This window comes from Aquiflexum sp. TKW24L (assembly GCF_023502205.1).
Taxonomy (GTDB): domain Bacteria; phylum Bacteroidota; class Bacteroidia; order Cytophagales; family Cyclobacteriaceae; genus Cognataquiflexum.
This window is the reverse complement of sequence record NZ_JAMFLG010000022.1, coordinates 1-57,671: the sequence shown is the minus strand read 5'-3', so window position 1 is coordinate 57,671 and position 57,671 is coordinate 1. Positions and strand designations below refer to the sequence as shown.

Genomic DNA, 57,671 nt, shown 5'->3' with positions numbered 1-57,671 from the left:
CCAAAACACAATATTTCAACCTGAATCCGGATTCCATTATTTTTGGTCAAGTTCCGGATCAAAACAGGTTCGATGTCACTTATGCTGGCGGTAGGTTTGAGTTTGTGTTTGATAAAACACAGCAACTTGGACTTTACACCCAAAAAGGTCCGAAGGCAAAGATTGGTGCAGTCCATTACCAAGGATTGAATAATGCCTCCAGGTCTTTCTCAAATTTCTATCTTGATTTCAGGAATTATCAAGTCATCCACAAAAATTTAATTTTAGCAACCAGGTTATTTGGAGGCTCATTTATCGGAAAAAACCCGCAGAATTATTTGGTAGGGGGAATGAACAATTGGCTCTTCAATGAATTCTATCAGCCACCAAGCAACAGACCTTCAGATTCACCGGTCAGGAATCCAACAGGCGTTGAAAACTCAAATATTCTGTTCGCGGAATTTGTTGACCTCAGAGGTTATCTTTTTGATGAAATCCGAGGCCGGAATGTGATCACCTTTACCACAGAGTTGAGGATCCCATTGTTCTCTTATCTTTCTAGGGGAAATATCACCTCTAATTTTATCAAGAATTTTCAAATGGTAGCCTTTTACGATGTAGGATCTGCCTGGAACGATGCAGCACCATGGGAAAGAGTCAATGATCAGAATACGGAAATAATCACGACTCCTGGATCACCTTTTGTGATTACTTTGAATAATTTTAACAATCCTTGGCTCCAAAGCTATGGAGCAGGTTTGAGGACCGTACTGCTCAATTATTACTTCAAGTTTGATGTGGCCCGTCCAATCAGGAATTATCAAACTGATGAGTTGAAATTTTACGTTACCTTGGGCTACAATTTCTAATCACAAGCACATATTATGATAAAGTCAATGACAGGCTTTGGTTTGGCCGGTTTTGAGGGTGACAATTATGTTGTCAGCGTCGAAGTAAAAACACTGAATTCAAAATTTTTAGATTTATCCATCCGGTCTCCGAAGCAATTTTCTGACAAAGAACTCGAAATCAGAAATATGGTCAGTGCGGTTCTTGAAAGGGGTAAAGTCAATCTAAACCTAGATTTTACCTACAAGACAATAGAAGAGACACCTGTCATGGTAAATGAACAGTTATTTTTGTCCTACTTCAAATCTTACCAAAAATTAGCTCAGCAAGTTCAAGCTGATTCATCGGATTTGTTCAAGTTGGCTTTGCAATCTCCCCAAGTCCTCAATACAAACGGGGAAAAAAAGTCGGATCCGGAAGAATGGGAAATTGTCAAAAAGGCTATAGGAAAGGCGCTTCAGCTTTGTGATGATTTCAGGAAAGATGAAGGGAATACTTTGGAAGGGAAATTCTTAGAAAATCTAGCCGTGATTAGGCAAGGATTGGAGACAATAAAAGTTCAGGATCCGGAAAGAAAAACTAGAATCAGGGAAAGAATCAAGGGAAATTTTAAAGATTGGATGGAAGAAAGTAATTTTGATCAAAATAGACTGGAACAGGAACTGATCTATTACTTCGAAAAGATTGACATTACCGAAGAAATCGTCAGGTTGGAATCGCACTTGGATTATTTTGAAAAAAACCTAAAAGGCGGGGACAGTCAAGGAAAGAAACTGGGATTTATCGGGCAGGAAATAGGCAGGGAAATCAATACCATTGGTTCCAAAGCAAATGACGCCATGATCCAAAGAAGTGTGGTGGTGATGAAGGATGAATTGGAAAAAATCAAAGAGCAGAGTCTGAATATATTGTAAAAGGGCCATTTGGGCCTTTTTTATTGTAACCTAAATTTGATCGGAACCCGCATTTTAACTTTTACAGGCAATCCACCGTTTCTTCCGGGAATCCAATTTTCTGCTTCTTGGATTACCCTGATGGCTTCCTCATCACAACCTGCCCCGATTCCTCTAATTACCTCTAGGTCTTCAATTTTGCCATATTTGTTTACCACAAAAGATACATAGACAGTTCCTTCCACTCCCATACGCCTTGCCTGAGTCGGGTATTTCATGTTTTTGGATAGGTAGGTGTTCCATGATTCCATTCCTCCCACAGGTTGGGGCATCACTTCCGAAAAGTCAAGCAAGACGACTACCGATTCCACCACAGGTGGTCCCTCAAGCACAATATCCGGAATAACTTCTGTACCCAAATCAATGAGGATGTCGCTGTCAGGGATGGCAATCTGATCGGGGACGATTTCGATGACGGGATTGATGATTTTTGGAGGAGGCGGGGTTTGGTGGGTGAGGGGCACTTCCGGGATATTTTCTTCCCCAAAAAGAATGTCAGACTCATCAAAAATCCTGTGGTTCATTATTTCTGTTTTCCATTCAAAAGCAAACAGCAGCAAAGACAAACTGATACAAAGACCAATATTGAGGAAATAACCTCTTTTTTGGTCAAGATCTGAAGACGGGTTTTTCTTGGTTTCCATGGTCGTATGTTTGGTGTCCATGAATTTAAAAAGTGTTGACCACTAATCTGTCAATTTAACTATAATTACCATATTAAAGAATGTTAAAAAAATAAGGGGCTTGTGGCCCCTTATGTATTATCCTAATTTGAATCTTATCGGAAGTCTCATCCTAACTCTTACAGGACGACCTCTTTGCTTACCTGGCGTCCATTTTGGTGCTCCGGTTACAACCCTTAGGGCTTCTTCATCACAACCTCCACCGATACCTCTTAGTAGTTCCACATCTTGTACAGATCCATCTGTATTCACAACGAACACAACATAAACAGTACCTTCGATTCCCATTCGTCTTGCTTGAGTTGGGTATTTAAGATTCTTTCTTAGATACTCATTCCAAGCTTCCATTCCTCCTGGAAATTCAGGAGAATTTTCAACCACGTCGAAAATTTCATCTGCTTTTTCTACTACAGGAGCGTCAGCGATCACAACTTCTTTGATGACTGTTTCTTCCTGTACATCCACATCGAAGTTAACTTCTATCTTTTCTTCAATTTCAACTTCATCGGGGATTTCCTGAATGACAGGCTGTTCAATTGGCGGTGGTGGCGGTGGTGGCTGTTCTGTGATTGGAATATCGAGCAATTCTTCAAAGTCATCGGAGACACTGCCTAGATCTTTCAAATTCCTATCATCATAGGATTTGTATTCAAAAGCAAATAGACATAACCCGACGCTAATGGCTAACCCAAGATTCAGGAACATTCCTGTCTTCTTGGATAAATCCGCTTGTGGCGTCTTTTTAGCTTCCATGGTTGTTGATTTATAAGGTTAATTATTTTTTACAAATAAAGAGATAACAATTTTAGCCATTTATTTTAATTTTTACAAGAGATGAAATTGCCTTGTATCAAATTATTGAACCAATTAGCCTAATTATTTCTCAAGAACTATTAAGATTAAATTTTACCCATTCTAACGTTTCATTAATTCTAACGTTTGGAATGTGTGGATTTCCTGATTTCTGCTTGATTGGATCGTTTTTTTAAATTACGCTCCTACCAATTCGGAATACTCTTCAAAAGACAAAAGGTCAGTAGGAGCATCTCCAGTAAATTTCACTTTGATCATCCATCCTGATTCATAAGGAGATTCGTTTACCAATTCTGGAGAAGATTCTAATTCTTCATTGAACGCAATGATTTCGCCTTCCAATGGCATAAAAAGATCAGAAACGGTCTTCACAGCTTCTACAGTACCAAAAACCTCACCGGCAGCGATGGTTTCGCCGACAGTTTCCACCTCGACATAGACAATGTCACCAAGTTCTCTCTGTGCAAATTCTGTAATCCCAATGACTGCGATGTCATTTTCAATTTTGACCCATTCGTGGTCTTTGGTGTACTTGAGCTCCTTAGGAAAATTCATATTGGATTATATTTATTGTGTCCAAAAATACAAGGATTCGACTAATGTAAAAACCTATTGTGCTAAATTAAATCTTAATTGTCCACCAAAGGCTGTAGAACTTCTACGGAAGGCTGTAGTGACCCTCGGGTCGTTTACAGTCCTGTCAAAATAGATCGTAATATTTAGGCTTTTACTCACAATGTACCCGATTGTTGGACGTATCTGAATATTCAGGTTACCATTGGTCACTGTGCTTCCTTCTTCGATTTTTCTCTGTACCTGCCTTGTATCTACGACTTTGGTACTTAACCTAAACTGCAGGTCATTTTCGAGGATTTCCTGTCTTCCTTTGATTTTGAATGGGATTTTTACACCGGCTTTGGTATATCCTAAGTCAAACCCAAAATCTCTGCTCGTCTGTTCTGTTACCTGCGCATTGGAGAAATTCAATCCTAGATTTCTTTCAGAATTATACTCCATCACAATATTCAATCTGTCTTTTGTCAATAGATTGATACCGATCAAAGGAGCAAAACGCTCAGAAAGTACTACCTGATTCAAGATGAAAACAGGGATGTATTCACCAAATTCATTGGTGAGGTTTGCTCCAGGAAAATTCCGGATGGTGTTATACAATTCAAGCCCTTGGTTATATAAGAGTGAGTTGGAAAAATTACTTACATCGTACGAAGAGGCATAAGTATGTGTCAAGCTTATACTGGAGAAATATTCTTTTAACGCAGGGACCTGACTCAAACCTTTATAATCTACCCGCCAATTTGGTATGGGAATTTTTGGAAAAGGGTTTAGCTCAATGGTATTCGGATCTCGTCCTGAATAAGCCGATAAGAATGAAAGTGTCAGTACATCCTGACCATTCAGAGAATATTCCCCACCGGGATTTTGGGCATTCAGCCTTGACTGTATGATGCTTCTGTTTTGTTCAAAATCTGTAAAAAGAGGGGAGTTGTTATTTTGATCATCTCTCGCCAAAGTTGTTCTTATTATCGAATAGGTGATGCTGTAAGCTCCGGATCGGTTAGGACTCAGGGAGTTGAAATCTCCGGGATTTTCGGTGGAATTCCTGAAAATCTCTGTGTAGTCTCCTGTCTCTCTTTTTCTTGCTTCAAAGTTGATGTTAAAATCCTTAAATGGAACCACTAAAGCAGTGACCTGAATGTTTTTGGTTTGGTTTTGTCTGAACAGCTGAGTCATTTCTGTACTAGGCGCCATCAGATTTTGCTCCGCTAGACTTAATCGAACATTAGGATCCTGACTACCAAAAATAAATCCAAAGCTAGGGTTCAGGAAGCTTCTGTCCAATCCCAACAATCCTGTCTCTGCCATATATCCAGGTAAGAAGGTACCTTCGACATTGGAGAATCTGAAGTTGATATCCTTGATCATGGTGAGGAACTGAATGGTTTTCCTTGTAAAAGGTGTACCGATGGTATCCTCCGCACTCACTGCAGTTCTTCCGGGAATACTTGGCCGCTTCGGTGCATTCAATGCTTGGTATTTGGCGCTTTTATTATAAAGTTTGACAAAATCCAATTTACCCACAATGGCCCTATCCCTTGTGTTTTGAATCACATTACCCAAAGTATCCCGCTGTCCGATGGCACCTGTAAGCCATGAATAAGTAGCGGCATATTTGTAATCCATACCTATCCAGTTCAAAGCCCCGATTTTATCAAGCGGTAGCTTGTAATTGATATTTACCTGATGGTTGTAATTTGTTGTCCTTCCAAAATTCCTGATGTTGTTCCGCAATGAATCCCTTTTGGTTTCTGAATCTATGTCACCGTCCGGTTCATCTACCACAGCCATGACCCTGCTGAGGTAATCCACCCGTAGGTTTTTGGTAAGATCCCAGTTTAGATTATAGGTCCTGTTGATGAAGAAGCTTTTTTGGAAGAAAGGATCAACCCCATCGATAGTCAATTGGTCATTGCGGTATTGAGTGCGCAAAAACCGCCTGTCCACATCCACTCTAGCCGCAAAGGAAGTCGGAACAAAGTTAAAATTCATGTCCCGGATAAGGCTGAATTTCTCTCCTCCGGCCCATTCAGAATTTTTGAATGGCTCAAGGACTACAGGTTTTGGCTGGTACACATAAGCAATATTTCCCAAGTATGTCTCAAATAGATAGCTTTCTGTATTGATATTACTTTGTCTCACAGAACCATGTGCATAAGAAAAGGAGAAGTTGCTCAAATCATAGACCCGGTTCTTTTCCTGATTTGGGTTTTTGTTTTTCCGCACATTGGTAAACCCAATATTTCTTCGGGTCATTTGATCCAAAACCTGATCCGTGTAAATTTCTCTTTCGGAATCTGTTTGGAATTTTTGGAGTGCCAGATCAAAGAGTACGTCAGGATTTAATGGATCGAACTGCGGTTTGGTAGTGGCATTTTCAAAACTGATATACATTGGAATCGTCAGGTTCAATCCCTCAGGAAGGATTTTATGAAGATTGACATTTGCAGATACATCGTATTGGGTGGCTGAAGTAATTGCTCTCTGTGACAGTCTTGTTTCCAAACCTCCAAATCCAAAGGTATTGTGCCTTACAGAGGTTGAAATAGTGGCGACATCTGCAATCTGCGCATTGAGTCTGGCATTGGCTGCCCATCCGGTTGATTCCTTAAATCCTGTCAACCTCAATTCATTTGCCCAGATACAAATGGACCTGGAGGCCCCACTGCCGCTTCCGGGATTTCTCACCCCGATCATCAGGCCTTGGACAAGGCTCAATTCGGGACGGCCCACCACGGTCACTTTATATTGTCGGATATCTTGGGAAAACGCCAGATTTAAAGGTACCCGTCGGTTGTCTCTTTCGATTTTGACTCCAACGATCTCATTGATGGCAATATCGATCTCATTTTCCAAAGGCCATATTTGTCGGGGATCTCTAGTTCCTTTTGGAGTGATATTGAGCGGAACTTCGATTTCATAATAGTTATCTGTATAATCTGTTCCCAATCTCAAAAATGCGGTCAATTCTCCATCTTGTGTATTTTCGCTATCTGCATGGATAAACATCTTCATCCTCTCAAACTGCACCATATTCAATGAGTTTGCATTTTTGAAAACAGCTCTTGCGTCTTTGGCCTGAAGGTCTTCCACACATAGTCTGATGGATTGCTCATTCAATACCCTTTCGACAGTGGCAAGATTATCCCTGTCCCTGACGATCCCTGGAGGCAATACGTAGGGGCTTTGGGTGGCGCTTCCCTGTCCATTGTCTTCAATATTGACCACATCGACACTGAAATTGGAATTGTCAGGCTCAGGAATTTCAAAAAATCCCCTTTCATAAAGAGATTCCAAAAATATCCGCCATTGGCTTGCTACCAAGCGGAAGTTTGCCATACGCATGACTACAGGCTGCTCGAAATCGGTCAGGTAAGTTCTCATGTATCGGATGGATTTGAATCCGGAGATTTCTCCCTGAACCCTATCCGGAGTCCTTACAGGGATTCTGAACAGGTACCAATTGACTTGGTCACCGCTTTGACTGGTAGTCACTTTGTCCACGATATAATTTCTCCCTACTTCCAGTTGTCCCGGTCTGAGGTCAATCTCATATTCATAGTAAGCTTCAAGTTCATTGATGGTATTGTCGTTGTTCAGATCCTCATTGTCTGGAAGGTTAGAACCAGCAGGAACAAAAGACAGGTTGCTGTTAGTGGAAATGGGCGTGTTCCCATCCATACCGTTGAATTTCTTATATCTCTCAAGGATTTTGATATTGTTATTGTCAAGTTCAGGTCCTAAGTAATATTGAAAATTATCAGCGGAAGGGTCATTTCGGATATTCTGCAAGGCCGCAGGACTCACATTGAGTCGGTCAATAAACCGGCTTCTGAAAAATTCTTCTTCTTCCTCATTTCTCAACCCATCCAGTCCGACATCCTGATTTACCCTTGATTCTGGTGAATTATCAAAGGCAGGAAGGAGAAATTGTTGTTGGGTAATTTTACCCCATTCGGTGACGTTGGCATTATCCGGATTTCCATCTGCAGGTAAGCCATTTTCAAATCCATGTCTGCCATCTTTGATGACATCCTCCGAAACCTCCCCTAGGTTAAAAATCAGTTTTCCTCCTGTACGGTTATTCTGGTTAAAATTCCCATCCAAAACCCTTCCGTTTTCTCCTTCAATAAATGGATCCAACAACCAGAATTCAAGGTACTCGATGTTGGTTCTGTCAAAATCCACTTCAGTGGTGATCGGTCTGGTTACCCCACCATAATTTTGCCTTGGATTGGGAAGAAAACCGTCCGTAGTCAGGTTTGGGTTGTAATTGTACATCCCTCTTTCGCTTGGAAAATACGCCAATTCAAAAAGAGGTTCAGGTAGTATAACAAAATCTCTTGATCTGTTTTGAAATATTTCCTGTGGCAAAATACCCCTCACATAATGATTGACCCGGTCTTCTTTGGTGATATTGGAAGGGACATCCGCCCCTCCATCTCTGTAAAAAATATTATCAATATTGTACCAGGCTACTTTTGCCCTGCGATAGGCGCTGCCGAGTCTGTCAGGGGTAATAGCACTCAAGTCAAATTGGTTGTTGTCTGTTTTTGGAGTAGCCGCTAGATGCCAAGTCTGTGCTGCTGAGCCGCCTAGACCATATGGAGTTATGGCTGTTTCGAAATCGTCTATATAGTTAGTAGGCTCTCCCAAAACCTGGTTGGAAGTACCTGGGAGGAGCTGTGCAAATTCACCACTGATCTGCACCAACGATTTCTCTTTGGTATTGGTAAAAGGTAAGGCATCAGCCAATTTGGTCAGGAATCTGGATTCGTCACTGAAGTTGGCATCCAATCCCCACATGCTGTTCCTCAGGGTTTCATTACCGATGGCAATCCTTGTGATATTCGGCCGCTCGTTCAAATACAAGAAAGTACCTCCAACATTGAATTTATCATTGAGGATATAATCAAGCCTTGTCCCCAACAAACTCCGAGTCTGGAAGGATACCAAATCCGCCTTTTCAAAACTGATAGAAATTCTCTTTCCTGATTGTAGGATTCCTTCGTTGATGATGGTGACTCTACCAAAATTATAATCAATAGTAAAATCAACTCCCTCTGTCAGTGGAATATTACCTGCCATCACGATGACCGATCCCGGTGATATATTGAGCCCTGGTAACAAAATTTCAGAAGCGGAGCCTGCAGTGAGCCTACCCTTGATGAAGAATTTGTCATATCGGGTCACCAATTCTGCATCGGCTAGTGTCGTCCGGTACAGGGTGTCAAAAACATACTTATTGGCTAGATTGGCTTCATTTGGCAAAAACTGATTCCGCAGTGTTCTTCCAAAAGGCTCAAGTACAGGAAATACCAATAAACCCCGTTCAGGAAAAATAGTAATGCCTGGGATAAAATCAAAGTTGCCGTCAGGTGCGGGATCATTTTGAGGGTTGAGGTTATCAAGTCCGGTCAACCTGATCAGGGGTCTGTTTTTGACGTTTTCACCTTCAAGAAGAGTTGGGTTATCCAGACCTGTCCTATCATCCCTGTAGATCACCTGAAGTTGAAATCCTTCTTGTTGGATCTGGTTGGCATTCAGGTTGTAAATGTTTTTCATCATCAAATCCCAAGTGGGAATCCTGATGTTGATCCTTGCCGGCCTGAGCATTTTAAGAAAAATCAGGTCAGAGATCGGACGGTTCTGATAGTCTTCTGATAATTCTCCTACTTTGTATACCTGTCCATTGTAGGTGTATTCGAAGGAAACCGCCAAAACTTCGTCATTTTGGAGCCTTCTTGAAAGGGAAATGTAACCAAGTTCTCTGTTGAATTGAAATTCAGTCTCAGCCAATCTCCTTGCCCCATTGACCTGTTCGAAATCTATGCCTCTAGTTAGCCCAAGGTTGGATTCTATGGCACCTGAACCTGTGTCAAATGGTCTGAATGCCGGATTTCCATTGAGTCTATCAAAAAGTAAATTGGCCTGGTTGAAGGCTGGTGCATTGGGGTTTCCGGGACCGATGTTTGGATTTTCGGGTTTATATATTCTCGAACCTTCCCCTAAATCTATGAAAGATGTAAAATTTCTTAGGGTTTCTGTATTCTGGGCACGGTTCATAATGTAAACTTCCACCCTGGTGATGTTGAGCCCTGAAAGGACCTGCGGGAGACCTCTCAGCCATCTTTCGTAATTGTCTCTGAAGAAATGTCCAAGAAAAAAGTGGCGGTTTTCATCATAGGAAGAGCCTTGGATTTCGAATTGTCTTCCCTGTCCACCTGCTTCTATTACTAGTTCATCTCTTCGGCCTCTTTGAGTAGAAGCCACGCCTGTGACGAAAAGTTTGCCAAATTGAAGCTGAGTTTTGACACCAAATAGGTTTTGGGCACCTTGGATCAGGCTGTTTTGGACAGGCATGCTGACATTTCCGATTTCTATGGATTTGATGATGTCTTCCTCAAAACCCGTATATTCTGCCTTAAGTTGGTTTTGAAAATCGAAGGAATTGTTGGAATCAAAGTTTGCCCCGATTTTCAATTTTTGCCCCAAAGTTCCATTAACAGCCATTTGGATCTGTTGGTTAAAATTGAAGTTTCCGTTTTGTTGCTGCCTGACTGGGATGGATGGGTTGTCTATTCTCCTAAAAATTGCCCCAAGGTCCAGATCGACAAAACCTGTTGGGATGATGTTGATATCGCTTCCACCAAAAATTCGGTCTAGGCTTGGACTTGTAGTGATCGGTGGGATCAGATTTCTTCCACTGACAGGGCTTTCCCCATCGAGACCTTTGGACCTGCTGCGCCAATATTCCTGTCTGACCCTATATTCCTGAATCTTGGAAAATTCATCAAAATCATACACTACACCCGGATCTACATCTGTGGAATCGAGTTGATCCTGAATTCGATACCGAGGTATTGAGTCCATTTCCACCTGAATATTGGGTTGGATAGGACCTACTTTATTGAATGGAGAATATGTTGGCAGGTATGGGTTTTGGGTAGGAAATAGGGGATTGGTCCTCATATTTTGCCAAAGCAAAAATGAGGGAAGCATTCTCCTTTTATTCAAAGAATCAATTCTGCTCTGAACGCTGTCAAGTCTGGTTTGGACACTGTCAGCATTGATTTCCTGGGCTTGTAAAGAATTAAAAATCAATAAGCAATAGACCAGAATCAGAAGACCTATTGGTTTCAAATGAGTTGTTGCGCTTTTTTTTGAAAAAAATTGCGGATACAAAAGACAGTCGGGTTTGTGATGATTACGGGTTTTTTAAAGATGCTTTAATTAATTCTTCCAAAGAAATTTCCGGACCGGTATTTTTTAAAACAGTTGCGATGTTTTTTTCCGCAACGGCCTTGGTAAACCCTAATGTCAGCAAGGCTTGTAACGCCTCTTCTTTTGTTTTATTGTTGGTTTTTGAAAAGGAAGAGCTTGGGATGACTACATCAGCAAATGATACTTTCTTGATCTTATCCTTCAATTCAAGAATTATCCTCTGTGCAGTTTTGGCCCCTACACCTTTCACATTTTGAATAGTTCGGGCGTCTTCGCCCACAATTGCATTTTCGAGTTCTTCTGAGGTCAAAGAAGAAAGAATCATGAGTGCGGTATTGGGTCCAACTCCCGATATAGAAATCAGGTTGAGGAACAATTTTTTCTCTGAATCTTGGCTGAATCCATATAAAGTATGGCTGTCTTCTTTGATACTTAAATAAGTGAGGAGCATAACTAGCTCCTCATCTTTGATCTGTGAATAGGTCTGAAGTGAAATTTTGACTTCGTAACCTACACCTGAAATATCAATTATTACAAACGTCGGGTCTTTGTAAGCCAATTTCCCTTTTAAATATGCAATCATTCTTTAATCCTTTGTTTGGGCATCTACCACTGCGATAGCTACCATGTTGATAATATCCCGTATCGAACTTCCAAGCTGTAATATATGAACAGGTTTGTTCATCCCCAATAGTACAGGTCCGATTGCTTCTGCATTTCCCAATTCGGAAAGAAGTTTATATGCTATGTTTCCGGAGCTGAGGTCTGGGAATATCAGGGTATTGACTTTATGGCCAATCAATGAACTGAAAGGGTAAGTTTCCTTTTGGATTTCTTCATCCACAGCGACGTTGGCCTGCATTTCTCCCTCGATGATAAGTTCCGGATATCGGTCTTTTGCCATTTTGGTGGCAATAGCAGTCTTGGAGGCTATTTCCCCCTTTGCTGATCCAAAATTTGAATAGGAAAGCATTGCGACTTTTGGTTCAATATTGAAAAACCGAACCCCACTTGCTGTCAATCCTACAATTTCGACCAATTGCTCTGCCGTTGGATTTACATTTACTGTGGTGTCCGAAAAAAAGAACGGACCTTTGGACGTATTCATGATATACATACCGGCGACTCTATTGACATTTGGCTTCACGCCGATTACTTGCAACGCCGGAAGGATGGTTTTTGGGTAATCTTTAGTAAGCCCTGAGATCAATGCATCAGCCTCACCGAGCTCCACCATCATGGCGCCATAGTAATTACGGTCTTTCATCAGACGGATACATTCTGACGGAGTCAAGCCTTTTCTTTTTCTCTTTTCATAGAGAATATTACCATAGTGCTTGAGTTTCTCTTCATCCATGTAAGGATCGATGATGGTCACTCCGGTCAAGTCGAGGTTATGCTCCTCTATGAGGGAATCTATTTTCTCTTTATTTCCAAGCAAAATCGGAATAGCTACCCGTTCGTCTCTCAAAAGCTGGGAGGCTTTCAGGATTTTGACATTATCAGCTTCTGCAAATACAACCCGCTTAGGATCTTTCTTGGCTCTTGTCACTACACGGAGCATCAGCCTCTGGTCAATGCCGATTCTTTCCTGAAGTTCTAAATTATAAGCTTCCCAATCCGTGATCAGGGTTTTGGCAACACCTGATTCCATGGCTGCTTTTGCTACTGCAGGTGCGATGGTAGTAATCAGCCTTGGGTCCAATGGTTTTGGTATTAGGTAGGTTTTTCCAAAGGTGATTTTATTGTCACCATATGCTCTATTGACAATATCGGGAACCGGTTCTTTTGCCAATGCAGCAATAGCCTTGGAGGCAGCAAGTTTCATTTCTTCATTGATGGATGTTGCTCTTACATCAAGGGCGCCACGGAAGATATAAGGAAAACCGAGAACGTTATTCACCTGATTGTGATAATCGGATCTTCCTGTTGCCATGATTATATCATCTCGAGTAGCCATAGCGAGGTCATAAGCAATTTCAGGATCGGGGTTGGCCAAAGCAAAAACAATGGGATGTTTTGCCATGAGCATTATTTGCTCGGGATGTACAGAATTAGCGGATGACAAACCTAGAAAAACATCTGCACCCGTCATCGCCTCTGTGAGTGTATGAAGATCCTTAGCAGTTGCGAATTCAATTTTGGTCGCATCCAGATCGGCTCTATCCTTCCTGATGACTCCTTTTCTATCACACATGATGATATTCTCGGGTTTTACGCCAAGAGTCATGTAGAATCGGGTACAAGCAATAGCTGAAGCGCCTGCTCCATTGACTACCAATTGGATTGCTTCGATCTTCTTGTCCACTACTTCCAAGGCATTCAACAATGCCGCACCGGAGATAATGGCTGTTCCGTGTTGGTCATCATGCATGACCGGGATATTCATTTCCCTTTTAAGTGTCTGTTCGATGATGAAGCACTCAGGTGCTTTGATATCTTCCAGATTGACACCTCCAAAAGTAGGTTCGAGGGATTTGATGATATGGATAAGTTTGTCAGGATCGTTTTCTGCGATCTCAATGTCAAACACATCAATTCCTGCAAATTTTTTGAAAAGGACACCTTTTCCTTCCATCACAGGTTTGGATGCTTCCGGGCCAATATTCCCTAATCCAAGGACGGCGGTACCGTTGGAAATTACTGCAACCAAATTGCCTTTGGCCGTATATTTATAGACACTTTCTTTGTTTTCAGCTATTTCCAGACAGGGTTCTGCCACTCCGGGCGAATAAGCGAGTGCTAGGTCTAACTGGCTGGAAAGCGGCTTGGTGGGTACAACTTCTATTTTTCCGGGTTTCCCCTGTGAATGGTAATTTAATGCGTCTTGTTTTCTAATTTTAATAGCCATAAAGGTTTTTAATTATAAAGGGATCAGCTAGCTTTTTCTTTTTCGCCCAAAAGATCAGTAGCCAATAGGATGGTTTCTATTTCTCGGATTGCTTCACGGTGAGCCTCATTGGGATAGTAAACAAAGCCTTCCATGTAGTAAAGTTTTCCATTTTTTGAATCCACAATCACGTAAGCCAAAAAGGATCCTCCCATACTAAGGTTATTGGTTTTCCATCCGCCTCTGATTTCTACACCATAATTATCTTTGATCAGGAAGTTTTTGAATAGAGGAGTAGGATCCACTCTTTCGATTGTCAAATAGGAATTTGGATTTCTAGGGTCCCCAAAGATGTGTTTTTTTGCAATTTTATCCCGCAACCCCATCAATGAATCAGGGAAAACCTGCTCCTCAGATGTGTAATCTGTAGCGTAGAAAAACAGGCTGATGTCGGGTCGGTCTGTGGTGGGGGTAGGTTGTCTTAACCAAAGAAAATCATCTTCGGATTTGACAATCTGATAAGATGCCGGCGTGTTGATTGCCAGGCCCAATTTTTCTGAGGCGACTCTTGCTTCTGAGCTTTTTCTACTCATCAGTACTTTCTCCATTCTCTCCCTCTCCCTCACCTGAAACAGGTTCTGCAGCTTGTTTTTGTTTTTCAATAAATTTTCTACCAATTGGGACTCATTGTTACCAAATAGATAAATCACTTCTTGTCCTTTAGCAAATTCGTCCTCACTTCTCAAAAGGTAGAGACTTGGATCGCTAGCAGCTTTTTGTTTGGCTTCTTTGGTAAAAATTGCATTTATGTTTTGGCTACCGATTTTTTTGTCATCAAAAGTAGTTACAAAAATAATGTTGGTTGATATTTTGAAAATCCTTGACATAGCGCTGGGATCAATTTTCCGGATGTCAAACATTCTTTCTCCTCTGATCAATCCTGGGACATCTGACTCAAATACTTCTCTCAAAGCTTCACCAACTGGACCGTCCCATTTGGCTGAATCAATTGCCAACACTATTTCCCCGATTGCACCTCTTGCTTTGGGTTTGGTAGAAGATGAGCCTTCGCCTTGCTCACAGCTCCAAAAAGCCATCATTCCAATGATAAAGATCATTGGAAAGGTTATTTTTCTATAATTCTTCATAATAGTTTAATTATTTGTGCAATTTAGAAATATGAATAACCTGAAAAAAGTTTTACTAATCAAATAGGTTAGCCGATTTTTAATTTTTGGCCTGGTTTGATTTGATTAGAATTGAGGTTGTTGAGCTTCTTGATTTGGTCAATGGTTAATCCGTTGAATTTTTTTGAAATTATCCAAAGTGAATCTCCAGGCTGTACTGTGTAAAATTCTGGGATTTGGGTGGAAGAGGTCGTGTTGTTGCTTGCTAGGTTGGTGTCAATAGAGCCGCCTTTTTTATAGATGGCAAGTTTCTGTCCTACTTTGATGTTGTTTGAACTTAAGTTATTCCAGTTTTTGATGTTAGTCACTGTTGTTCCGTGCTTTTGTGCGATAGATCCAAGAACATCCCCTGATTTGACTACGTAGGTGATTTTATTTTGGGTAGACAATGTTGAGTTTGTTGTTGCTGCAGCTACTGGTTTGCTGGGACTTGCGGTGGTGGCAGGAACTGTTCTAAGTGCGACTGTTCTCTCAGTGGATATTTTGACAGCATCTGCAAATTGTTCTTTATTTTCTGTGATATAGCTGACTTTAGATTTTGGGACATTCACAGCCATGTATTGATTGGAAGAAGGAATAATTCGATCCTGAACAGCAGGATTTAAAGCTTCCAAATCTGCAATACAAATTCCAGTCACGGCTGCGAGCAGCTCGAGATCCAATTCCTGATTGAACTTGATTTTATCATAAGCCATCGGATAGGTGGGGTGTTCGAGGATCAGGTTATGGTCTTCTGCATACCTCATGACGTACATCATGGCCTGAAATTGGGGGACATAGCTTCTGGTTTCTTTTGGCAGAAAATCATAAACACCCCAAAATGTCTTTTTTCCACCCGATTTTCTGATTGCTTTTCTGACATTACCCGGACCGCAATTGTAGGCTGCCAAGGCCAATTCCCAATCTCCAAACATCCTGTATAAGGACTTTAGGTATTTGGCTGCTGCATCTGAAGACAATTCAGGATCCATCCTCAGGTCAACATCTTTGTTATAATCCAATCCATACATTTTGCCTGTGGCTGGCATAAACTGCCATAATCCCAAGGCCCCAACCCTTGATTTTGCCTTCGGATTAAGTCCTGATTCGATGATCGAAAGGTACTTGATATCATCCGGCATGTCATGAGATATAAGGGATTCTTCAAACATGGGAAAGTAAATATTCTTCCTTTGAATCACCATTTTGGTATATTCCCTATTTCTGACCACAAAGTAATTGATAAATGAGAAAATTCTCTCATTCAATTCAAATGGCATGTTTGTGTCCATTGCCTTGACTTTTTTGGCAACCTGCTCGTAGGTAAAATCAGGAATGTATTCAAAATGGTAAATGGGAGCAATTGTTTCTTCTTCAATTGTCGCATTGTTGAGACCAAATAATTCCTGACTGTAAGCAAATGGTTGAATAAGAAAAAAAAGTAGAAAAGTGGGGACTAAGGAGATAGATAGATTTTTCATTGCCGGGTGATTTTTGAGTTTAATTACTATTAAGTTCCATCAGATAATTACCAAAAGCGTATAATTCTGCCTCTTTAAATGAATTTGCCATAATCTGGATACCGATAGGTAAACCCTTACTGTCTGTACCGTTTGGAAGGGATAAAGCAGGAACTCCTGACACAGAAGCCTGCACTGTAAATAAGTCTTCCAGATACATGGCAACCGGGTCATTGCTATGCTCTCCAAACTTAAACGCCGTCGATGGCGTAGTTGGCAATATAATGTAATCAAATTTATTTAAAACTTCTTCAGTATATTCTTTTATTAATCTCCTGACCTTCTGAGCTTTGGTAAAATAGGCATCATAGTAGCTTGCGCTTAGCACAAAAGTGCCCAACATTATCCTCCTTTTTACCTCGTCTCCAAATCCCTCCGACCTTGTCATTTTATACATGCTTTCTAGGTTGTGGGCACTTGGACTTCTATGGCCGTACTTCACACCATCAAATCTTGACAAATTTGAGCTTGCCTCAGCAGTGGTAAGAATATAGTAAGTTGGTAAGGTATATTTCAACAGGGGAAAATGAACTTCCTCCACCTGATGTCCTTCTTGTTTCAGTTTTTCCAATACAGCCAAGGTATTGGCCTTGATTTCTGGCTGAAGTGCATCGGACTCAATGGTCTCAGTAATAAATGCAATTTTTGCTCTTTTGCCGAAATGCAACAGTTCAGAATAATGGGGCACGGCTTTTTTGGAAGCGGTACTGTCAAAATTATCCGGACCTGCCATGATTTCCATGACGAGAGCGTTGTCACTGACATTGCGGGAAAGTACACCGATCGTATCAAAAGAAGATGCATAGGCGATCAAACCCCACCTCGAAACTCTTGAATAAGTCGGTTTGATCCCTACTAGTCCGGTGAAAGCTGCGGGTTGTCTGACAGACCCGCCTGTGTCTGTTCCCAAAGAAACGGTACATAAGTTGGCTTGCACAGCAACAGCTGATCCTCCGGAAGATCCGCCGGGTACGCGGGTTTCATCAGCAGCATTCAATACTTTGCCATGAGCTGAATTCTCGTTTGAACTACCCATTCCAAATTCATCACAGTTGAGTCTTCCGATAATGATAGCGTCTTCATCGATGAGTCTCTGGACAGCGGTAGCGGTAAACTGTGATTTGAATCCTTTTAAAATATTGCTGGAAGCATTGGATTGGTGGTCTTTATAGACTAAGACATCTTTGATGCCCACGGCCATGCCGGCAAGTCTACCGGCTTTTCCTGAAGCGATTCTCTCATCTACTTTGGCAGCCTGTGCCAGAGCGGAATCCTTATAAACTTCAACGAAGGCGTTGAGGTGCGCCTTCGTTTGGATATTTTGTAGATAATAATTTACTATCGCTTTACAATCGGTTTCCCTATTTTCAAGCGACTTTTTAATGTCGTCAAATGAAAGGAATTTTTCCAAGGTGCTTTACTCTTTAATTCTGTTTAGTCTTTTTTCTTTTTGTCTTTGAGACCTTCTTCAAGGTCATCCTGAATCTCCTTGGTGGCATCTTTGAACTCTCTGATTCCTCTTCCTAGTCCTCGTGCCAATTCAGGGATTCTTTTGGCACCAAATAGCAGAAGGATAACAACTATTATCAAAATAATAGAACCTCCGCCCATGTTTTGCAAGAAACCCAATGTAGTCATGATGGTATTGTTTAGAATTAATATGATACAAAGATATAAGAGTGCCCTTCTTACACAAAGGAAAGATGAATCCTGTTACCTCTTTTTTTATAAATATACGATTTAATTGTTTTACCGTCCAGTTAACCAAGAAGAAGGGTCCATCGGTTGCAATCCCTTCCATGTTTCGAAGTGTACTTCAGCTACTCCTTCTTTATTAGTATATACCTGTCCCAGTACCTGCTTGGCTTTTACTTTGTCACCTGATTTGACAGAAACTACTTTAAGCTTGCTGTACATGGTGTAGTATTCACCATGCTTGACTACTATCGTGCCGCCATATCCGGGAAGGGTAAATATCTTGGTTACCTCTCCGTCAAATACCGATCTGACGTTAGAATTTGGAGTTGTTTGGATATCCACTCCGTCATTATCTTCTGTGATTCCCTTCAACGTCGGATGGGGATGAGTGCCATATCTTTTGGTTACAAATCCAGTCTCCACAGGCCAAGGTAATTTTCCTCTATTGCCTGCAAATGAGCTGGACAACGCCGCCGCCTCAGGTGTCAACGGAATACTTGAGCCCGAAGATTTGGTTGCTGTACTGTTTTTCTTTTTAGCTTCTGCCTCTGCCAGCCTGATTTCTTCTTCAATGATCCTTTTGATCATGCTGTTAAGGTTTTCCTGCTGTTTTTTGGCGGCTGCTATTTTCTTCCTCAGGTCCTGTTCCTGTTTCGAAAGGTTGTTGACAATCCCTTGCTGCTCTCTCTTTTCCTGGTCGAGCTTTTGTTTTTGTTCTTGCTCTTTGGTCAGGACAACTTGCTTTTCCTTTTTCTTTTCTTGCAAAAGGTTCTTTTGAAATGCCAGTTCAGTTGTCTTTTCATTGATCATCGCTACCTGCTTTTTGCGGGCATCTGAATATTGTTTGAGGTATTTCAGCCTCATGTAAAATTGCTTGAAAGTACCCGAACTGAATACAAAAGCAGTCATGGTCAAGCCGGAATTCAATTTGGATGAGGTGTAGACCATGCCGGCATATTCTTCCTTCAGGTTTATGAGGTCGGATTCCAAAGAACTGATGGCAGTTTCTGTTTCCTTGATTTCTCGGTTGATCAGGGTGACTTCATTGCTCAAGGTCCGGATGAATGTAATCCGGGTTTGAAGTTGTTTGTTAACAACATTCAATTGTCCCACTGATGCTTTTTTGGTGTCCGAAGTCTTTCTCAACATTTGGTCAAACTCCACCAACCTTTTTTGGATATCAGCCTTTTCCACTTCCAATTGGGCTCTTGTTTTTTTGGTCTGAGCCATAATCTCAGCATTTGGTAATGCCAAGGCGACCAAAAAGAACAAAAGAAAGGCAATGCTAATTTTCATTATTTAAAAATGAAATGGAAAGGAAACTGGTTCGGTCAGGTAATCTATACGGCTAAATTCAAGGTGGATGATGGCAGTTTGAAGGCCTTCTGTAGATTTAAACGAAAGCTTCAGCAACATCTTGTTCGGGAAAGGTTGTCCGTTGACGTTTTCAAAGGTAGGATAACTTGCCATAAACGCACCCATGTCATCTAAAGTGTTGCTCGTTAGTTCTGCTACTTTGCCATGGGAAGTACTGACCCGTGAGTGGTACCTAACCCCGTCCCTGACCTGTGTCAATTCAAAGTATCTGCCTGCCCGTAGGAGCCTATCCCTGTAGCTGAATTCCTGTGGTACATTGGCGAAAAGGAGGTTTTGAATCAATGAAAGGTCTAATTTCAAACCATATCTATCTTGCATTTCAACAAAACTTATATTGACGTCTTCTCCATTAATACGGTCCTTTATGCGCATTTTTTCTTCTGTGACTATACCTCTGATGGCTTCTACACCCAACCCCGGTGTGATGCTAAACCATACCACACTGTCTTTTTTTGCCCTGAAGCTGATTGTTCCTTTGGTGACTTTACCATTTGACTCTTCCAACACGATCCTACCTTTGGCACTGAGGTAATTAAATTCAAAAGTGGAGGGATGGAATTCCTCCATGATTTCATCGGAAGTATATAGATTTGGTTTTTTGGCACAGCCTGAAAGAAAAATTGCCGCGACAATTAAAAAAGTTATGGAAGACTTAATCATAATATTTTTTATCCTTGATTTTTTTCAAAAGAAATTCGGAAGTTTCTTCGCCTCCTTCGGCTTTCTTCCAATAAGCAATGGCTTCATTGCTATTTCCTAAGTGGAAGAGAATATCCCCATAATGCTCCAGCATAACGCCGCTTGGAGATTCTTCGTATTTCAAAGCGAGTTCCATGTAGGTTTTTGCGCCTTCATAATCTTTTAATTGAAACAAAACCCAGGCATGGGTATCAAGATAAGTTGCATTTTTTGGAAATTTTTTAACCAGTTTGCTGGACATGGTTTTGGCTTTTTCAAGGTCATTTTTGGCAAGTGAAAGATAATAAGCGTAGTTGTTGAGTACGTGTTCATCCTCAGGATTGATTTTCAATACCGCCTCATAAGCTTCAAATGCTTTTGCCGTATTTCCTGTCTGATGGTAAGCATCTCCCAATTGTCCATTGACAAGCAAGTCAAGCTGAGGATTCTTTCCTTTATTGATTTCTTTCGCTTTAATCAATGATGCTTCTGCTTCAGACCCTTTTTTGAGTGCAAGCTTAGCAGTGCCGTCAAAAAACCAAAATTCTGGTTTCTCAGGAAATTCGCCTACTGCTGTTTCTGTGATCTGTTCGATATCAGCAAAGTTTTTTCCTAATTCAAACATGGTAGTAATCACTCCTTGGAGAACCTGAGGGTTTGAAGGATTGATGGCAATGGCTTTTTTGTACAATTCCAAAGCGCCCTCCCTGTCATCTTCAAATAATTTTTTATCTCCCAAAACCGTCAAAACTTCAGGGTCATTGGGATGGTTTGACAACATGCTTTCTGCTAAAACATCCACCAATTCATTTCTTCTGGTGGATTTGGGCTCCTGAAGGATTCCGGCTAGTGCCTGTGCTTTTACCTGACCTTCCAAATCCGGATTGGCAAATGCTGCCTTGATCAGCTTTTCAGCTTTTTCTATTTCACCCTTGTCTTTGTAGAGGGCATAGGCAGCCATCTGAAGTTCAGGTTGATTTGGATATGTTGCTAGGGACTTATCTACAAGCAAGATGGCATCGTCCGTTTTTCCATTATTATAAAGGATTTCAACCAAGCTGATCACATATTGTGAATTCCCTGGTTGAGAATCAATCAATTTTTCACCTTCTAATATGGCACTTTGGAGGTCATTTTTTCTTAATAAAATTTTCTGTTTTTGAAGTGTGATCTGTGGCGCCAATCCGTAATATTCCTCGGCCGCGGTCAATGCCTCTAATGCTTTGTCAAATTCATCTCCAGCCAAATACAATGAGGCTAGGTCTAGGATGTAATTTTGGTTTTGTGATGAATTAGCGATCAGATTTTCCAAAATGGCAGCCGCTTTTTTAGTATCTCCCTGTTTGGAATAAACTTCCGCCATCACTAGGTTGTAATATTTATTTTCAGGATCAAGCTCTACAGCTTTCATCCCAAACTCCAAAGCCTTGTCCACTTGATTTGCTCTGAGGAGAATTTCAGCGATTTTAAAATTAATAGCAGGTTGTTCAGGACTTAACTCTCTTGCTTTTTGGAAATAAAAATAAGCACGGTCAAAATCATCTTGCATCAGAAAGCGCTGCCCGTCGATAAATAACCTTGAGGCCTGGGCATCATCAAGTTGCTGTTTTCTTTCCTTACGGGAAATTTTGCTTTGAGAAAATGCGCCGAAGCTGATCAGAATAAGCACCGCGATACTCAATATTTTTTTTATCTGTATAGTCACAGGCAAGGTTTTGTTACAATTTTGATTTTTTTGACTAGGTTGGGAGTAGGCTGTTTTTTACGATTTTGTTGGCGGTATTCCCCCATTGAGGTGGCAATCTCATACTTAACGCAAACTTAGTACCTTTTTGTTCTCTTTGGATAAAATCAAATTTTACCAACGTTCTAAATTCCTTTTAATGTCTCCCAGATATTAACCTTTACCCGTGCTTCCGTATCCACCGGCTCCCCGCTCGGTTTCGGAAAGGGTTTCAGCAGCATCCCATTGGATCTGTTCATGCTTGGAGATGACCATCTGGGCGATCCGCTCTCCATCCTGCACCACAAAGGTTTCATTGGATAGATTGACTAACAAAACCTTGATCTCACCCCTGTAATCCGCATCTACGGTACCGGGAGTATTGAGAACAGACAGACCATATTTGTAAGCCAAACCACTTCTCGGTCTGATCTGCGCCTCATATCCTGCTGGTAATTCTATAAAAAGTCCGGTACCAATGAGCTTTCGTTCCAAAGGTTCCAATGAAACAGGTTCTTCAAGGTTTGCCCTGAGGTCAAGTCCTGCAGCCAATGGAGTCTGGTATTCAGGTAGAGCATGTTTGGATTGATTGATAACCTTGATTTTCATAGTTTTCTTTTTTTCAATGGATTCGAGAACTTCTGGAGTTCATCTTTTTCAAGCCACAAAACTACAAGAACAAAAACAATCACAAGGCTATTTCTTGCAATAAATTGAAGAATAGGCAACTCCAAGTGTAAGTAAAATCCTAAATAACTCAGCCCAAATGCCAAGACGAGGTAAAACAAATCTTTGCCTGTCTTGTATGGGATCGGGAAATATTTCTGACCATAAAAATAACATACGACTGCCATCAGAAAATAACTCAATAAGGTACTCAGCGCAGCGCCCATATAGCCCAGAATCGGCACAAAAACCAAAATCACAACGACTGTCACGACAGCACCGAGTGTGGTGATATAAAAGCTGTACTTGGTCTGGTCGGTTAGTTTAAACCAAATACTGAGATTGAAATAGATTCCCAAAAACAAGTAGCCCAATAATAAAACAGGAACTATATAAAGTGCATCCCCATAGCCTTCGCCGCGAAGGAAAAGATTGCCAAGAATATCAAGGTTAACTGAAACTGATAACATCAAGATCGAGCAGAAAATAATAAATGCATGCATCACTCTTGCAAATAATGCAGGACTGTTTTTTTCACTCGATTGGTTAAAGAAGAAGGGTTCTGCAGCATATTTAAAGGCTTGGATGATCAGGTTCATTAATATTGCCAACCTGAAATTAGCTCCAAATACACCTCCAGCTTCTCTTTGGGTCAATCCCTCATAGAAATTTTCGGGCAACACATATTCAAACAATGTCCTGGAAAATACCTCATTGGTCACTCCTGCCAGTCCCATAAAAAGTAAAGGAACCGCATAATGCCACATGGGCTGGAGGATTTCCTTGTCCATCGCAAACACAAACTTCCCCGTGAGTCCCATCAAAACCGGGATCATCAGCGCATTGGCAAGCAAATTGGATAGCAGGATATATTCTACACCCCAATTCGGATTATATATGCTATCGATAATTGGTTTTAGCGACGGGAGGACGTCACCGTTCCAAATATGAAAGCAGAATACGATGAAGAAGATATTGAAACCGACATTCAATAAGATGTTTCCGAGTTTGGTTAGTGCAAATGGCAGCGCTTTGTTCTCTTTCCTCAGCTTTGCATAGGGTAAAGCCAAGACTGCATCTATCGCTAAAATCCACGCCATCCAGCGAAACAGGTATTCCTGCCCTTCGTACCCCAGCCAACTAGCTATAGCCGGTGCGCTAAAATATATGATCGCTCCCATCGAGATGGAAGTTGTGATGAGTAGCGATTGGATCTGGGCAAATACTTTTTGAGGATCGAGACCTTTGCCCGTGGCATAGCGAAAATAAGTCGTCTCCATGCCGTATGTAAAAATGATATTTAAAAAAGCGATGAATCCATAAATTGCCGTGAAGGAGCCCAGCTCTTCTTTGGCAAGGTAACCTGTGTAAATGGGGAGAAGTAAAAAATTGATGGTTTTGCCAAGGATACTGCTTATGCCATAGATGGCTGTCTGTCCTGCAAGTTTTTTAAGTTGGCTCATCGGAAAAAGAAAAGGGGTATTAAGCCCCTTTGAATACCGGTTTTCTTTTTTCGAGGAAAGCGGAAGTGCCTTCTTTGTAATCACCTGATTTGACACACCTGGCGAAGCTGTTGGCTTCTGTTTGGTAGCCATCCTCATCTGGTACAAACACTGAATTGACACAGTCCACGACCATTCCGATCGCCAAAGGAGCTTTGCTCATGATTTTGCGGACTATTTCTTCCGCTTTTGCCATGGCTTCTTCTTTTGTAGAAAGTACATGGTTGACCAGGCCGAGTGCTTTGGCTTCATCAGCACCGATCATATCTCCGGTCATCATGAGTTCATTGGCTTTTCCTCTTCCGATCAGGTAAGTTAATCTTTGTGTGCCTCCATATCCGGGAATGATTCCGAGATTTACTTCCGGTTGGCCAAATTTGGCAGATGAAACCGCTATACGCATGTGGCATGCCATGGCAAGTTCACAACCGCCGCCCAATGCAAAACCATTGACGACTGCGATGACGGGCTTGTGGCAATTTTCGATCATGCTGAATATTTCCTGACCGTTTTCAGAAAATTTTCTAGCATTCAATTCACTCAGTTCCGCGATTTCACTGATATCCGCTCCGGCGATAAAGGCTTTTTCGCCTGATCCGGTGATGATTACTGATTTAATATCCTTATTGTCAGCGACCTCAGTGAAGATTTCCCTTATTTCAGTCAGGGTGGCAAAATTGAGTGCATTCAGTTTGGTCTCTCTGTTAAGAGTTAAATAAAGAATGCCATGTTTTACCTCTGAAAGAATATTCTTGATCTCAGCCATGTGTATTGGTGATTGTTTGATATCAAATATACAAGCCATGCTTACATTACCCAAGGATTGCTTTGAAAAATACCCAGAAGCACAAATAGTTGTCGAGAACAAATAGCTTCCACCGTATGCCTTTTTATGAATATCATTATGGTAATTTATGATTTGGCACCCGAGCTTTTCGGCTATTTTTCCTACTTTTGCAGTATAATTCAAAACTAAACTAACTCTTTTTATATATGTCAGCAAAAACAAAAATCACCGTAGCTTACGGAGATGGAATAGGTCCCGAGATCATGAAAGCCACGCTCGAAATCCTCGAAGCGGCAGGTGCGCAGTTGGAATATGAAGTAATTGAAATCGGCGAACAGGTTTACCTGAAGGGGATCAGTTCGGGAATGGAACCCGGCGCTTTTGACTCTTTGAGAAAGACAAAAGTATTTTTGAAATCCCCGATCACTACCCCACAAGGTGGAGGATTCAAGAGTCTGAATGTGACTACCAGAAAATCCTTTGGACTGTTTGCCAATGTCAGACCTTGCAAGGCATTTTCGCCTTTTGTCAAAACCTATTTCCCAAAAACTGACCTTGTCATCATCCGTGAAAATGAGGAAGACCTTTACGCCGGAATTGAGCACAGACAGACGCAAGAGGTTTATCAATGCCTGAAGTTGATATCCAAACCGGGTTCTGAAAAAATCATCCGATATGCCTTTGAATATGCAAGGAAATATGGACGCAAGAAAGTGACCTGCATGACCAAAGACAATATCATGAAGTTAGCAGACGGCTTGTTTCACAAGACATTTTTGGAAGTAGCGAAGGAATATCCCGAAATCCAGACTGACCACAAAATCATCGATATCGGTACAGCTTTGATTGCAGAGAGACCGGAGATTTTTGATGTGATTGTGACATTGAATCTGTATGGAGATATCATTTCTGATGTGGCCGCACAGGTCACAGGTTCGGTGGGATTGGGTGGTTCTGCCAATGTAGGAGAGGAAGTCGCCATGTTTGAGGCGATCCACGGTTCGGCTCCTGACATCGCAGGTATGGACATCGCCAATCCATCAGGTTTGCTCAATGGCGCCATCATGATGCTAGTCCACATCGGACAACCGGAGATCGCTGAGAAAATCTCCAACGCTTGGATGAAGACCCTTGAGGATGGCATCCATACCGGAGATATCTTCCAACCAACACTTTCTTCCAAAAAAGCCGGCACAAACGAATTTGCAAAGGCTATCATCGAAAGATTGGGGCAAATGCCTTCAAGCCTTAATCCGGCTGTTTTCGATAAATCCGCCACTGCTCCGATGCAAATAAAATTGAGTCCGGTCACCAAATCCAAGAAAGAACTGATTGGTGTGGATGTTTTTGTGGATTGGGATATTGAGGGAAGAAATCCGGATGTGATCGGGGAGAAGTTAAGAAAAGCAAACGCCGACGGACTCGTCCTCCAATTGATAACCAACAGGGGGATCAAAGTATATCCTGGGGGGATGCGGGAGACTTTCTGCACTGACCATTGGAGATGCAGGTTCCAGACTGCGGGTCAGTCGGTAATCACCCACAAGCAGGTTTTGGATTTGCTTTCTCAGGTTGAAGCATTGGGATTTGACTTTATCAAAACGGAGCATTTATATGCTTTTGACGGGGTCAGGGCTTATAGTCTGGCGCAGGGAGAGTAAGGCGATTGGAAGATTGGAAGATTTGAAAATTGAAAGATTGGAAAATTAGGTTGTAAGGTTGAAAAGTTATAATTCTTCAAGGTTTAGGACCCTATATTAGGCGAGAAGCGAGAGGCGAGAGATCGACAAATAAGAGACAAGAATCAGGAATAGCTTTGCCTTGTCACCTCGATGTAGGAAGGTCTTGGAATAAATAGTCAAAAAAAACCGGACAGAGATGTTCCGGTTTTTTTGTTTTTATCAAGTTGACCTTGGATACAATAACAGGATCTTACATTGGTAAAAAAAATAATGCCGTTGATTTTCAGAGAGTTTAGTTGAAAAATGACTTGCTAGTATTAAATAGTTCTGTTTTTATCTAAGTTTGAAAATCTTAAGCCAAGATTTAAGATAAAAGCTAATCCCCAAAAAATAAAAGGCCGGGCAATATTAAATTACTCAGGCAAATCCAAATTGTACCAGCTATGGTTATTGATAAAATTTTAAGAGTGAACCCAAATTTTATTGGGATTATTCTTATATGCGTTTTGAATTCATCTTGTAAGGATGAATTCAAACCAAGTATTCCTTTGGATTTTGAAATCCCTGTAAATGTTTATCCGCAAGATGAAAGGATAAGTTTGGGAGATACTTTTATTCTAGAAACGAAATTTCCAAAGGTAATTAATGACATTTCAGGTTCTATTGATCATTTATTCAAAATAGATGATTTTGAAATAGGAATGGGAATCTATTCCTTAACTCAACGGGATAAATCACTGATTGAACAAAATGGAGCAACAGGTCAAATGGAGTTTTTGGCTCAAAAGGGTAAGATTACAAAGATTAGTCCAGAATTTGCTGAAATCAAATTCGTCGAACTCGACAATTCAATAGGATTTAGAACTTTAATTATTCCACAAATTAAGGGTGTTTATACACTTACTCTCTTTCAAGTGGATGAAACTTACGGAAAGACAAAAGAACGATTTGAAAATGATAAAATGGGAGGGTATTTTATTAACAAAATCAATTATAGTGTTAATACAAATGGAAAGACCAATTATCATTTGATTTTAGAAAACACCATACCCACTGATGGAAAATGGCTTGAGACTGTTGGGTATGATTATTTTAAAAATGGTGCTTTCTCTTTTATTGTTGAATAAAGGAACTCCTTTGAAGCGTAAACAAGTAAGGCAAGACAATTTAATTATCATTAAGAAATCATTCAAAATTATGAAAATTGATTCAAATCATTTATTTACTATCCGCGCTATCATTTGGGTTGGAATGGGTTTCATTATGGGTTTCAGTTGTTTATCTGAAGAAAAGGAATACCTAACTGTTGATTTTGAAATTCCGATTACTGTTAGTCCTGTGAAAGAAGCTTATCATATTGGAGACACTATTCACGTAGAAGTTGAGTTTCACAAAGAGTTGACTTCGTTTAACCAAGATTTTACATACTCTTTTGAGGATTTTAATTTCTTTGCTTGGATAAGATGTACTCAATTATTGGATAAGACAAAGGATCAACCAGACCAGCCTGGTGGATTGGGTGGATTTAATATTGTTAATACAAAAGGGGGATTGTTTCCCTTTAGTTCTGCCGGTGCTGAAATGAATTATATCTTCGAAAATGACATGTATGTAATGAAAACCTCTTTAATCCTGAGAAGACCTGGGATATATTCTATATCGTTTCATACTAACAATGGGGCATATAATTTCGAATTTCAAAAACAATTGGATGTTCCTGGCAAAGTTGTAAAAATTGGGAATTTAGTCTATAAAGTCAATAATGGAATTGGAGGTAACAATCATCTGATTTTTGAAAATACGATTAATAAGTGGGAGGAAGATCCTGACAAGTTTGGATGGAATAGTTTGTTTTCATTTAAAGTGGTGGAATAGACTTAAATTTTTAAATAAGAGAAGAAAAAAACCGGGCAGAGATGTCCGGTTTTTTTTATTGTTGTTTAGTAAACAACAATAGTATTGTTTACTAAACAACACTTTTCAATATCTCCGAAACCCATCCTTCCAAGAATTTGAAATTCCATAAAAAAATCCCCTAAGCTTCCGCCTAGGGGATTTTTATTTATTTTCAAGTTTTCAGTACCTCTGACCTCTTACCTCTCACCTTTAACCTCACATTCATCCTTCTTAAGAATCCTTCTTCGCCATTCTTGTTCTCTCATTCTCATCCAGATAGATTTTTCTCATACGGATGGATTTTGGAGTGATTTCAAGGTATTCATCTTTTTGGATGTATTCCATTGCTTCTTCCAAAGAGAATTTTTTGGCAGGAACGATCCTCACGTTGTCATCCGAACCGGAAGCACGCATGTTGGTCAATTTCTTGCCTTTCTGCACGTTGACGACGATGTCATTGTCACGGGAGTTTTCACCGATAACCTGACCTGCGTACAATTCATCTCCCGGATCGACAAAGAATGAACCCCTGTCCTGCAATTTGTCTATTGCATAAGCCGTACACTGCCCACCTTCCATAGAGATCAACGAACCGTTGATACGTCCCGGGATTGGGCCTTTGAATGGCTCATAAGCAAAAAAGTTATGGTTCATAATGGCCTCACCCTGAGTAGCGGTAAGCATGTTGTTTCTCAATCCGATCAATCCTCTTGATGGGATTTTAAATTCAAGATGCTGAAGGTCACCTTTTGGTTCCATGATCAGGAGTTCACCTTTTCTTTGGGTTGCCATTTCGATGACTTTTCCGGCTGTTGTTTCAGGTACATCGACGACCAATGTTTCGATAGGCTCGCATTTGACACCGCTGACTTCTTTGAAGATTACCTGTGGCTGACCAACCTGAATCTCATACCCTTCTCTTCTCATCGTTTCGATCAGGATAGACAAGTGAAGGATACCACGGCCGTAGACCAAGAATTTATCTTCACTGTCTGTTGATTCTACTCTAAGTGCAAGGTTCTTTTCAGTTTCCTTAAAAAGTCTGTCTCTCAAGTGACGGGAAGTTACAAACTTACCTTCTTTTCCAAAAAACGGAGAGTTGTTGATCGTGAAGAGCATGTTCATGGTAGGCTCATCAATTGAGATCCTTACCAAAGCTTCAGGCTTTTCGAGATCTGCCAAAGTATCACCGATTTCGAAATCTTCGATGCCGGTCACGGCACAGATATCTCCTGCAAGCACCTCAGTTGCTTTGACCCTTCCGAGTCCTTCAAATACCTGCAATTCTTTTACTTTCACTTTTTTGATCACCCCGTCCGCTTTGCAAAGGGATAATTGCGCGCCTTCCTTGATGGAGCCTCTTTTTACCCTGCCTATTGCGATACGTCCCACGAAGCTGGAATAATCCAGGGAAGTGATCTGCATTTGCAATGTTCCTTCCTCGATTTTCGGTTCAGGGATATGTTCGATGATCGCATCCAATAGTGGAAGGATAGAGTCAGTCGGATTGGTCCAATCAGGTCCCATCCAGTTTTGTTTTGCCGAACCGTAAAGCGTCTGGAAACCCAATTGCTCTTCGGTAGCGTCCAAGTTGAACATTAAGTCAAAAACAGCCTCATGTACTTCATCTGGACGGCAATTCTCTTTATCTACTTTGTTGACGACTACGATTGGAGTCAGTCCAAGTGCCAATGCTTTGCCCAATACAAATCGGGTCTGTGGCATCGGTCCTTCAAAAGCATCGACCAAAAGGATAACTCCATCGGCCATTTTAAGAACCCTTTCTACTTCTCCTCCGAAGTCAGCGTGACCTGGGGTATCAATGATATTGATCTTGTGGTCTTTGTATCTAACGGAAACGTTTTTGGAGAGAATGGTGATTCCCCTTTCCCTCTCGAGGTCATTGCTGTCCAGGATCAGGTCGTCAAACTGTTGGTTTTCACGGAAGATTTTGGAAACGTGTATGATCTTGTCCACTAGGGTGGTTTTGCCGTGGTCAACGTGTGCGATAATCGCGATATTCCGAATTTTAAGCATTGTAAAATTGAATTAGGGTGCAAAGGTAGAAAGAAAATTTGGTTTACTCTTGATACACTTCAAAAAGGAAATGAAAAGTTAATGTGGGGATTGGAAGATTGGAAAATTGGAAGATTGGAAAATTAGGAAGGGTTGGAAGGTTGTAAAGGTTAAAAAGTTTTTAAGGTTGTGCGGATTAAAAGCTGTTACGAAATCAAACTAAGCTATAAACATCCCCCAACTTTTTAGTGTCTGCTAGGGATTTTGAGAAAACTCCGGGAAGGGCAGTCAGGATGTTCAGGCCGGCAAAAACAAACAGAACCGCAAAAACCTGCCAAAAACTCAAAGTTGACGGCTCTAGCAAATTGAAGTTCCCCACATATTTGTATCCCTGTATCATAAACTGAAGCGGAAGATAAGTGAACATCAATATCCCTTGGTTTCCCCTCCATGATGCATAGTTTTTATATTTTTTGAATCCACTGCCAAAGGAATAATACCACCAAACCATCACAAAAACCAAGAATACCAACCCAATCAACAGTTGGCCTCCTTCACCGAAACTGAAATGTTTCTCCAAAACATAAGCACTGTGGAAATAACAAAAAGTCAAAAGTAAAGGAACCATTATGTTGATGCTCATGAGATTTGATCTTAATTCTAACCAAAAATATTTCATCAGGCGGGTTTCTATCAGCTTTTTATAAGATTCCTCCAATCCACTGAATCCAAAAATCCCAAAAGAAGCATGGACTTTTTGAAAGGCTTCCTCGATGTTAAGTTTCGGATTTTCTTCAAGCATTGTTTCCACCTTGCAGGCCACATGGTCCAGGATTTCATATTGGACATCGATTTCAGGATATCCTTTTTTGGAAATCAGGGTTTTGAGTTGCTCGATTTGGGGTTTGGTGAGTTTCATTGTTTGGCAAGTTTCAATTTTTCATAAGTATTGCTGACCAACCTGATCCCGATGATCAGTTGTCCGGCTAAGATTCCCATAAAGGCAGGCATGAAGATTTGCTTTGGAATAGGTGAAAATTCAAGTAAGAGGTCAAAAGAAAATGACATGCACATGTACAGTAAAAACATGCTATTGATGACGGACATAAACTCACTGCTATTGCGCATGGGCTTTGTGAAAAGTCTATAAAAAAACGGTGCCGTATTGACAGTGATCATGACAAGCAGGAAAGTAGAATATGTATGGCTTGCTTCTATCGAGCCGATATGGATCAGAAAATAGGTCACGCAGAATGCAAGCAAGGCCAACCCAAAATTCTCTGGATTGAGCCAACCTGCAAATAATTTTTTGAATGCGGAAGAATGATGACTGAGCAAAATCTGTCTTTGGAACTTGTCAAGATTCAGCTTTGCAAGCTGTTGATCCAAAGCCAACTCGAAGGAAATCTCACCATCTCCCATTTCCTGCTCAATGGCTGAGGCCAAGTGATCCACCAATTCTGAGCGAATGTCTTGGTAATAAATACCCATTTTGATGGATTGGTTTATCTTTTCGATCTGGGGTTTGGAGAGTTTCATGATCTAATCAGTTTTAAGTTTTTGAGATTGATAGATCCATAAAGCGATAGGGCATAAATATTCATAAAAGTTGTATAAAAAATCATCAAGACCATTGCCCAACTTTCAAGACCAATGTTGTTAAGAAAAATTGAAGTGAATACAAAAAAAGCGTTGAAGAAATTGAAGATCAGTACATATTTACCCAAGGCTGCTTGAAGGATTACATTTCTTGGTCTATGATAGTTTGGGTCAAGGGATAAAGAGAAGTAATTGCCTGAATGATAAAGTAGAGCCACCAATATTCCCAAGACGGGCAGAAAGGAGAAAATCATCATAACATCCAAACTGATTAAATGGTAAATGATCAGAAGAAAGAAAGCGTAAGAAAAAATACCCAGCACTTTCAATAAATCCATTTTCCAAATTTTAAGGGCGTCCCTTTGGGAACTTTGTAATTGCTTGCTGACTACATTCAAAAGTTGTTTTTCCAAACCCCTTACCACAGACCAAGCAAACTCATCATCTAAAGCTTCCCTTTTTGTGTCAAATTCATAAGCAGGAAATTGTTCCAATGAGGAAATATAGTGATCCAAAAGCTCATCATATATTTCTACATAAGCAATCTGCAACCGGTTTAGCCGGTCTTTGATGGTCTGGACTTCAGTATCTAATAGGATTCTTTTCATCGAACAAAAGGTTTCATACGGTCTCGGGAAACTTCAAAATTGGCGATCTGAAAGAGTACCATAACACCAGTCAAAAAGCAGATACTGTATATGTATGGTGGAGTGAAGAGATAAGCTGCAAAGCCCTCCTCAAGATTCCCTAAGTAAATTACAAATAGGGGAATCATCAGAAATATCGCTGTAACTGCAGGGAATATGCCCCATCCCCGAAGTGACCGGCTCTGCAATCTTGCCAATCTGGGAGGGTCGTCCACTGTCCTGTAATGGTGTTTGAAGGATTTTTTTGGATAGGAATATTCAATCATCAAGGATTCAATTGAAAACATGAGTAGGATAAATGCATTGGTCAGATGCACCAATTTCTTTGGGTCGGGAAGCAAATAAGGAACGGATAAACCCAATGAAAAAATGATCAGCGTCAGGGGTAACCTTCGCCACTCAAACATTTCTAAAAACTTTCTTTTGATTAAGAAGGGATATTCCGATCTCAATTCTTTGATATAATTTTCAGCCACTTCTTTACAATAGGTGATTGTAAAAGTTTTATCGAGCTCAGCCAAAACATCCTCAAAGGGCCTTTCTTGTTCCAACTCCAAAGCTGTCTGATAATGGTCCAATACCTCATCTCTTACCTCAGTGTATTGAATCTGTTTGGAATTGATGCGGTAATGGAGTTCTTTAATTTGTTGCTCATTCAGTTTCATATCAGGGATGTTTTGGATTTGATTTTCCAGACCTCCATCAGGGAAATCACATAAATGAAAAGAAGGATTGAAAATGTTGCAGCAATCTGGGGGGCTATGTTTGAAAGTACCTGCACATCAAACATGAGGTCCGCAAACCAAACAATGGAATACGCCATAATTACAGGCAAGTACATTCTTTCGGAAAAAGGATAAAATAAAGAAGATTGCAGCGAACTTGCCTGACTCATGCTTTCCTTCATCTTTTTGATTCTTCTGCTTGATTTGAATAAGAAATAAATATGGAAAACCGTTAGGATCAGTAAAGGTGCAACCATCATTATTGCTCCTTCTTTTTCGTTTTTCACATTCGAACCCAAGTAAAAAGCAATCATGATAAAGCCCAATACGTAGAGGATTCTCGATAAACATAAATTCTTCTTGACCACTTTCCATTGGAGGACACCGATTTCTTTTCGGATGTCTTTGTTGAATTTGGCTTGCAAAGCATGACAATATCCATAAGTGAATTTTTCATCCAATTCTTCCAATTGATCATCAAAATCGTCCTCTCCAAATTCCTGCAGGTGGCTGACATAATGGTCATAGACCTCCATGAGGATTTCTGCCGAAGAAATCTCCTTTCTCACAATGGTGCCTTTGATAGTTTGCAATTCTATGTCGGTCAGGTTTCGCATTTTATGTATGGAACCTTTGAGGTCTTTTGGATCCTTTGAGGTTTTATTTCAAACCTCGAAGGATTTGGATTTTAGATTTACTTTTTTTATTCAACTAATGTGTTTCACTTTTTAAAGTCAGGTCAAACCCGGATTCCAAGTGGGATTCAGGATTCTTTGGAGGTTTTCTACAAATCCCTGCAACTCTGCCATTTTGCTGTTGACCTCCTTTTGCCCGTCCTTAGTCAGGCTGTAGTATTTTCGGACCCTGTTATCAACTTGTTCTATCTCTGTTGTCAGCAATCCATCTGCTTCCAGCTTGTGCAGGGCAGGATAGAGGGCACCTTCCGTGATTTTGATTTCCCCGGCGGTCAGTTCCTTGACTTTTTGGGTAATTTCATAACCGTACATCCTTTCATTTTCCTCGAGCAGTTTGAGGATTATGGTTTGTAGACTTCCTTTGATCAGGTTATTATTTGACATGTGCGTATCGCATCCAGAATATAAAACGAATATAAAAGAAAATTATATACATAAGAAAATTATGCATGTAATATTTTGATTTCATTGACGTTTGTGGTTTAACATTGATTAACTAATATTTTAACAAAATTTTGTATTTGCCTTATACAGGGTTAAGTGAAACCAACTATCTTTGAAATAATAAAAATCTACTTTGTTATGAGAAAATTATACTATTATTATACAATCCTGCTATTTTTTTCCATTATCCAAAATTCATACGGCCAAGGGAAACTGAACCTGGAGCTCTATGGGGGACCGCTTAAGTCATTTAACAAAGCAATAGAGTTTCCTCAAAATTCCGATTTGAAAGTCTCTACACCATTAGATTACCATATTGGAGCCAACATCCTTTACAGGATCAAAGGCCCATGGCAATTATCGTTACAAGCTGAGGCATTGAGGAATTCAAGGATGACTACTTGGTATCCCAATTTTCCAGATGCGAATCCCCAGATCAAAGGCAGGTCATCAGAACTTTTGGGAAATTATAGTATTGGAGCAAGATATAACTGGGAAAAAGAAAAATATGCGCTTTTTGCCCAGCCTTCCGTAGGATTTACTGTCAATAATTACAGTGAAATGATTTTAAATGATTCGAATTACTTTGTTGGCTACAGTCCAAAACAGACCGCCATTGTTGGTAATGTCAGGCTTGAAGGCGGGATAAAACTGTACACGCCAAGGAAAAATTATGTTGTCTTCGGTGCAAGGTTCCAACAAGGTATTGGACAGTTAAACACTAATGGCTTCTATAATCCGTCAACAAATTTGAGAATAGAAGATAAAAGAAGAGGCTCCTATGCAGGTTTATTTATGGGTTATGGGATCAACTTTGGCAATAAAAGCAGCAGGGAACAATTCCGGTCAAACCGTCCTGACCGAAAAGATGAAAAAAGAGATCTGGCTTGGAAAAGTGGCCCTTACGTCATGCTTTCAGGATTTCTCCGCTTTAGACCTAAGTCGGAGAGAGAACCAAATCTTGAGTTTTCACATATTTCGGGAGGAAGTATTTTTGCGGCAGGCTATAGATTCAAGGCTTTGAGCGTGGAAACTGGGTATACACGATTTAATGCCCAAACCAATATTTCTGTTGCTGGAACAAATGTCAACTCGAACCTTGCAAATAACTTTTTGGTGACTGCTATTCCTTTGACTCTCAAATATGACTTTCAGGTGGGTGAAAAAAACAGACTTCGATTTGGGCCTACTTTCACTGCATTTTACACTTTAGGTACCAATGGAGAAAGACTCAGGGAAGGAGGTTACGGTGGTACTGGACCTGATGGAGAATTTGATCTTACATATAAAACAAATCCTTCTGATCCAAAAGGTGCTATATTTTTCAATGCGGGCATTTTTGCCGAAGTCCCGATCTTCAATTCAAGTTTGTTGAACTTTAAGGTGTCTCAGAATTTTGGCAGTCCTGATGTAGGATTGTTGGATGTAACGGGGGAAGTCAATGGACAGCCTGTGAACTTTGAGAGTTCAGGCACGCTGAACGGTTTTATGCTGGAATTGGGTTATAAGTTGCCTTTGAATGTGTTGTTTAGAAAATAAAAACCGGGACACGCTTCTTTAGCCTGAAAAGAGATATTCTTTTTCGATCATGGCTTCATTCTGATATGCATCGGAATGAAGCCATATTTGATTTATATGGTTTTTCAGTCATTAAACAAAGTGAAAAATTGAAATTCAATCTACCCGAATCATTGCGTATGATTAATGGAAAAGCCAATCTTAAAGTTTTATTTTTCTTACTCTTCCAAAATAATTTATCCTAAAATCAGTTATAAATCCATGTTTTATATTTTCACTACCTCAATTGATGATATTAAATTTTGGATTTGACGGAATATTGTTTTTTGGAGTTGTTTTAAATGGTTTTTCACAGCGTTATTATGAGGAAGAACTGCTGTCGACCAGGTTGGAAAGAAATGAATTGTGGCAAAAGGCCAGTGTTGCAGATGGTGTATTAGAAATTGCCTCCAATTGCTATGAAATCTATTTTTTTTTTTTAACAACCAGATAGTAAAAGAAGTTAGTTGAAAAGTCTTATATTTAATGTAATGATCAGTTCACAAAATATTTCTAAAATGAAAAAACTACTTCTTTCAATGAGTTTGCTTTTGTGGATGTGTCCTTTTCATGCAAATGCCCAAAGCAGGATCAACCTTGAACTGTATACTGTTCCTAATCAAGGGTATCAAAACTTTTTAAATGATCCTTTGCCTTCCATGGATTTTACAACTCCCATTGGAGTAAATTTTGGTTTGGGATTATCATACAATATCAATAAGAACTGGCAATTTGTCCTGCAATCTTGGGCTGCTTCCTCGCCTTTTGGGTATACTTTGAATCCAGAAAATTCAGGTTCTTCATTTTTATATGTACCCCAGAGGAATAATGCAGGTTTTGCTTTTAGGAATTATAGCTTAGGTTTTAGGAAGACTTGGGAGGTGGGTGAAAATGAATTCTATGTTCAGCCTTCCTTGGGGATAAATCTTTCACGAGATTACGGGATTAAAATTCAGGATTCAGTATTAAACTTTAAGTATACAACTTATGTAGTGCCTTCTGGTTCTTTAGAAGTGGGAATGAAATTCAATACTCCAGGTAACAATTATTTTTTACTTGGGCTAAGACATCATCAGGGCTTTGGGATGTTAAATGAGTCAAATTTAAATTGGATTGAAGAAACTTCCCATCCTGTAGTTCAGAGGAGAGGGACTTATACAGGGCTGGTGTTGGGGTATGGAATAGATTTCAGGCGTAGAGGCCATGAAAAAAAGGAGGACTGGAGAGTAATCAAAAAAGAGCGAAAATCTGAAAAACGTATGGCTGCATGGGGAGATGGTTCCTATGTGATGCTTACTAGCTTATTGAGATCTCAGCCTGATTTTGAAAAGAATGACATTCCGGGGATCACCAGATTTAGGCCGGCAACCAGTTTTCTATTTGGATACACTTCAGGTCAATGGAGCTTTGAAACCGGTTACTCCAGTTGGATGAGTCAAACAAAAACAGAAACTGAAAATTTTGGTTTGATAAGCCTAAGTGATCCGATGACAAGGGCTATTCCACTACGGGCAAGATATCATTGGGATATAGGAGAAAAGAACCGCCTGAGATTTGGTGTTTCGGCTGCTACTTTCGTGACATTGAATACTATAAGGACGTATGTGACCCAAAGAGGTGCTTTGGTATTGGATGATGAACGCGTACCTGTCCTGCTGTCCACACCGTCAACTCAGAGATCCGGGGGGAAGCTGTTTTTTCAGGCAGGTGCTTTCATGGATATACCTTTATTCAATTCCAGCATACTTTCATTTAACTTTTCACAAAATTTCGGAAGCCCTGAAGTTGGTTTTGTAAATGTTCAAGAAATAGTCAATGGACAGCGGATTGATTATTCAGAATCAGGAAATCTTAATGGTTTTAACCTTGAGCTAGGTTTTAAAATTCCCATCAGTACATTAATGAGATAAAAGTTTTGATAAATCTTTTATTTTGGTCTTCAGATTTATTTAGGATACTCTATTGATATAATGTTCAAATGATTATGGTGACGGTAAAAAATCATCACATCAAAGGTTTAAATAAAATATCACCATTGGAGATAATAGATATTAATTCGAGCCGATAGCCACTTTAAATGGATTCAGGTTTGATTTTGGTTGGAAGTTGTCATTGAATTTCTCTATAAACAAAAGAAATTGGCTTTGAAGTCCTAGTTAGGGTTGATTACTTTTTTATATCATTAATAAATTCTTTCCCATTTAAAAAATAATGAACATTAAGATTGACACTTGATTTATTCAGGCTAGATTATTGAAGGAAAAAATCAACACTTTGAAAACATGAACTACCAATCAATCATTGACGATATCTATAATGAATTAAAACCCCAGGATCTTGGAGGAAAAGTTGCCGACTATATCCCTGAATTAGCAAAAGTCGATCCGGATAATTTTGGGATTGCTTTGGTGGATCTGGATGGAAAAGTGTATGGTGCCGGAGATTTTGAAGTTCCATTTTCTATACAGAGTATTTCCAAAGTGTTGACCTTGACGATGGTGGCGCATGTCTTCAAAAGCAAACTTTGGTCCAGGGTCAACGTCGAGCCAAGCGGCAATCCGTTCAACTCGATTGCCCAGCTGGAATTTGAAAAAGGAATCCCGAGAAACCCCTTTATCAATGCCGGGGCATTGGTAATTACTGATGCGCTGACAACCATTCACAAAAAGCCATTGGAAGAAATTCATGGTTTTATCAACGACATCGTGGGAAGAACATGCGTCCGGATCGATGAATCTGTGATGAATTCGGAGATTGCCCATTCAGAGCGAAATACAGCTTTGGCCTATTTTCTAAAGGCATATGACAATTTTGAAAATGACATTCAGGATGTCATCCGAACCTATTGTGGGCAATGCGCCATTGAATTGTGCTGTGTGGACTTGGCAAGGTCATTTTCATTTTTGGCCAATCGGGGATATTCCATTTTTGCAAAAAGAGAAATCCTCAGCCCAATCGATACTCAAAGGGTTAATGCGCTGATGCTGACCTGTGGATTTTATGACGAATCGGGAGAGTTTGCTTTCCGTGTAGGTTTGCCGGGCAAAAGCGGTGTTGGTGGAGGGACAGTAGCAGTCATGCCCAACAAATTTACGGTTGCAGTTTGGAGTCCACCACTCAGCGAAAAAGGAAATTCCCCAAAAGGAGTCAAGGCTCTACAGATGTTGAGGGAAAAGTTAAAGTATTCGCTTTTTGAAGAAAGAAAGAGTTAGAAGCGAGAAACGAGAAGCGGGTTGCGAGAATTGAACAAAGTACGAAGTACCAAGACCTAGTTTGCAGTAAGCAATCTCAGTAGGCAGTTGCAGAATTCAGTTTGCAGAAGGCAGTTGCAGTTTGTAGTCTCAGTGGGCAGTCGAAGTGGAACATTCCTAGTTGGCAGTTTTAGCATTTTTAACGACAACCTGACACCCCTCATCAGACAACAATTACAACAACTACAACCAATACAACAATTAAGCAAATAAACAATTAACCCCTACCTCCTCTCCGTCCTGACTTCCACCCTTCTATCCAGGTCATTGGCTGCCTGACGGTTTCCGCGGATAACTTGCCCACCGGACTCTAGTCTAAGTTGATCTTCTGCCAATCCAAATTCACTTCTCAATAATTCCGCAACTGAATTCATTCGTTGTTCTGCAAGCTTGAGGTTAAAATTCACATTACCTGTATTGTCTGCAAATCCAGTAATCAACAACCGGTATTCTTCATTTTCTTTGATAAATCCCGCTAGCTCTGCAAGTTTGGCTGTTTCTTCCGCATCAGGAACCTTTTGGTTCAATTTAAAATAAAGGATTTCTTTGGATTTAATAAGATTGGTAACAGCTTTATTGTCCACATAGACGGTGTCTGTGATGGTTTCAACCGCCAACAATGTTTCTGGAACCTCTAGCAATGACTTTTCTTGTTTAACATTATTCCGAAGGTCAACTCCCAACAAGGCAGATGAAACAGCAAAAATCATATCTTCTCTTCCCAAAAATTCCTGAACAATGGCTGCTGAATCAATAGGAGTATTCTGATTGTCACCCTCATCATTGTCCGATAATGCTATCGCCGTGGCGACTCCTCCTGCTGCTGCAAAAGGCCACCACCAGCGCCTGCGTCGTTGTGGTTCATCTCGGTAGACTGTATTGGTGTTTTCTCTTTGGATTGTCCTGGTATTTTCGATGTACCTAGGTTTTTCCCTTTTGGGTTTACCGGATTTGAGGTAATCATTATATTCTCTCAATATTCTGTCCCGCTCGGATTTCAGGTATTGGTTTTCCTGTTCCACCTGAGTCATCCTTTCATTTGATTGCCTTACCGGCGGAGCTGCTGCCATGGCTGTTGGTGCACTTTCTGCTTGGTCGGACTCTATTTTTTCTGCCTGAAAAGATTTCGTAGATTCCTGCTCCGCTGCTGCAAAGGTCCTTGTATTGCTTTGGACAATAGAATCTGATACCATCACTTGCTTTTGAAAAAGGCTATCCGGGTCAGGGAATACCAATACCCGCTGCTCTAAGGGTAAATTTCTTTTAAGATTTGCAATTGAATCTATTTCTGATAAAAGCTCCTGTTGCCTGCGGTTCAGACTATCTATGCTGTATCGGATATCAAATCTTGCTTTTTGTGAAGCTTGCAACAAATCCTGTTTTTCTCTTGGGTCAAGTCTGTTTTCTTTTTCGAGGCTGTCGTATTGACTGTCAAAGGTGCCGGAAATACCCAAAAGTCTCCTTTCAGCTGTTTGTGATTCCAGAATCCGAGTTTCCCTTTTTTGGATTTCCTGTTCAAAGCCAAGGATTTTTGTCGCATAGGCCAAGCTGTCTAGTCTTTTTGTTTCAATCAATTGAACTGTATAGAAAAAATTGTTGGTAACTCCACTTTTCCTATTCAACAAAGAGTCTTGATAGTCTTGATTGGATTTTAGGGCTTCTTTTAAGCTTACCGAATTGTTAGGATTATAGGAGCTCAGACGGGGCGCGGTAAAAGTTTTTTTGCTTGCTCCAAAATTGAATTTCAATCCTATCCCATGATAGATAATCCAATCTTTTGCTTCATCAGGATGACCACGATAAGGACTATTCGGATCAATGACATTGGTTCCCGGTTTGGCAGCATAAGCCTGGAAATCATTGTCATACTCCATCCTGTATCTGCCACTTGCATCATCCAAAAAGTTAGTGAAAGTGTGCAAGAAATCACTCTGTGCAAAGAATTCTACACGGGATCCCAATCGGACTCTGAAGCCCAACCCAAAATTGGCATACCAAGAATCCTGGTCATACCCATTTACCAATTCGGTGTTCCAGTCTGGAAGATTTGTTTCATAAATTCCATCATGAATAATTCCCGGTAAGTTTTGGTCATAACGTTGCCCATCGCCGTCCAAAAGATCTCCTTTGACATCAAAGCGGATATAACCAAGTCCTACAGTAAAATAAGGTGCAATCAGTGAACTCGAAGATAGAAACTTGTCATTGTCTGTCTTGAAGACCAATGATAGACCAAGGTCACGGGTGTGGTTTTGGAAATTCAGACCTCTGGTAAAATTAGGATTGTCAGTATATAATTCGCCGTCACGTTGGACGTATCGGTCACTCATGCCAAAATGGTAATTTCCATAATTAAGCATTAGCCCAATCGTGGTGCTGAGTTGTTTTTCCAAATAGATCTTGTAGGAGGGTTTGGCAGCATAATTATCGTTGTAATAAAACAAGTGCCTGTTAGCTTCCCAATTGTATAGTCCATCTAACCTATAAGGCGTCAGGTCTCCGTAATAATTGGTATACCCTCCACTTGCGCCGATTCTCCATTTATATTCCTTTTGTTGTGAATACGTGGTGGAGTAAAGGCAAAAGAAAGTGAGAATCAAAGTTAAAGTTCTGATTTTCATGGTTACCTCTTGTTATTAAGTCCCATCCAAAGGTTTAATTCCAGACTAATTCCGGTGAAAAACTGAACATAGTCATGGCTGATTCCTGTATTCAGTTCTTCCTGATTGACGAGGACCGCTCCGACATTGAATCTCATGATTCTAAAGAATTTGTATCCCAGACCCGCGTAAATCGGCAAACCTATATACTGACCTGAGATTTTGTCGCCTCCTTGGGTTTCAAAATTTTGGAGAAACACCCCTGTCGAAAAGGAGGTATTTCCTAAGAATTTTGTAAAAGTTCTGTTCCCCAATGGCAATGAAACCCCTGCATAGAATCCATGAAGGTACTCTGTGTCTGATAAAGATCTTTTGAAGGGAATTGTGGCATAGCCAAAGTTTAAGGGTAGGGTAGTGGGTTTCTTTTCAGTAGGATATTTGTCGATCAAACTGATTTCTACGAGCGACAAGAGGTTGTTTCCCACAAACTGATTGGACTCATTTTGTGCCAATGCTATCAATTCTTCTATGTATTGGCTGGCATAGACCGCCTTGTCATTGTCACCTTTGTTTTTACCTAAAATATTGAATCTGGCTCTTCTCAATTTCAGTCGATCTTTTTGTTCTAATTTCTGTCTGAATATTTCGCTAAAACCTTTGAAGTCCCTTCCTAAATAATTTCGGTAATCTTCCAAGGCGTCAGCGACAATTTTATCCATCTGAGTCATCATGACTTGGTTGGAATGGTTCACCTTGATGCCTCCTGAGGTAACTTCTAAGTTGGCCCGGATGTAGGATTCCAGATTTTTGTTGATCGCATTTTGGACCTCTTCGATTTGCGCACTTTTTGCCCTGGAAAAAAACTGGAATTCAAGTGTATACCTTTCATTGGCCCTCAGAGGCTCGGAAACAAACAATTCGAACTGAGAAATTTCGAAATCAAAAGGTTTTTTCCAAAAATAGACTTCTTGGATATTGCTAGATCTGCTACCCCGCTTGACTCCCACTTGGACGAGTTCAATATTTTTGGGCAAAACACCTTTGATGAAAAAAACATCCTCCGAAGGCAAAGGTGTATTTCCGTTGATCTCATTGCTGACGATGTCATAATTGACAGTTGTAATCTGGGCATGAGAATAAAAAGAAATGAAATTAAGCAGTATAAAATAAGTAAAGAGTCTCTTCATAATCATCTAAGGTTATTTGACATAATATAAGAAATCATTGAAACAAATAGTATAATCGGTTCGGAAGAAAACCCGAATTTATAAGGTTAGCGATCTCTAATGATCTTTATTTGGATATCAGAAACTAAGCCAGAATGATAAAAATATTATTTTTTCAGTCAATTATGACATTTATAAAAATTAAACTATTAAATCCAACCTAAGAGTTATCTAAACAATTGCAACAGGCATAGCACATGATAACTGGAAAACCTAAGGCCTAAAAAATGACGATCAGGGATTGATCTTGAATTTAGAGGTTTTTTCTTCCATAGTCACATCATCTCCCTTCCTGATTTGCATCCGGTAATATACCAAAACCTCATCCGCACCGGCTTCTAATACCGCTTCTTGCGCCTGCAGAGCAACCGCCATAAGCTTGTCTTGCGGACCTTCCATGACTGTTTCAAATGGAGTGACCTCATATTTGACTCCTGATTTTTGGATGACGTCAATGGCTTTGTCTACCAAGGCATAGCTGTCAAGCGTTTTGCTTTTTGGGACGATCTGAATTCCGAGGTTGATGGATTTGGACATTTTTTTTGAGATGTGAGACGTGAGATACAAGACGTGAGATTTGAGACAGAAGCGAGAAGCGAGACGAATGGCGAGTAGCAAGAACTTTGTACTAAGAACAAAGTACCAAGAAATAAGATTAGAATCCAAAGTAAAGTTCTTGGTCTTTGTTCAGGGATTGGCTTGGATAACAGTTAACCAATTAACCAATTAACCAAATAACCCTTAACCCAATAACCCTCAATCAATGTAGGCTTAATCTCTCGATGTGCCAAATCCGAACAGAAAGCGAACATTTTATGGTTTTATCTCAAATCTGAACACTGAATTTTTCTCGTCTCAGACTTAGTTCCTCAGCATATCCGAGGAGGAAAATATCTTTCTACACCTGAATCTGGTGTTTCTGTCCCAATTCCGTGAATAGTTGTAATTATCGCTATACTTTCGTTCTATCTAGTTCGTTTTTTGTAGGCATCTACATATTCCAAACAATCCATTCCGATTATGAATAAAATCACCAAATTCTTTTGGTTCTGTTCAGGTGCTTATGCGCCCCTTTTGACCAAAACGCCCACCGAAACCCACAAATATGTCGGCATCGGCGGGACGGTTTTTTTTACAGGACTTTTGGCAGCAATTTCTGCCGGATATGCGCTATTTACTGTTTTCGAATCACCTTGGTATGCCATTGGTTTTGGATTGGTTTGGGGCTTGATGATTTTCAATCTTGACAGGTTTATCGTGGCAAGTATGCGGAAGCGCAACAATGCCTGGGCGGAATGGAAAATGGCGATACCTAGATTGGTTTTTGCCGTGCTTTTGGCCATAGTGATCTCAAGACCTTTGGAGCTTAAGATTTTTGAAAGGGAAATCAACAGAAAACTAGATGAGAAAAAGACGGTAATGATTGCCCAAAGCAAAGAAGCCTTGAAAGCGGGATTTTCTGAAATCAATGGATTGGAAGCCAAAAAAGATAGCTTGAAATCCGAAGTTGTTGCTGCGACAGCTTTCAGAGACAAAGTCCAACAGGAATATGACTATGAGCGCTTCGGTACCAAAACCGACGGAACGAGCGGTATTGTCGGATTGGGAAGCAATGCAAAGAAAAAAGAGCAGCAACTTGATGTTGCCCAAAAGGATCTAGAAGCGCTTCGCGCCAGCAATCAGGTACGGATCGATACACTTGATTCTGAAATCAGAAAATTGACTGCTTTGCGGCAAGCAGAGTTTGATAAGATCCAACCCAACATTGACGGATTTGACGGGTTGGCGGCAAGGTTGGATGCCTTGGAGATTTTGACAAAAGAAAGCAATGCGATGTTTTGGGCCAATATCATGATCATGTTACTTTTTGTAGCAGTAGAGACCGCTCCGATTTTTGTCAAATTGATCTCTCCAAGAGGGCCTTATGATGAATTGATAGATTTGGCAGAGATGAGGGTTCAGGTATATTCCAACGAACAAACTGTCAAGACCCGGGAAAAAAGCGAGCAGAATATTCAGGTTTTCAGGACTGCAAATGGGGTGGGGGCTTGATTAAATGGTTTTTATGGTTCTGCTTCTTTGCCGATAACGCAATAACATTCTTAGGAAAAATTTGCCACTTGAAATTTACCATATAGTTCATATAGAACACATAGTTCTTGATCAAATCCTTTTATCCCTTAATCCTTACAACGATCGTAAAGAAATATTTACCACATAGTTCATATAGAACACATAGATCTTGATCAAATCCTTTTTGATTTCCTTTAAAAGCTATGTGCACTATGTGTCTATATGGTAAAGTAAAAAACCTCAAAAATCAGATTCTTCAAATCCTTTTATCCCTTAATTCTTCCAACGATCGTAATGTAAAAATTACCACATAGTTCAATTAGAACACATAGATCGTAATCAAATCTTTATGGATTTTTGTAATTTTTCACATCAAAATGATGCAGTAATCGACAGCGTGATGGTAAGGTTTTCTTTGAATGTGGGATTGGCATAGGGTCCATATCTGTAAAATGCCCCAACTCCCCATCCCCGGTATTGGAATCCTGATTTTTGTTTGATGAGGTTGTTTACTTCAATACCCGATTCTAAGTAACCTTTTTCCATGGTTTTGAAATCTACAAAATCATAAAACTCAGGATTACTCAAACTTCCAATGGCAAAACTTTGGTAAAATCTGAGTTGTGGGGCAAAGAATGCTTTTCCTGCCTTTTTGTAGAACAAAGGCCCTGTCTGATGGGAATAGCTTGCATGCATGCTTTGGTCTGAGAGAAATTCATACAAAAACATGGTCTGCATAAAACCTGAAAATGAAAGTGCAAAATCCAAGGCATTTCTCCGGCCTGCATTGATGCCGTATCCGGAATTGAGGTAAGAGATAGGCAGATTTTCTCCCCAAACTCGATGAGCAGCCAGATGGAATTGGTTCAAAGAATTTCCCGAGCTCCATTGGTGCTGGAATTTGAATTCTGTATTCCAAAAATCCACATTTCCCCCAAATACATCAGGAATGGCTTTTGAAGCACGAAGGCTGATGACAGGGTAGGAAAGGGACCAGGAAATCAGGTTGTTGCCAATTCGGGATACACTTTCTCCTCCAACAAAACGGAAATCGATGCCTGTCTCAGTTGCGGTGAAAACCTTTGGAAAATCATCGGTCGGCACTGCGGTAGCATAATTGAGTACATTTGACCGATTTTCTACAGAACCAAATAATCCTAAACGAACACCTTTGAGTGGCATTTGTGAGAATTCTACTGAATAGCGCTCGACTTCATCCATCCGGTCAGCAAGAAAATTTCTGAAAATATTCCCTGCAGAACTGAAGGAATTGGTCTTTGTAAGCAGGGTTTTGCCAGGCTCCGAAATATCTTGACTATAGTAAAACAAAAGCTTGGAGTCGAATTTTTTATCCAGCCTAAATTCTGTACCTGCGCCATATTTCCAGCCTTTGTCCCTGAATCCATACCTGAAATAACCTTCTACCCTGAAGAAATCTGAAAGCCTTTCATTTGAGGACAAACCGAGACCCAATCCTACACTTTCAAACCGATTGAACCTAAGCACTCGGTTAGGGATCAAGTCAACCGGACCTAAGGGGATTCTTCCCGAACTCAGTAGGGTCAAGATTTTTGAAGCCATATTTAGACGCTTTTTATCTTTCTCAGGCATCTGATCAAACCTCACATAAGTCAAGTATTCACGGGAAGTCAGTGAATCCAAACGGAGATCATTCCAATTATAAAGGTCATTTTGAATGTCAAAGTTGAGTGCAATCGGCCCGAACTTCGTACTCCTGTCGAGCTCATTGATTTGTACATCGGAGAGGAAAGTCTGGTTCGTAATCTTAAAAGTTTTCCCCTCAAATTCCATTTCAGGTGCAAGGTAAATGCTGTTCAGTTGCTCAGGAAACCAATTTTTCCCGTCCCATCGGTTCTTTTGTTGCAATTCAAAAAGTAGGTTTGTATCAGGGTCGGAGGGTTTGATGACCATATTTTCCAAAGCATATTGGATAGAGGAGATGGACAACAGGCCCTTTCCCAACTGGTAGACTTTGCCTTCTTTGGGTTGGTAACTGATGATGAAAGAAGTGCCGATTTCATTTTGGATACTGTCTTCGAGGAAGTAATCGTATTTCCTTAACCCGTCATTGGAGAGTGGATTGACATAAGGAACTTCAAGGATTTTGATATGGTCTGTGTAAAATGAAAATGGCTGAAAACTGCTTGAAGCCATGGCCACAAGCGGGTTTTCTATTCCTGACATTTTGGAGGCTTTGACAGTTTCGTTCCTTTTTCCAGGCTTTTTGAATACCACTTCGGAGAAACTTTCAGTCATAAAAATGTGACCACCCTTGAGGAAATTCACCGTAGTATCGTCCACCTCAGGTTCCTCATTCAGCCCGTCCAAAGTCATGACCATTTTATTATAACTCGTAAAATTATAAGAATCAAGCCGGTCTGGATTATTCAGGTCTTTGTTTGAAATGGCTTTCCGGATGATGGGTAAGGCAGGATTTTCTCCGGCTAGGATTTGGACTTCACCCAATTCTACAGTCGTCGGCATCAAAAAAATATCCGATCGGGATTTGAGGTTTTGAACAGAGATTTCCTGAGGATGGTACCCAACATGGGTTATGAGCAGTAAATCGTTTTCTTCAAAAATATCCCACCTAAAAAGTCCCCTGACATCGGTAATCGTTCCTTTTCTTTCTTTTCCTTTGACTTGGATATTTACAAAAGGGATTGGCTGGTTGGTTTTTTGGTCATAAACATGTCCCGATTGGAAGGATTGCGGGAAGGCGGGAACAGAAAGAAAACCAAATAAAATTACCCAAACAAGAATAAATTTCATAATAGAATCTATGGATTTAATTCTTATACCGACACCCATTAAAAATGTTTTTCCATTTACACCAATGCAGGAATTAAGTGACTGGAATTGTAGCCTCTGCTGCCATATTTAGCTGTTCCATGATTTCTGGGACCGACTTCCATTCTGCCAATCCGATCAGCCAAACCCACATTCGGAGTTTGATTCCCGGATTCGTCAGGCCTTTTGCGAGTATTGCGATGGCTTTGTCTCTTTTTTGAATGCAGTCTGCTTTGTCCTCGGCAGTTTGGTACTTTCTGGCAAATCTCCAAGCGCCGTCTCTCGCGAGTTTGATGCTAAAGTTCACGAGGATCTCTTCTTTTCCCTTGGCAAATCTGATAATCGTATGGAAGAATGGCGACATGGTGCCGACGTTGCTTTTGACACTATCTACCAATTCGGCTAATACCGCATTGATTTTGTTGAAATCGTTTTGAAGTGAAATCAAGTCACCGCCGTCTATGGTTTCTACCGCAGCTATACCAAGGTCAAGATTGATGTGTGAATTGATTCCCAAAAGCAAGTGTTGCAGCACAAGATGCTTGGATGACTCGGCCGCTTTGAAGGCATGAATCCAACTCGCTGTCGGCTTTTGGCCGGATTGATAGGTGTCATAAGCATCGATAAAACGTTTGGCGAATAGGACATCGAGCTTTTCCATTCTTGGATTGTCCTCAAATTCAGAATTGAGAATTCCGTTTTTGATCCTGATAGTCACCTGTCTGTATAGGATTGCAAAATACCCGATTCTACTGCTTTTGCTTTTGCATTCAGCAACGATCTGATCCATCCGGGCGATTACCTCATCAATGGTTTTCATCTAAGCATTTGCAATTAAAGACTCTAAAAAGTCACCTACATAATAAGCCACCAAAGCAGCCAAGAACCCCAAAAGGAGTGTTTCCGAAATGCTTTTGAGAACATTGGTTTGATTGACGAAACTTTTTAACCATCCGACTGCCAAAAACGCCATACCGGTAAAAATACTCGTCCAAAGGAAAAGGTCAATCGTAACCACCCAAAAAAGGTCATACAGGTAGACCATCAGCGGAATAAATCCAACTATGATAAAAGAAATCAAGGTTGCCATTCCGATTTTGAATGGACTTTTGGTGTCCTCTATCATATTGAGTTCATCCTTCATCATTTCGTTTACCCATCGGTCCTTGTCAGCCACGATGACATCAACGACTTTTTCCAGAAGCTCTCCTTCAAACCCTTTTTCCCGGTATATATCCTCTACTTCCTGTCTTTCTTTTTCGGGAAGGTTGTCCACTTCCCAATATTCGATGTCTTTGTGTTTTTTATAGTTTTCTTTTTCAGATTTGGCAGAAAGATAGGCTCCAACAGACATGGAGAAGCCGTCCGCTAGGAGATTGGCAAAGCCCAGTATAATGATGATAGAGGCATCTAAGTCTGCGCCTACGGCACCTGCCACCACAGCAAAAGTAGTGACTGCCCCGTCTATGCCTCCATAAACAAACTCACGGAGATATTTTTGGATATTTCCTGCAAAACTGATTTCCTGATGGATTTTGGCTTCCGACATATACAGGTATTTAAAATCTGGCGGTATTTAAAAACACTTTACAGGTTTTCTAACAAAAATCTTTTGACATTTTCGCCCATGATGGCCTTGATTTCTTCATTTGAAAAACCATCCTGCATCAGGGCCTCAACGATGAGAGGCAATCCTGTAATGTCAAAGGGTACGCCCACATTTCCGTCATAATCTGACCCAAGCGCAACATGTTCGATTCCGACAAGGTTTTTGACACGCTTCATGCACGCAACGATTCCTTTAAGCTCATCGGCACCCACAGCCATGTCAAAAAAAGCAATCCCAATTATTCCACCTTTGACAGCGAGCCTTCTGATCTGATCATCTGATAGGTTGCGGGGAGAATTGAGGACAGCCCTAATCCCGGTATGGGAAACCATCACCGGCTTGGCGGATAATTCCAAAACATCATCAAACATCTTGGGAGAAGCATGCGCCAAATCAATGACCATGTTCAGTTCATTCATCCTGTTGACCACTGCCTTGCCAAAATCTGTCAAACCTTCCCCGCTCATGCCATGGGCAGAGCCTCCAAGTTCATTGTCAAAAAAATGGGAAGGCCCAATGAGCCTGACTCCTGCGTCATAGGCCTTATCCAGGTTCTCTATTTTTCCTTCCAAGGCATGTCCTCCTTCGATTCCAAGAAGTCCTCCAATGATATTTTTGTCTGTTTTTCTCAATTCTGCAATTTGTCTTACATCTTCCTTGGATTTGATGACAATAAATTTCCCATCAAAGTCATTAGAAAATTCTTCCAGTTTGGCAGATTGGTATAAGGTCCGTTTCATGAGGCTAAACCAGTTAGAAAACGGTCTGCCCTGGGCGATATTGAGTAGGGTGATATTGTCAGTAGCATCACTACTGTTGACTTCCATATTTTGGCCCTTGGGCGATTTGGACACGACGGTGAATACCTGCATGGCAACATTTCCTTCCTGCATCCTAGGGAAATCCACATGACCGAAGTCTGATTTTTTGGTCAGGTTTCTCCCCCAAAGCAATGCGTCACAATGGAGGTCCGCCACAAAATCAAAGGAGTTGAAAAGTGCCTGTGCTTCTGCCGAAACTTTGTATGGGGGGAGGTTTTTGACTGGGTTTCCTTTTTTTTCAATTTTGGCCGGCACCACCATTGTTGCAATCCAATAGATCAAAAAGAGACTGATAAACACAATTAATGCTTTTTTCATAGGAATTAGTGGTTTCGCTATGAAGATAATGAAAAATAGGAATTGTAAAAATCAACTTTCCAGAACCTCTTCTCCTGTTTTGGTCGGAATCAAATTTTGGAATTCTTCCATGGTGAAAAGTCTGAATCGGATCATAAACCTTATTCCCATAGGTATTTCGATAGAGAAGCTGCTGCCTCTGCCGGGAGTTACATCCAAAGTGAGTTCTGTGTGTTTCCAATATTCAAACTGATCCGCACTCATAAAAAAGTCGCAACCATATACTTCACCCATCCAAATATCACTTCCACCAACTTTGAAATCCCCTTTTTCGAAGCACATCGGAGAGGATCCATCACAGCAGCCTCCGCTTTGGTGAAACATCAGGTCAGTTCCAAATCGCCTGCGCAAAGTGTCAATGACATCCATGGCGGCCTTGGTAATCAGTACTCTTGGTAAATTGTTCATATTTATATTGGTTTTTGTGGTTTTGGTGGAATATCTACTTTGCCTTTTCAATAGATTAAAAAAATGAGAAGTTTCCCCGATTTAAGGAAACTTCTCAAACTTAACGCCTTTTATCTCACGTCTCAAATCTCACGTCTCAAATCTCACGTCTATCATCTTCTCAAAAGAAGCCGAGTTTTTTCTTATCGTAAGAAATCAGCATGTTTTTGGTCTGACGATAATGGTTGAGCATCATCAGGTGATTCTCTCTTCCAAAACCTGACTTTTTGTACCCTCCAAAAGGTGCATGTGCCGGATAAGCATGGTAGCAATTGACCCAAACACGTCCTGCCAAAATGGCTCTTGGAATTTGATAAAGTTCATGGGCATCTCGAGACCAAAGTCCCGCTCCCAATCCGTACATGGTATCATTTGCGATGGCAATGGCTTCTTCGGTAGTCTTGAAAGTAGTCACCGAAACTACGGGGCCGAAAATCTCCTCTTGGAAGATCCTCATTTTATTATGTCCCTTGAAGATCGTCGGCTGGATATAGTAGCCATTTTCCAATCCAGAATTCAGTGACGCTTTGTCACCACCGCAAAGAACTTCTGCACCTTCTTGCTTGCCGATGTCTAGGTATGATAGGATTTTTTCAAATTGGTCATTGGAAGCCTGCGCACCCATCATGGTATCTTCAGCGAGAGGATGTCCCATTTTGATGGCTTTGGTTCGTTCTATAACCTTTTCCATAAATACATCATAGATGTCTTCATGAACCAAGATTCTGGATGGACAGGTGCAAACCTCTCCTTGGTTTAGCGCAAATAACACTGCACCTTCCACGGCTTTGTCAAAGAAATCATCATCTGCATCAGCCACAGATTTCATAAAGATATTGGGGGATTTTCCTCCAAGCTCCATGGTGACAGGGACAAGGTTTTCGGAAGCGTATTGCATAATCAACCTTCCAGTGGTCGTCTCTCCGGTAAAGGAAACTTTGGCAACCCTATTGGAGGAAGCAAGAGGTTTTCCGGCCTCGACTCCAAATCCGGTTACGATATTCAGTACTCCCGGAGGAAGGATATCCCCGATCAATTCCATCAGCACCATGATGCTGGTTGGGGTTTGTTCGGCAGGCTTCACGACAGTACAGCATCCAGCTGCTAGGGCAGGGGCAATTTTCCATGTTGCCATTAGAAGAGGGAAGTTCCATGGAATAATTTGGGCTACGACGCCAAGTGGTTCGTGCAATGCAATGCTGACCGTATGCTCGTCATGCTCAGAAATGGAACTTTCATCCGCACGGATCACACTTGCAAAGTACCGGAAGTGATCTATAACCAATGGCAAATCAGCTGCACGGCTTTCCCTAAGGGCTTTTCCGTTGTCAATGGTTTCTATTCTTGCCAACATTTCTAGATTCTCCTCTATGACATCGGCTATTTTGTTCAACAATTTACTTCTTACTGCCACTGAAGTTTTGGACCAAGAGGGAAATGCAGCATGTGCCGCATCCAAGGCCAATTCGATATCAGCTTTGTTGCCTCTTGCAGCTTTGGAAAATACCTTGCCGTCAATCGGCGAGATGTTATCAAAATACTCCCCTGAGGAAGGAGCTACCCATTTACCACCAATAAAGTGGTCATACTTTTCTTTGATGTGAGGCCTTTCTACAGGCTTAGCTTCTGATAATGTTAATGTTGTCATGATTTAGATTATTTTGGATTAGTTCAAATTTACCCAATATTTTATCAAAAAAATCCACCTATCGCATCAAAGTTTCCACTTTACATGACAAATTTTCCGAATACATAAAATCGCCTTTTCCTTAAACTATAGGATAGTATAACTGTTATTTTTCCGTTAGGTCTTAAGGAGGGCTTTTGTAAATCCTTGATAATTACTAACTTTAAGCTATACCCAAAATACCCAAAAATGCAAAATAACCTTATCGCCGGAGTGCCTTGGAGGAATGAAAAAGACCTAAAAACCCTTGTGGAAAACAGGACTACATATACTTTGCACGATTGTGAACTCAATATTTTTGAAACCCACCAAGAAGCAAAGAATGTCAACCTGAGTTTTGGAGATCTTGTCTTGACCACCATGCTCAAAGGGAAGAAGGTCATGCATCTTTTTGACAAGCCTGGATTCGACTACCTGCCGGGTGAATCGGTCATTGTCCCTCCCAATGAAGTGATGAAAATTGATTTTCCTGAAGCAAAATGGGATAACCCGACTCAATGTATCGCACTTTCAATATCCAAAGAAATGATTGAAAACACCTTCAATCTTCTGAATGAAAGGCTGCCTGAAAAAGAAGTGACCAAGGATTGGGGTTTGGATCTTTCCAGATTTCACTTGATCAATACCCAGGATCTCTCCGAAATCATCAACAGGTTTATCAGAATCGGTGTGAAGGAAAGGTCTAAAGAAAAAGATCTTATTGCTTCTTTTGCTCTGAAAGAACTTTTGATCAGGCTTTCTCAAACCCAGGCTAGGGATTTGTTGGAAAAAACATATAAAAGCTTAGCTTCCTCAAATAGGATGGCCTATGTCATTGATTTTATAAAAACCAATATCCGTGAAAATCTAAACCTAGATGACCTGAGTTCAAAGGCCTGTATGAGCAAAGCGCATTTTTCGAGAACCTTCAAAACAGAGCTTGGCCTTTCTCCAATGGAATATATCCTGAAGGAAAGACTCAAACTTGCCAGGCAATATCTCCAAGCTGCCAATTATCAGATCCAGGAAGTTTGTTTTATGTCGGGTTTCAATAACATCACCTATTTCATAAGGGCTTTTAAATATGAATTTGGTGTGACGCCGAAGGTATTTCAGTTAACACAGAAATAACCAAACATCATTTGGATGTTAAAATTTTGTTAAAAAATATTTTATGGTTTTTATGGTCTTTTGATATGCTTTTATTAAGTTTAAAAAATTTTGGTAGCGAAAAAACTTTAAAAGTCTACTATTTACCAAAGTTTATACGGCTGTAGTCAGTTACAAATAAACCCACACTTGGAGTCTTTTACAAAGACTCCTTTTTTTATGCCTAATTTTCAAACCTTCATTTTCTTTTTTAACAAAAATTAATTAAAAATTAGATAAAAGTGAAACCAGTTTCTTGATTTTTAACATTTTTCTAAATCAAGCAAATCATTATTAATCCATTAATAAGTAATTGCGATATAAATTTTTGATTTGGAGTGAATTTTTAACCCTGAACCGAATAAATCAGCACAAAAAAGATTGGATTTTAATAAAAAGTGGTAAAAGATTGAAAATGGACCCTATTCCAAGCTTAATATTTAATTAATTCCAATCATTATCTTGGTATTCGGATTTCATGCAGAATTTCTGGAAAGCTGTTAATTAAAATAGCCAAAAATGAATATTTAGCATTCCCTATTTTCAAATTCCTTTGCGCACATTGTGATACATTCTTTTTCCTTTGGGGTAAGATTAAATTATTACCTCATCAGATCCTGTGGGACAATATCTCTACAATACTTTTAAGTGCTATTTAAGTTTTTCTTAAGCCAATCGTAAGACTGAAGATGTACAGGTGATCAACTCAGGACAATATTATTTATATTCTATCCGATTATTTTAATTTTGCTTTTTTTGACGATGAGGTTTTTGGCAGCGGCTCTACTCTACTGGTGAATCTACACTTCACTGGGAGAACTTTCCGATGAAAATTGTTCTGCTTTATAAGTCATTAATAATTAAATTGAATTCTCATTGATTTTTAGATAATATGGAATACAAGGGCCTTAGTGATCAGGAAGTAATCGCAAACCGCAAGGCTTTTGGAAGCAATAGCATAGGTGAAAAAACCAAAAATCCTATTTGGGGGATTTTGCTTGAAATAATCAAAGAACCACTGTTTGTCATTTTATTGGTGGCCTCGTCCATTTACTTTATTCTAGGTGAAACGACTGAAGGTATCATCATGTTGGTGGCGATCGGATTGGTTTCGGGTATATCTATTTTTCAGGAAAACAAAAGCCGCAATGCCGTCAATGCCCTCAAGAAACTTTCAAGTCCCCAAGCTAAGGTTTACCGAAACAATGAAATAGTCAAAATCCCGACAGAAGAAATCGTCGTCAAAGACCTGATCCTGGTGGAAGATGGAAACCTGATTCCAGCAGACGGGAAAATCATTGAAGCCCATGATTTTTCTGTCAATGAGAGTATCCTGACAGGTGAATCTTTGTCGATTAGCAAAGATCACCTTTCTGAATCTCCACTGATATTTCAAGGCACAATGGTGGATGCAGGCAACTGTGTCGCAGAGGTGCAGGCAATCGGTAGAAAAACAGAATTGGGAAAAATCGGAACAAGCTTAGGGGAAATCGAAGAAACCAAAACTCCGCTACAGACCCAAATCAAGAGCTTTGTCAAGTATATGGTCAGCTTTGGTGGCATTGCATTTTTGTTGGTTTGGGGGATCAATTACATGATTTCCAAGGACCTTCTCAATGCATTGCTTCAGGGATTGACTTTGGCCATGTCGATTTTGCCTGAGGAAATACCCGTCGCATTCAGCACTTTTATGGCCCTTGGTGCATACCGCCTTTACAAAAACAAAGTCATCACCCGCAGTCCTTATACAGTAGAAACCCTCGGCGCAGCCACTGTGATCTGTACTGATAAGACCGGAACATTGACCGAAAACAGGATGGAGCTTCGTTCGATTTTTGATATCGAAAAAGGAAACCTTCAGGATTTCACTAAAGATAAACCCGAATTCAGTCCTACTTTGGAATACGCTCTTTGGGCTTCAGAAATTCTGCCATTTGATCCGATGGAAAAATCCATCCATATTTTTTATGAAAAAGTGGCTCCAAAAGATCAAAGGAAAGCCGCAAAAATGCTCCACGAATATGCCCTTGGAGGCAAGCCCCCGATCATGACCCATATCTTTGAAAAGGAAAACGGAGAAAAGGTAATCGCAGTCAAAGGTTCTGTGGAGGGAGTGATGGATCAATCAAAATTGTCGGAATCAGATAAGAAAACTGTTTTGGAAAATGTGGAGCAATTCACCCAAAAAGGTTTCAGGGTTTTGGCGGTAGGCAAAGCAGATCCGACTATAAATGCCTTTCCCAAAACCCAACAGGAATTTGAATTTGAGTTTTTGGGTTTGTTGGCATTTTATGATCCTCCAAAAAAGAATATAGAGAAAGTCCTGAATTCTTTTTACAAAGCAGGAATCGAAGTAAAAATGATAACAGGTGACTATCCCCAAACTGCCGGGGCCATCGCCACACAGGTAGGATTAAAATCTGATGGAGCCATCATGACCGGAGATGAAGTGATGGCGATGGAAGTCGAAGTGCTCATGCAAAAAGTCCAACAAACCCACGTCTTCGCCCGGATGTTTCCTGTAGCTAAACTCAAAGTAGTCGAGGCCCTCAAACAAAACGGGGAAGTGGTTGCCATGACTGGAGACGGAGTCAACGATGGCCCAGCGCTTAAAGCCGCCCATATCGGTATTGCCATGGGAAAGCGAGGCAGCGAAGTTGCCAAATCTGCCGCAGCCTTGGTACTCATGGATGATGACTTGGGACACATGACTGAGGCAGTAGCATTAGGGAGAAGAATCTACGAAAACCTCAAAAAAGCCATCCAATACATCATTTCTATCCATATCCCTATCATTCTGATTGTTTTGTTGCCATTGGTTTTGGGATGGGAGTTTATGCTGATTTTTACTCCGATTCATGTGATTTTTCTCGAATTGATCATGGGGCCGACCTGTTCCATCGTTTTTGAGAATGAACCGATCGAGCCGGATTCTATGAACAAACCACCCCGGATTATGTCGCATACTTTCTTTTCATGGTCAGAACTTTCTTTGAGTGTGGTTCAGGGATTGGCTATCACGGTAGTCTGTTTGGGATTTGGGTTTTACCTGATGACAACCGGCCATAGCGAAGCAACTGTCCGGACTTTGATTTTCTCAACATTGGTATTCAGCAATATCTTCCTGACTCTCGTCAACAGGTCATTTTATTTTTCTGTCTTCAAAACTTTGACTTACAACAATAAGCTTGTTCCACTTGTATTGGGAATTTCACTTGCCCTTTTGGTCTTGATATTGACCATTCCATCTTTCATGAAGGTTTTTGATTTTGAAAGCGTAAGTTTCAATATGCTGCTATTTTCATTTCTGGCTTCTTCGATTGGGGTATTTTGGATAGAGGTTTGGAAATTTTTTAAAAGGAAAAAGATTTAAAAT

General features: G+C 40.5%; 43 protein-coding genes (1 of these 43 running past the window's edge). 11 read left to right on the top strand and 32 right to left on the bottom strand.

Going from position 1 to position 57,671, the window contains the following annotated elements:
* Positions 1 to 848: the 3' end of a biopolymer transporter Tol gene (locus M3O96_RS14630; protein ID WP_249721734.1), read on the top strand. The gene continues 2,536 nt to the left of window position 1, outside the view; only the last 848 of its 3,384 coding nucleotides appear in the window; its start codon lies off the left edge, out of view; the stop codon is at positions 846 to 848.
* 15 nt (positions 849 to 863) lie between these two features.
* Entirely contained in the window at positions 864 to 1,742 is an 879-nt protein-coding gene (locus tag M3O96_RS14625) for a YicC/YloC family endoribonuclease (protein WP_249721731.1), read from the top strand.
* 20 nt (positions 1,743 to 1,762) lie between these two features.
* On the opposite strand, the gene M3O96_RS14620 is transcribed toward M3O96_RS14625, so the two are convergent.
* From M3O96_RS14620 to M3O96_RS14545, 16 genes are all read right to left on the bottom strand, one after another.
* Entirely contained in the window at positions 1,763 to 2,425 is a 663-nt protein-coding gene (locus M3O96_RS14620; RefSeq protein WP_249721729.1) for an energy transducer TonB, read from the bottom strand.
* A 117-nt stretch (positions 2,426 to 2,542) separates the two neighbouring features.
* On the bottom strand, positions 2,543 to 3,217 hold the full coding sequence (locus tag M3O96_RS14615; RefSeq protein WP_249721728.1) for an energy transducer TonB: 675 nt from the start codon (positions 3,215 to 3,217) through the stop codon (positions 2,543 to 2,545).
* 237 nt (positions 3,218 to 3,454) lie between these two features.
* A complete protein-coding gene (gene gcvH, locus M3O96_RS14610; protein ID WP_249721727.1) occupies positions 3,455 to 3,832 on the bottom strand; it encodes a glycine cleavage system protein GcvH in 378 nt (125 codons plus the stop codon).
* A 54-nt stretch (positions 3,833 to 3,886) separates the two neighbouring features.
* Positions 3,887 to 10,825: a T9SS outer membrane translocon Sov/SprA gene (gene sov / locus M3O96_RS14605; RefSeq protein ID WP_249721726.1), complete on the bottom strand. Its 6,939-nt coding sequence runs from the start codon at positions 10,823 to 10,825 to the stop codon at positions 3,887 to 3,889.
* A 235-nt stretch (positions 10,826 to 11,060) separates the two neighbouring features.
* Positions 11,061 to 11,660, bottom strand: a complete 600-nt coding sequence (gene ruvA, locus M3O96_RS14600) for a Holliday junction branch migration protein RuvA (RefSeq protein WP_249721725.1) — start codon at positions 11,658 to 11,660, stop codon at positions 11,061 to 11,063.
* A gap of 3 nt (positions 11,661 to 11,663) precedes the next feature.
* Positions 11,664 to 13,928 carry an NADP-dependent malic enzyme gene (locus tag M3O96_RS14595; RefSeq protein ID WP_249721723.1) on the bottom strand — a complete coding sequence of 755 codons (2,265 nt, stop codon included), beginning with the start codon at positions 13,926 to 13,928 and terminating at the stop codon, positions 11,664 to 11,666.
* A gap of 23 nt (positions 13,929 to 13,951) precedes the next feature.
* Positions 13,952 to 15,025, bottom strand: a complete 1,074-nt coding sequence (locus M3O96_RS14590) for a DUF4837 family protein (RefSeq protein ID WP_249721722.1) — start codon at positions 15,023 to 15,025, stop codon at positions 13,952 to 13,954.
* 98 nt (positions 15,026 to 15,123) lie between these two features.
* The gene (locus M3O96_RS14585; protein ID WP_249721721.1) at positions 15,124 to 16,554 is read right to left on the bottom strand and encodes a lytic transglycosylase domain-containing protein; all 1,431 of its coding nucleotides are present in this window, start codon (positions 16,552 to 16,554) and stop codon (positions 15,124 to 15,126) included.
* 19 nt (positions 16,555 to 16,573) lie between these two features.
* Positions 16,574 to 18,004 carry an Asp-tRNA(Asn)/Glu-tRNA(Gln) amidotransferase subunit GatA gene (gene gatA / locus M3O96_RS14580; RefSeq protein ID WP_249721720.1) on the bottom strand — a complete coding sequence of 477 codons (1,431 nt, stop codon included), beginning with the start codon at positions 18,002 to 18,004 and terminating at the stop codon, positions 16,574 to 16,576.
* Positions 18,005 to 18,027: 23 nt separating this feature from the next.
* Positions 18,028 to 18,231, bottom strand: coding sequence for a twin-arginine translocase TatA/TatE family subunit (gene tatA / locus M3O96_RS14575; RefSeq protein ID WP_249721719.1), 204 nt, complete (start codon positions 18,229 to 18,231; stop codon positions 18,028 to 18,030).
* Between the two features lie 111 nt (positions 18,232 to 18,342).
* The gene (locus tag M3O96_RS14570) at positions 18,343 to 19,587 is read right to left on the bottom strand and encodes a murein hydrolase activator EnvC family protein (protein WP_249721718.1); all 1,245 of its coding nucleotides are present in this window, start codon (positions 19,585 to 19,587) and stop codon (positions 18,343 to 18,345) included.
* A 3-nt stretch (positions 19,588 to 19,590) separates the two neighbouring features.
* Positions 19,591 to 20,328, bottom strand: coding sequence for a lipoprotein insertase outer membrane protein LolB1 (gene lolB1 / locus M3O96_RS14565; protein WP_249721716.1), 738 nt, complete (start codon positions 20,326 to 20,328; stop codon positions 19,591 to 19,593).
* Positions 20,321 to 22,051 carry a tetratricopeptide repeat protein gene (locus M3O96_RS14560; protein WP_349630850.1) on the bottom strand — a complete coding sequence of 577 codons (1,731 nt, stop codon included), beginning with the start codon at positions 22,049 to 22,051 and terminating at the stop codon, positions 20,321 to 20,323. Before M3O96_RS14560 ends, lolB1 begins: the two co-directional genes overlap by 8 nt.
* 192 nt (positions 22,052 to 22,243) lie before the next feature.
* Positions 22,244 to 22,678, bottom strand: a complete 435-nt coding sequence (gene dut, locus M3O96_RS14555; RefSeq protein WP_249721714.1) for a dUTP diphosphatase — start codon at positions 22,676 to 22,678, stop codon at positions 22,244 to 22,246.
* Positions 22,675 to 24,198 carry a lipopolysaccharide biosynthesis protein gene (locus M3O96_RS14550; RefSeq protein ID WP_249721713.1) on the bottom strand — a complete coding sequence of 508 codons (1,524 nt, stop codon included), beginning with the start codon at positions 24,196 to 24,198 and terminating at the stop codon, positions 22,675 to 22,677. The genes dut and M3O96_RS14550 overlap by 4 nt, the downstream gene beginning before the upstream one ends.
* Before the next feature lie 19 nt (positions 24,199 to 24,217).
* On the bottom strand, positions 24,218 to 25,003 hold the full coding sequence (locus M3O96_RS14545; RefSeq protein ID WP_249721711.1) for an enoyl-CoA hydratase/isomerase family protein: 786 nt from the start codon (positions 25,001 to 25,003) through the stop codon (positions 24,218 to 24,220).
* Positions 25,004 to 25,230: 227 nt separating this feature from the next.
* On the opposite strand from M3O96_RS14545, the gene M3O96_RS14540 reads away from it, so the two are divergent.
* The 3 genes from M3O96_RS14540 to M3O96_RS14530 all read left to right on the top strand — a co-directional run bounded on the left by M3O96_RS14540 (position 25,231) and on the right by M3O96_RS14530 (position 28,581).
* On the top strand, positions 25,231 to 26,685 hold the full coding sequence (locus M3O96_RS14540) for an NADP-dependent isocitrate dehydrogenase (RefSeq protein ID WP_249721709.1): 1,455 nt from the start codon (positions 25,231 to 25,233) through the stop codon (positions 26,683 to 26,685).
* A gap of 464 nt (positions 26,686 to 27,149) precedes the next feature.
* A complete protein-coding gene (locus tag M3O96_RS14535; RefSeq protein ID WP_249721706.1) occupies positions 27,150 to 27,833 on the top strand; it encodes a hypothetical protein in 684 nt (227 codons plus the stop codon).
* Positions 27,790 to 28,581, top strand: a complete 792-nt coding sequence (locus M3O96_RS14530; RefSeq protein ID WP_249721703.1) for a hypothetical protein — start codon at positions 27,790 to 27,792, stop codon at positions 28,579 to 28,581. Before M3O96_RS14535 ends, M3O96_RS14530 begins: the two co-directional genes overlap by 44 nt.
* A 252-nt stretch (positions 28,582 to 28,833) precedes the next feature.
* Here the strand turns inward: M3O96_RS14530 and typA are convergent, their stop codons facing one another.
* The 7 genes from typA to M3O96_RS14495 form a co-directional block, all read right to left on the bottom strand.
* Positions 28,834 to 30,639: a translational GTPase TypA gene (gene typA / locus M3O96_RS14525; RefSeq protein WP_249721700.1), complete on the bottom strand. Its 1,806-nt coding sequence runs from the start codon at positions 30,637 to 30,639 to the stop codon at positions 28,834 to 28,836.
* 193 nt (positions 30,640 to 30,832) lie between these two features.
* Positions 30,833 to 31,537, bottom strand: a complete 705-nt coding sequence (locus M3O96_RS14520) for a hypothetical protein (protein WP_249721696.1) — start codon at positions 31,535 to 31,537, stop codon at positions 30,833 to 30,835.
* Entirely contained in the window at positions 31,534 to 32,157 is a 624-nt protein-coding gene (locus tag M3O96_RS14515) for a hypothetical protein (protein WP_249721692.1), read from the bottom strand. The genes M3O96_RS14520 and M3O96_RS14515 overlap by 4 nt, the downstream gene beginning before the upstream one ends.
* Positions 32,154 to 32,825 carry a hypothetical protein gene (locus tag M3O96_RS14510; protein ID WP_249721689.1) on the bottom strand — a complete coding sequence of 224 codons (672 nt, stop codon included), beginning with the start codon at positions 32,823 to 32,825 and terminating at the stop codon, positions 32,154 to 32,156. The genes M3O96_RS14515 and M3O96_RS14510 overlap by 4 nt, the downstream gene beginning before the upstream one ends.
* Positions 32,822 to 33,529, bottom strand: coding sequence for a hypothetical protein (locus tag M3O96_RS14505; protein ID WP_249721685.1), 708 nt, complete (start codon positions 33,527 to 33,529; stop codon positions 32,822 to 32,824). Before M3O96_RS14505 ends, M3O96_RS14510 begins: the two co-directional genes overlap by 4 nt.
* Positions 33,526 to 34,206 (bottom strand): hypothetical protein, encoded by a 681-nt coding sequence (locus tag M3O96_RS14500; RefSeq protein WP_249721682.1) that lies wholly within the window; start codon positions 34,204 to 34,206, stop codon positions 33,526 to 33,528. Before M3O96_RS14500 ends, M3O96_RS14505 begins: the two co-directional genes overlap by 4 nt.
* Positions 34,207 to 34,323: 117 nt before the next feature.
* Positions 34,324 to 34,668, bottom strand: coding sequence for a PadR family transcriptional regulator (locus tag M3O96_RS14495; protein WP_249721678.1), 345 nt, complete (start codon positions 34,666 to 34,668; stop codon positions 34,324 to 34,326).
* Positions 34,669 to 34,866: 198 nt separating this feature from the next.
* Between M3O96_RS14495 and M3O96_RS14490 the strand changes: the two genes are divergently transcribed.
* The 3 genes from M3O96_RS14490 to M3O96_RS14480 all read left to right on the top strand — a co-directional run bounded on the left by M3O96_RS14490 (position 34,867) and on the right by M3O96_RS14480 (position 39,497).
* Positions 34,867 to 36,267 (top strand): hypothetical protein, encoded by a 1,401-nt coding sequence (locus M3O96_RS14490; protein WP_249721675.1) that lies wholly within the window; start codon positions 34,867 to 34,869, stop codon positions 36,265 to 36,267.
* 536 nt (positions 36,268 to 36,803) lie between these two features.
* Complete coding sequence (locus tag M3O96_RS14485) at positions 36,804 to 38,195, top strand: hypothetical protein (protein ID WP_249721673.1); 1,392 nt, start codon at positions 36,804 to 36,806, stop codon at positions 38,193 to 38,195.
* Positions 38,196 to 38,567: 372 nt separating this feature from the next.
* Positions 38,568 to 39,497: a glutaminase gene (locus M3O96_RS14480; protein WP_249721670.1), complete on the top strand. Its 930-nt coding sequence runs from the start codon at positions 38,568 to 38,570 to the stop codon at positions 39,495 to 39,497.
* A 263-nt stretch (positions 39,498 to 39,760) separates the two neighbouring features.
* On the opposite strand, the gene M3O96_RS14475 is transcribed toward M3O96_RS14480, so the two are convergent.
* The 3 genes from M3O96_RS14475 to M3O96_RS14465 all read right to left on the bottom strand — a co-directional run bounded on the left by M3O96_RS14475 (position 39,761) and on the right by M3O96_RS14465 (position 43,899).
* Positions 39,761 to 42,157 (bottom strand): OmpA family protein, encoded by a 2,397-nt coding sequence (locus tag M3O96_RS14475; protein WP_249721667.1) that lies wholly within the window; start codon positions 42,155 to 42,157, stop codon positions 39,761 to 39,763.
* Positions 42,158 to 42,159: 2 nt separating this feature from the next.
* Positions 42,160 to 43,323: a hypothetical protein gene (locus M3O96_RS14470; RefSeq protein ID WP_249721665.1), complete on the bottom strand. Its 1,164-nt coding sequence runs from the start codon at positions 43,321 to 43,323 to the stop codon at positions 42,160 to 42,162.
* Between the two features lie 273 nt (positions 43,324 to 43,596).
* Positions 43,597 to 43,899, bottom strand: a complete 303-nt coding sequence (locus M3O96_RS14465) for a thiamine-binding protein (RefSeq protein WP_249721662.1) — start codon at positions 43,897 to 43,899, stop codon at positions 43,597 to 43,599.
* A gap of 483 nt (positions 43,900 to 44,382) precedes the next feature.
* Between M3O96_RS14465 and M3O96_RS14460 the strand changes: the two genes are divergently transcribed.
* Positions 44,383 to 45,414 (top strand): DUF4407 domain-containing protein, encoded by a 1,032-nt coding sequence (locus M3O96_RS14460; RefSeq protein ID WP_249721658.1) that lies wholly within the window; start codon positions 44,383 to 44,385, stop codon positions 45,412 to 45,414.
* A 393-nt stretch (positions 45,415 to 45,807) separates the two neighbouring features.
* Here the strand turns inward: M3O96_RS14460 and M3O96_RS14455 are convergent, their stop codons facing one another.
* From M3O96_RS14455 to M3O96_RS14430, 6 genes are all read right to left on the bottom strand, one after another.
* Complete coding sequence (locus tag M3O96_RS14455) at positions 45,808 to 48,228, bottom strand: DUF5686 and carboxypeptidase-like regulatory domain-containing protein (RefSeq protein WP_249721654.1); 2,421 nt, start codon at positions 48,226 to 48,228, stop codon at positions 45,808 to 45,810.
* Positions 48,229 to 48,301: 73 nt separating this feature from the next.
* Complete coding sequence (locus M3O96_RS14450) at positions 48,302 to 49,066, bottom strand: DUF5995 family protein (RefSeq protein ID WP_249721650.1); 765 nt, start codon at positions 49,064 to 49,066, stop codon at positions 48,302 to 48,304.
* A complete protein-coding gene (locus M3O96_RS14445) occupies positions 49,067 to 49,795 on the bottom strand; it encodes a VIT1/CCC1 transporter family protein (RefSeq protein ID WP_249721646.1) in 729 nt (242 codons plus the stop codon).
* 38 nt (positions 49,796 to 49,833) lie between these two features.
* Positions 49,834 to 50,994: a dipeptidase gene (locus M3O96_RS14440; protein ID WP_249721642.1), complete on the bottom strand. Its 1,161-nt coding sequence runs from the start codon at positions 50,992 to 50,994 to the stop codon at positions 49,834 to 49,836.
* Positions 50,995 to 51,045: 51 nt separating this feature from the next.
* A complete protein-coding gene (locus M3O96_RS14435; protein ID WP_249721639.1) occupies positions 51,046 to 51,441 on the bottom strand; it encodes a DUF779 domain-containing protein in 396 nt (131 codons plus the stop codon).
* 160 nt (positions 51,442 to 51,601) lie between these two features.
* Complete coding sequence (locus M3O96_RS14430; protein ID WP_249721637.1) at positions 51,602 to 53,128, bottom strand: aldehyde dehydrogenase family protein; 1,527 nt, start codon at positions 53,126 to 53,128, stop codon at positions 51,602 to 51,604.
* A gap of 228 nt (positions 53,129 to 53,356) precedes the next feature.
* On the opposite strand from M3O96_RS14430, the gene M3O96_RS14425 reads away from it, so the two are divergent.
* A complete protein-coding gene (locus M3O96_RS14425) occupies positions 53,357 to 54,277 on the top strand; it encodes an AraC family transcriptional regulator (RefSeq protein ID WP_249721636.1) in 921 nt (306 codons plus the stop codon).
* A 910-nt stretch (positions 54,278 to 55,187) separates the two neighbouring features.
* Positions 55,188 to 57,668: a cation-translocating P-type ATPase gene (locus M3O96_RS14420; RefSeq protein WP_249721635.1), complete on the top strand. Its 2,481-nt coding sequence runs from the start codon at positions 55,188 to 55,190 to the stop codon at positions 57,666 to 57,668.
* Positions 57,669 to 57,671: the final 3 nt, after the last annotated feature.

Excerpts from the sequence above, each read along its gene's own strand:
- M3O96_RS14590 (WP_249721722.1), bottom strand. The coding sequence starts at position 15,025 with ATGATCTTTATCATTGGAATGATGGCTTTTTGGAGCTGTGAGCAAGGC.
- M3O96_RS14425 (WP_249721636.1), top strand. The coding sequence starts at position 53,357 with ATGCAAAATAACCTTATCGCCGGAGTGCCTTGGAGGAATGAAAAAGAC.
- M3O96_RS14490 (WP_249721675.1), top strand. The coding sequence starts at position 34,867 with ATGAGAAAATTATACTATTATTATACAATCCTGCTATTTTTTTCCATT.
- M3O96_RS14440 (WP_249721642.1), bottom strand. The coding sequence starts at position 50,994 with ATGAAAAAAGCATTAATTGTGTTTATCAGTCTCTTTTTGATCTATTGG.
- M3O96_RS14550 (WP_249721713.1), bottom strand. The coding sequence starts at position 24,198 with ATGAGCCAACTTAAAAAACTTGCAGGACAGACAGCCATCTATGGCATA.
- M3O96_RS14535 (WP_249721706.1), top strand. The coding sequence starts at position 27,150 with ATGGTTATTGATAAAATTTTAAGAGTGAACCCAAATTTTATTGGGATT.
- M3O96_RS14450 (WP_249721650.1), bottom strand. The coding sequence starts at position 49,066 with ATGAAAACCATTGATGAGGTAATCGCCCGGATGGATCAGATCGTTGCT.
- M3O96_RS14435 (WP_249721639.1), bottom strand. The coding sequence starts at position 51,441 with ATGAACAATTTACCAAGAGTACTGATTACCAAGGCCGCCATGGATGTC.
- typA (WP_249721700.1), bottom strand. The coding sequence starts at position 30,639 with ATGCTTAAAATTCGGAATATCGCGATTATCGCACACGTTGACCACGGC.
- M3O96_RS14615 (WP_249721728.1), bottom strand. The coding sequence starts at position 3,217 with ATGGAAGCTAAAAAGACGCCACAAGCGGATTTATCCAAGAAGACAGGA.
- M3O96_RS14545 (WP_249721711.1), bottom strand. The coding sequence starts at position 25,003 with ATGGCTGAGATCAAGAATATTCTTTCAGAGGTAAAACATGGCATTCTT.
- M3O96_RS14540 (WP_249721709.1), top strand. The coding sequence starts at position 25,231 with ATGTCAGCAAAAACAAAAATCACCGTAGCTTACGGAGATGGAATAGGT.
- M3O96_RS14470 (WP_249721665.1), bottom strand. The coding sequence starts at position 43,323 with ATGAAGAGACTCTTTACTTATTTTATACTGCTTAATTTCATTTCTTTT.
- ruvA (WP_249721725.1), bottom strand. The coding sequence starts at position 11,660 with ATGATTGCATATTTAAAAGGGAAATTGGCTTACAAAGACCCGACGTTT.
- sov (WP_249721726.1), bottom strand. The coding sequence starts at position 10,825 with ATGAGGACCAATCCCCTATTTCCTACCCAAAACCCATACCTGCCAACA.
- M3O96_RS14570 (WP_249721718.1), bottom strand. The coding sequence starts at position 19,587 with ATGAAAATTAGCATTGCCTTTCTTTTGTTCTTTTTGGTCGCCTTGGCA.
- M3O96_RS14515 (WP_249721692.1), bottom strand. The coding sequence starts at position 32,157 with ATGAAACTCTCCAAACCCCAGATCGAAAAGATAAACCAATCCATCAAA.
- M3O96_RS14500 (WP_249721682.1), bottom strand. The coding sequence starts at position 34,206 with ATGCGAAACCTGACCGACATAGAATTGCAAACTATCAAAGGCACCATT.
- M3O96_RS14455 (WP_249721654.1), bottom strand. The coding sequence starts at position 48,228 with ATGAAATTTATTCTTGTTTGGGTAATTTTATTTGGTTTTCTTTCTGTT.
- M3O96_RS14625 (WP_249721731.1), top strand. The coding sequence starts at position 864 with ATGATAAAGTCAATGACAGGCTTTGGTTTGGCCGGTTTTGAGGGTGAC.
- M3O96_RS14505 (WP_249721685.1), bottom strand. The coding sequence starts at position 33,529 with ATGAAACTGAATGAGCAACAAATTAAAGAACTCCATTACCGCATCAAT.
- M3O96_RS14420 (WP_249721635.1), top strand. The coding sequence starts at position 55,188 with ATGGAATACAAGGGCCTTAGTGATCAGGAAGTAATCGCAAACCGCAAG.
- gcvH (WP_249721727.1), bottom strand. The coding sequence starts at position 3,832 with ATGAATTTTCCTAAGGAGCTCAAGTACACCAAAGACCACGAATGGGTC.
- M3O96_RS14480 (WP_249721670.1), top strand. The coding sequence starts at position 38,568 with ATGAACTACCAATCAATCATTGACGATATCTATAATGAATTAAAACCC.
- M3O96_RS14495 (WP_249721678.1), bottom strand. The coding sequence starts at position 34,668 with ATGTCAAATAATAACCTGATCAAAGGAAGTCTACAAACCATAATCCTC.
- M3O96_RS14430 (WP_249721637.1), bottom strand. The coding sequence starts at position 53,128 with ATGACAACATTAACATTATCAGAAGCTAAGCCTGTAGAAAGGCCTCAC.
- tatA (WP_249721719.1), bottom strand. The coding sequence starts at position 18,231 with ATGACTACATTGGGTTTCTTGCAAAACATGGGCGGAGGTTCTATTATT.
- M3O96_RS14595 (WP_249721723.1), bottom strand. The coding sequence starts at position 13,928 with ATGGCTATTAAAATTAGAAAACAAGACGCATTAAATTACCATTCACAG.
- M3O96_RS14475 (WP_249721667.1), bottom strand. The coding sequence starts at position 42,157 with ATGAAAATCAGAACTTTAACTTTGATTCTCACTTTCTTTTGCCTTTAC.
- M3O96_RS14620 (WP_249721729.1), bottom strand. The coding sequence starts at position 2,425 with ATGGAAACCAAGAAAAACCCGTCTTCAGATCTTGACCAAAAAAGAGGT.
- M3O96_RS14585 (WP_249721721.1), bottom strand. The coding sequence starts at position 16,554 with ATGAAAAATCTATCTATCTCCTTAGTCCCCACTTTTCTACTTTTTTTT.
- M3O96_RS14510 (WP_249721689.1), bottom strand. The coding sequence starts at position 32,825 with ATGAAAAGAATCCTATTAGATACTGAAGTCCAGACCATCAAAGACCGG.
- M3O96_RS14485 (WP_249721673.1), top strand. The coding sequence starts at position 36,804 with ATGAAAAAACTACTTCTTTCAATGAGTTTGCTTTTGTGGATGTGTCCT.
- M3O96_RS14530 (WP_249721703.1), top strand. The coding sequence starts at position 27,790 with ATGATTATTTTAAAAATGGTGCTTTCTCTTTTATTGTTGAATAAAGGA.
- dut (WP_249721714.1), bottom strand. The coding sequence starts at position 22,678 with ATGAAAATCAAGGTTATCAATCAATCCAAACATGCTCTACCTGAATAC.
- M3O96_RS14465 (WP_249721662.1), bottom strand. The coding sequence starts at position 43,899 with ATGTCCAAATCCATCAACCTCGGAATTCAGATCGTCCCAAAAAGCAAA.
- M3O96_RS14460 (WP_249721658.1), top strand. The coding sequence starts at position 44,383 with ATGAATAAAATCACCAAATTCTTTTGGTTCTGTTCAGGTGCTTATGCG.
- M3O96_RS14520 (WP_249721696.1), bottom strand. The coding sequence starts at position 31,537 with ATGAAACTCACCAAACCCCAAATCGAGCAACTCAAAACCCTGATTTCC.
- M3O96_RS14445 (WP_249721646.1), bottom strand. The coding sequence starts at position 49,795 with ATGTCGGAAGCCAAAATCCATCAGGAAATCAGTTTTGCAGGAAATATC.
- lolB1 (WP_249721716.1), bottom strand. The coding sequence starts at position 20,328 with ATGATTAAGTCTTCCATAACTTTTTTAATTGTCGCGGCAATTTTTCTT.